This window comes from Streptomyces sp. NPDC057694 (assembly GCF_042799415.1).
Classification (GTDB): Bacteria; Actinomycetota; Actinomycetes; order Streptomycetales; family Streptomycetaceae; genus Streptomyces.
The window spans coordinates 34,343-90,483 of sequence record NZ_JBHVIX010000014.1; the positions used below are offsets into that span (position 1 = coordinate 34,343).

A 56,141-nucleotide genomic window follows, 5' to 3' on the forward strand; every position below is an offset into this window, starting at 1 on the left:
GGGGGTGTGGGGGGGGGTCTGGGGGGAGGGGGGGGGGGGGGTGGGGGGTTCTTTCGTGGGGGGGGGGGGGGGGGGGGGAGGGGGGGGGGGGGGGGGGGGGGGGGGGGGGGGGGGGGGGGGGGGGGGGACCCCCCGCGACCAGCCACGACGAGAGCCGCACCCGGCACACGACAGGAATCGGCAGACGCGATCCCGCTCCCCCTACAACGTCTTCGCAGGAGCAGGCCCCACGATCAGCCCCTCCCCGAACACATCCACCCGCACCGTGTCCCCGTCCTTGATCTCCCCGGAGAGGATCTCCTTGGCGAGACGGTCGCCGATGGCCGTCTGGACCAGGCGGCGCAGCGGCCGCGCGCCGTAGGCCGGGTCGTTGCCCTCGTCGGCGAGCCAGGTCAGCGCGGCGTCCGTGACGTCGAGCGTCAGGCGGCGCTCCGCGAGGCGCTTGGCGAGCCGGTCGAGCTGGAGGGCCGCGATGCGGCGCAGCTCGTCCTTCTCCAGGGCGGAGAAGACGACCAGGTCGTCGAGACGGTTCAGGAACTCCGGCTTGAAGGAGGCCCGGACGACCTCCAGGACCTGCTGCTTCTTCTCGTCCGCCGAGGACATCGGGTCGACCAGGAACTGGCTGCCCAGGTTCGACGTGAGGATCAGGATCGTGTTGCGGAAGTCGACCGTGCGGCCCTGCCCGTCGGTGAGCCGGCCGTCGTCGAGGACCTGGAGCAGGATGTCGAAGACCTCCGGGTGCGCCTTCTCCACCTCGTCGAGGAGCACCACGCTGTACGGGCGTCGGCGCACCGCCTCCGTGAGCTGGCCGCCCTCCTCGTAGCCGACGTAGCCGGGCGGGGCGCCGACGAGCCGCGCCACGCTGTGCTTCTCGCCGTACTCGCTCATGTCGATGCGGATCATGGCCCGCTCGTCGTCGAAGAGGAAGTCGGCGAGCGCCTTGGCCAGTTCCGTCTTGCCCACGCCCGTCGGGCCGAGGAAGAGGAACGAGCCGGTGGGACGGTCCGGGTCGGCGATGCCCGCGCGGGTGCGGCGGACGGCGTCGGACACGGCGGACACGGCCTCGGACTGGCCGATGAGGCGCTTGCCGAGCTCGTCCTCCATGCGCAGCAGCTTCTGCGTCTCGCCCTCCAGGAGGCGTCCGGCCGGGATGCCGGTCCAGGAGGCGACGACGTCCGCGATGTCGTCGGAGCCGACCTCCTCCTTCACCATGGTGTCCCGGGCGACCTCCTCCTCGGCCTCGGAAGCCTCCTCCAAGTCCCTTTCCAGGGTGGGGATCTCGCCGTAGAGCAGCTTGGACGCCGTGTCGAAGTCGCCGTCGCGCTGGGCCCGCTCGGCCTGCCCGCGCAGCTCGTCGAGCTTCTCCTTCAGCTCACCGACGCGGTTGAGGGACTGCTTCTCCTTCTCCCAGCGGGCGGTGAGACCGCGCAGCTCCTCCTCCTTGTCGGCGAGGTCGCGGCGCAGCTTCTCCAGACGCTGCCGGCTGGCCGGATCGGTCTCCTTGCCGATCGCCAGCTCCTCCATCTTCAGCCGGTCGACGGCGCGCTGGAGCTCGTCGATCTCGACCGGGGACGAGTCGATCTCCATGCGGAGCCGGGAGGCCGCCTCGTCGACGAGGTCGATGGCCTTGTCGGGCAGGAAGCGGGAGGTGATGTAGCGGTCGGAGAGGGTGGCCGCGGCGACGAGGGCCGAGTCGGCGATCTGGACCTTGTGGTGCGCCTCGTAGCGGCCCTTGAGTCCGCGCAGGATCGCGATGGAGTCCTCGACGGACGGCTCGGCGACCAGCACCTGCTGGAAGCGGCGCTCCAGCGCCGGGTCCTTCTCGATGCGCTCGCGGTACTCGTCGAGCGTCGTGGCGCCGACCATGCGCAGCTCACCGCGGGCGAGCATCGGCTTCAGCATGTTGCCCGCGTCCATGGCGGAGTCGCCGCCGGCGCCCGCGCCCACGACGGTGTGCAGCTCGTCGATGAACGTGATGATCTGGCCGTCGCTCTCCTTGATCTCGGAGAGGACGGTCTTCAGGCGCTCCTCGAACTCACCGCGGTACTTGGCGCCCGCGACCATCGCGCCCAGGTCGAGCGAGACGAGCCGCTTGTCCTTCAGGGACTCGGGGACGTCGCCCTTCACGATGCGCTGGGCGAGGCCCTCGACGACGGCGGTCTTGCCGACGCCGGGCTCACCGATGAGCACCGGGTTGTTCTTGGTGCGGCGGGACAGCACCTGGACGACCCGGCGGATCTCCTGGTCGCGCCCGATGACGGGGTCGAGCTTGCCCTCGCGGGCGGCGGCCGTGAAGTCCGTACCGAACTTCTCCAGCGCCTTGTAGGACCCCTCGGGGTCGGGTGTCGTCACCCGGCGCCCTCCCCTGTTCTTCGCGAACGCCTCGGCCAGCTTCTTCGCACTGGCCCCATTCTCGGTCAGCACCTCACCGGCGGCGCCGCCCTTGGCCGCGGTGGCGATAAGCAGATGCTCCGTGGAGAGGAACTCGTCGCCCAATTCCTTTGCTCGCTCGTTCGCATCCGCGATGACCGCGAGCAGATCGCGGCTCGGCTGCGGCGGCGAGACCGTCGAACCGGTCACGCTGGGCAGCGCCGCCAGTACACGCTCGGCACCCGCCCTGACCTGCGCCTGGTCGGCGTCGACGGCGGCCAGCAGATCGACGATGTTCTCGTTGTCCTGCCCCTCCAGCAAAGCGAGCAGCAGATGGGCCGGGGTCAGATCCGGGTGCCCCCCGGACACGGCCCGGCTGCTTGCCGCGTTGATCGCGTCGCGGCTCCGGTTCGTCAGCTCGGCGTCCACGTGCCTTTTCTCCTCCACGTCCTTGGTACTACGGCTTCTGCGGGTACTAACTCTGACTTCACCAACGTAGACAAAGTTGAGTCTATTCCACTCAACCTTGTGGCGGGAGATAGGTTCCCGGCATGGCCAAGCGGATCGACCTCGACAACCCTCCCGACGCCTTCCTCAGCTTCTGGCGGGAACGGCATCTGTGCACCCTGACGACCCTGCGCCGCGACGGCACACCGCACGTCGTGCCCGTCGGCGTGACCTACGACGCCGAGGCGCGGGTGGCCCGGGTGATCACCGGCAAGGGGACCCGGAAGGTGGCCCACCTGCTCGACGGGCCGGGGCCCGTCGCGGTCTGCCAGGTCGACGGGCGGCGCTGGGTCACGCTGGAGGGGCGGGCCACCGTGCGCGCCGACCGGGACACCGTGGCGGACGCCGAGCGCCGCTACACGGAGCGCTACAAAGCGCCCCGGGCCAATCCGGACCGGGTGGTCATCGAGATCGCGGTGACCCGCGCGACGGGCAACGCCGTCTTCGACCCCGACCCCGACTCCGATTCCGGCGCACAGTCCGCCGGGTAACCGCGTGCGGCTCGTACGAAACGGCCGTACGCAAAACTGCAGCGGCGCCACCGTGTTTCAGGTCCACGGTGACGCCGCTGCGGGGGGAAGCACCTGCGCGATCTACAACGACGGGGGTATCGCGTCAGGCACTGCGGGGGGTGGCTGTGGTGCGGGGGGACGCCCCTCGGGGCGCCTGCGAGGCCTCGGGTCCTGCCTCGCCGACCAGCTGATGGTCCCGCTGGTCGAGATTCACGAAGATCATTCCGTACCGGACGACGGACCGCACCGGCTGTGGGGCGCCGCGCGGCCGACGCAGACACCGGAAGGCCCGGATGTCGTCGTCGTCCTCCCGCACCACGACGATCGGCTCTCCGAACAGGGTGACCATGAGGGAGTCACCGGCGTTCGGAATCGCCGTCACGAGGTCGATGGTGTGCCAACCGGAGCGGTAGGCGATCGCCATCTCGCGGCGCAGGGTTCTGTCGTCCGGTGGGGTGATCATGCAGCACCGTCCACCGGAGCGGTGCTCCAGGAAAGGTCCGGAGGCGCCACGGCCTGGAGCACCGTCGTACCCGAGTCGGCCGGGGCCGTGCTCCACGACAGGTCCGCGGGCAGCACCGTCGCGGTGCCGGCGGGGGCCGAGCTCCACGACAGGTCCGCGAGCCGCACCGCGGTGTCGGCGGGGGCCGAACTCCACGACAGGTCCGCAGGTCGTGCCGCCGTGTCGGCAGGCGCCGAACTCCACGACAGATCGGCGAACCGCACCACCGAGTCGGCGGGCGCCGAACTCCAGGAGAGGTCCGCGGGCCGCACCGCTGCCGTACCGGCCGGCGCCGAACTCCAGGAGAGATCCGGCGGCGCGATGGCCTGCGACACCGAACCACTCGTACCGGCGGGCGCCGAACTCCACGACAGATCCAGGGCGCCCGCAGCGCCGAAGGCCAGCCCGGCGGAGAAGGCACCCACCAGTATCGAGCGAAGCATTTCCTTGCGCATAGTGGGCTTCGTCCTCACTTCCATGGCTACTCTCCCCCGGCTCCACAAGACGATGGCTCATTTGGCCACGCAAACACCACAGGATCGATGCATCATGTTCCTGCACGTTCAGGACCCTGGGGGGTGAGCAAGTGATACCAAAACAGCCACATGGGACACATCCCCATGCTGCGGCCGAATTGTGTGACGAGGGACGGCGGTTGTACGCCCACGCCCTCCACTCCGGACGTATCGCGCGCACGGAAGTGGTGCCCGCGCCGTGTCTGCTGGACTTCGCCCTGCTCCACCCGGACCCGGACGACGCCAACTGGCTGCGGCCGGTGCCTCCGGCGGCGGCGCTGGCCCAGCGGCTGCACCCCATCGAGCGGGAGATACAGGAGCGCAGGAGCCTCGCCGTCGACCTCGCCAACTATTTCGAACCTTTCATGGCGATCAGCGCACAGGATCCGGCGACCACCCACGCGATCACCGTGCTCGAAGGCATCAACCGGATCAACTCCGCCATCGAACTGGCCATAGCGGAATGCTCGTCGGAGATCCTCACGGTCCAGCCGGGTGGCGGCCGCAGCGAGCACTCGCTCACCGAGGCGCTGGAGCGCGGCCAGGACGTCATAGAGCGCGGCATCACGATGCGCACCCTGTACCAGCACACCGCCCGGCACAGCCAGGGAACGCTGGTCTACGCCGAGCACATGGCGCGGGGGAACGTGGAGATCCGTACCCTCGAAGAACTCATCGAGCGGCTGATGATCTTCGACCGTACCGTGGCCTTCATCCCCACCCGGGGAGACACCGAAGTCGCCCTGGAACTGCGCCATCCCGGTCTGGTCGAGTATCTGACCACGGTCTTCGAGCAGTTGTGGGGACGCGGCGTGCCGCTGCTCGCGGAGGCGCCGTACGCGCCGCCCACCGACGGCATCACCGGAGTGCAGCGTTCGATCGCCAAGCTCCTCGTCGAAGGCCATGTCGACGAGGCGATCGCCCGCCGGCTCGGGATGAACGTGCGGACGTGCCGTGCGCACATAGCCAAGCTTGCGGCGGCCCTGGGCAGCGGCAGCCGGGCCCAGCTCGGCTATCTCATCGCCCGCTCGGGACTTCTGGAGTCAGGTACGCCGGCACCGAACAGAGAGAGTCATTCGTGACCGCGCAGGGCCACCCCCACGGCATCGGCGAACTGTGCGAGGCCGGAATGAGCCTGTACACGCACACCCTGCGCGAGGGCCGCGTCCTGCGCCAGGACACCGCCCCGACCCCGTGTCTGGAGGCGTACGGGCTGCTGCACACGGACGCCGAGGACCCGCAGTGGCTGCGTCCGGTGCCGCCCGCGATCGCGCTGCCGGGCCTGCTGAAGGCGATCGAGCAGGACATCGTCCAGCGGCGCAGCCAGGAGGCGAAGCTCGCCGAGACGTTCGCGTCGCTGATGGCGCTGGACGCGGAGCGGGCCGCGGTGCCCAACGCCCCGCTGATCGGGGTGCTGCTGGGCCTGCGGCGCATCAACGAGGCGATAGCCGACGCCACCGCCGAATCGTGCAGCGAACTGCTGACCATCCAGCCGGGCCCGGCCCGCCCCGCGTCGCTGCTCGCCACGTCGCTGCCGCACGAGCAGGACATGCTCAGCAGGGGCGGCCGCATGCGCACGCTCTACCAGCACACCTCGCGCCACTCACCGGCCGTCCTCGCCCATTACGAGGATCTGAGCGGGGACGTCCAGGTCCGCACCCTCGACGAGGTCACGGAGCGGCTGGTCATGCTCGACCGCACCGTGGCGTTCATCCCGGCGAACCCGGACCGCACGGTGGCGCTGGAGATCCGGCACCCCGCCCTGATCAGCTATCTCGCCACCACCTTCGAGCGGCTGTGGCGCCTCGCCACCCCCATGTTCCCCCTGGACCTGGGCGAGGAGCCGTCGCCGGGCAGTGTCACCACCCGGCAGCGCACCATCGCGACCCTGCTCATCGAGGGCCACACCGACGCGGTCATCGCGGAGCGCCTCGGCATGAACATCCGCACGGTGCGGGTCCACATCGCCAAGCTCGCGACGACCCTCGGCAGCGACAGCAGGGCCCAACTCGGCTATCTCATCGGCCGGTCGGGGATCCTGGACCGGGAGAAGTGACACCGCCCCCTCCGCGACGCACGTCTATTTCAGACCGGCCTCGGCACAGGCGTCCGCGTACCCGTCGGAGCAGATCTGCTTGATGGTGTAGATCTTGTCCTTGACCACCGTCTGCTTGATGTTGGTGCGCTTCAGCGCCACGACGCTGACGCTCGCCGTGTGGATCTGCTTGGTGGTGGGGCTGTCGGTGCGGCCGGTGGCCAGGGCCTCGAACTCGATGTCGCGGCCCTGGGCGATACGGACCGCCATCTCGGCCGCGGTCGCCGCCTCGTCCGGGTAGGGCTTGTAGACGCTCATGTACTGGTCGCCGGTGAGGATGCGGCGGACGGCGGCGAGTTCGGCGTCCTGGCCGGTGATGGGCGGCATCTTGGTGACGCCGGCCTCCTTCAGCGCCGCGATCACACCGGCCGCCATGCCGTCGTTCGCCGAGTAGACGCCCGCGATGTTCGAGGCGCCGAGCTTGGTGATGGCCTGCTGCATGTTGGCCTTGGCGTTCTGGGGCTTCCAGGCCACGGTGTCGTACGACGCCGCGATCGTGACCGAGTTCTCCAGCTCCTCCTGCGCGCTGCTCTTGAAGTCCTTGGCGTTCGGGTCGGTCGGCGAGCCGTTGATCATCACGACTTTCGCCTTCTTGCCCTGCGTCCCGAGGGCGGCGACGAGTTCCTTGCCCTGGGTCTGGCCGACGAGTTCGTTGTCGAAGCCGACGAACGCGTCGACCGGGCCCTCGGCGAGCCGGTCGTAGGCGATGACGTGGATGCCCGCGTCCTTCGCCTTCTTCACGGACGCGGCGATCGTGTGTGCGTCGACCGCGTCGACGATCACCGTGTCGACCTTGTCGTCGATCATCTTCTGAAGCTGCTGGTTCTGGAGATCGGCGTCCTGGTCGGCATTGGCGTATACGAACTTGCCCTGACCGTCCGTGAGTTCGGAGATCTGCTTCTTGATGATCGGCTGGTCGAACTTCTCGTAGCGCGTGGCCTCCTTCTCCGGCAGGAGCAGGCCTATCTTGACATCGTTGCCCTTGCGTACGGGCGCGGCGCTGTCGCTGCTCCCCCCGGGCAGCAGACCACCGCAGGCTGTGAGCGAGACCAGCAGGACGGATGCGGCGCCCGCTTTCGTGGCACATCGCATACGCGTGTTCATTACGGATACCTCCCTGACGTGGCCGCGACGGTGCGGCCGAGGTGGCTCGAAGCCAACTCGGCGGCCGATTCAGCGTCAAGAGGTGAACCCATACCGCAACGAAACCGCGTCCGTTACTTCCCCACATGAAGTCGGAAGTCCCCGCAAGGGGCGAATACTGGACATCCGTTCCGTGTTCACAGGATGCTCACTTTTCCGCCACGTTCTCAGGCGGGCACCCGGTCGAGGAATCCGTGCACGGCGCGGATCCGTCCGTCGTCGTCCAGCTCGACCACGTCGAACCCGGCGACGGGCGCGGCGCCGTCCTGCTCCGACACCAGTTCCCAGCCGAACCGGGCGAGCCGGTGGTGCCCGTCGACGGCCCCGAGCGGCCGGAAGAAGAACCCGGGGAACTGCTCGTGCGCGCCACCGATGACGGCGGCGATCCCGTCGTGTCCGGTGACCTCGGCGAGCGGGTCGGTGTAGCTGCCGTCCTCCGTCCAGGCCACGGCGACGGCCTTGGCCCGGTCCTCAGGGGTACGGGCGTTCCAGGCGTCGAAGTAGCGGGCGACGGCGGTGTCGTAGGTCGTGTTCGTCTGCTCGGCGGTCATGGCGTGCTCCTCCTGAAGTCACCGGTTCTCGTGGACCCGGAGCCCGAGCGGAGTGCGCCGCCCGGGTTCCGGTGACTTCAGGGTGCCGGGCGGGGCGGGGCCGGTCGATTACGTGACAGGTAAGGGCGGATGCGGTCTTCTACCGCCTCTTTACGTACACACAGGCCCAGTTGCACACTGATCGCCGCGATCACGATCACGGAGAGAGCACGAGCGAGCACACCGAAGGAAACGCCATGCGACGTTCCACCTTGCTCACCCGCCTCCTGGGCGCGGGGGCGCTCCTCGCGGCGGCGGCCGGACTGGCCCTGGCCTACGGCGGGTTCGACACGTCGGCGCCGAGGCTGGACGTCCTCGGGTGCCTCGCCGCGTCGGCGGTCCTCACCGCCGCCTGGGCCCTGGCCTGCCGGGTGGCACCCCACCTGCCCCCGCCCGCTGCCCCGGACCCCGCGCGCGAGGTGCCCGCGATACCGGCCCGCCTCCCCTCCGACGTACGGGACTTCGGCCGCGCGACCGGCACCGTACTGATCGCGTTCTCCCCCATCGTCCTGGCGCGGCTGGCCGAGCGGAACGGTCTGTTCGGCGCGGTGTTCTTCCTCCTGGTCCTGTTCATCACGCTGAAGTTCGCCTTCAGCCTGCGCAAGGACGTCTCGCCGAAGGAGGGCCGCGCCAAGTTGAAGGTGCTGATCGAGGACGCGGCGGCGGGCGAGGTGCACGCGATCCGGGCCCGGGTGGACCGCCCCCTCGTGTTCCGCTACCACGAGCGCGGCGACAAGCCCGGCAAGCTGTCCACCACGCAGCAGTACTGCCTCGCCCTGAAGGATGCCAAGGGCGAGGAGATCCCGCTGATGTTGGCAGAGCGCACCGAGACCGCCCGCGCGGGAGCGGCGCTGAGCGGTACGGAGGGCTGGCTGCTGTTCTCCCCCCGCTACAAGCTCATCGAGGGCACGCAACCGGCGGCGTTCGTCGCCGACCACGACGGCACGACGGTCCTGGGCCTGACCAACCCCGAGGAGGTCACGTACCGCACCGCGACCGCGGCCGCCCGAGAGCGGCGCCCCACCAGCCGTGACCGGGCGACCCGCAAGGTGCCGCGCACCGCGAAGTTCCGCCTCCCGGTCCACGGCCAGATCGCGGCCGGCGCCCTCCTGGCGACCCTCCTCTGCCTCCCCGTACTCCTCCTCGACACGGACGACGTCCCCGGCGTCGTCGCCTATCCGCTGTGCATCCTGGCGGGAGTGGTGCTGATGTGGGCGGTCTTGCGCGGGGTCGGCGAGACCCAGCACACGATTCTGAAGGACACCGAGTGGACGGTGCGGGAGGAGTCGGATCCGGAGATCGCGTGACGGCGGACGGTCAGGCGCGGCGCGGGCCCGTGATCTCCTCGCCGATGACGAAGCCCTTGGCAGGGCCTTCCGGCACCGTCACCTCCGTGCCGTACGGCGCGCGGTGCACCACCGCCCAGTCGGCCCGGCCGCTACGGGGATCCGACAGGACGGTGACGGTTCCCCCGTCGTCGTAATCGTCGATGAGTACGTAGACGGGGATCTCCGCGCGGGCGTACTCGCGGCGCTTGCGCACTCGGTCCCGGTCCTGGTTGTGCTTGCCGGGGGAGACGACCTCCACGACGAGCGACACCGCCTTGGCCGCGACACCGAGGCCGTCCTCGTCCGCGTACAACTCCAGGTCCTCCGGGCCGACGAAGACATCGGGAATCCAGGCCTTGAGCCGGTGGGTCACGTTCGTGTCCTGGTGCGCGGCGTAGTCGCCGCCCGACAGAAATCTGTCCAGGGCCCGTCGCACACGGTTGGCGGCCTGGGCGTGCGTCACGCGTCCGGTGGGCGACACGTCGATGGCTCCCTCGATGATTTCGGCGTGATAGCCCTCGGGGAGTTCCATGGCCGTCCAGGCCTGCCACAAGGTCTTGTCGAGCTCCGACACGTCGGCGTCTTCCGGCATGCTCTCGGGCCTCTCCTGTGCAAGCGCGGTCATCGTGGCGCACCTCCTTTCAGTGTGGGCTGGGTGTACAGGTGGCACAAGCGCGACGCGATCAGCGCGAGGCGGGTCGGCAGTCGGGACAGCAACCCGGTTCCGGGCCCCGGTAGGCGCGGTCGCAGGTGTCGCAGTTGTGGAGGGGGTGGCGAGTTGGGTCCTTTGCTGGGGGCGGCGTTCTGAACGCTGCCGTCCCGGGTGGCAGGAGGGCCGCCAAGCGGTGGGCCAGCAGGGCTGCCGGGCTGCGGACCGGGCGGTCCTCCGGGAGATCGCGGGTCAGGGCGTGGCGGACCGCGGTGGGGGTGAGGTCCCGTTCCAGCCAGGCGACGACGCCCGGGGCGAGGCGTTCGGCGTCGCGCCGGGTGAGGGTGAGGCGGGCGTCCGCGCGGTGCAGGCCGGCGAGGAGGTCGGTCGCGGCCTGGAGGGTGGCGGGGCTCGGCCGGTGTTCGGGGTGGGGGACGGTGAGCGGCTTGGCTTTGGGCTTCTGCCGGGGTTTATTCGGCGGCTGGTCCTGGGGCGCGCCCGGCCTGTTGCAGGAGACCGTGCGCGTACGGACCCGGCCGTCAGAGGTCCGGTGCCGCTCCCGGCGCAGGTAGCCGTGGGCTTCGAGTTCGCGCAGGGCGGCGGCGATCCGGGTCGTGCCCTCCGGGAAACGGGCGGCGAGCGTCCTGACATCGACGCGGGCCCCTGCCGGGAGGGACTGGATGTGGACGCCGAGGCCGATCGCGAGACCGGACAGTTCGCGGTGCTGGGCGAGGTGGTTGCCGACGACCGTGAAGTGCGACTGGTGCCGAACATTCTCGTGGACGATCCCCGCACGGGGGACATCCGCCGGGATCCGGCCCGGGGCGCGCGAGGGCGCGCTAGGGTTCTGGGTATCCATCAGGAAGGCTCTTCTTCCTCGGTGGTCAGGCCCTCGATCGGGATCGCTAGTCCCGGCCGGGGGCCGACGTACGTCTGCGGTTGTTGTGCGCTTGCTGTGTCCTGTGGCGCCGAGCGTAAGGCAGGCAACTGGGGCGATGGCCAGCCGAGTTGCCGATGTTCACCGTTGCGAGTGAACGCCTCCGGCGCGGAGGGCGGGGTGGGCTTGGTCTGGTTCCTTTCCCCTGAGTGATGTGCCTTTGGGGTTGGTGCCGGGGGTACCGGAGGACGGATTTCCGGGGGCCGGTCGTACGAGGTCCAGCTCGGCCCAGACCGTCTTGCGCGGGGAGGGCCCTTCGTCGACGCCCCAGCGGTCCGCGATCGCTTCTACGAGGATGAGCCCGCGCCCCGATTCCCCTTTTGCGGAGAGCACTTGAGGCATGCACTCGCCCCGCGCGTCGGTCACCTCGATTCTGATCGCGCCTTCGGTGACGTACAGCCCGAGGCGGAAGTCGCGGCCCGGGACGCGGGCGTGCGTGACGGCGTTCGCGGCCAGCTCCGCCACGATGTGCGCCGCCTCGTCCAGGAGGTACGCGTGTCCCCAGGAGCGCAGTTGTTCGGTGACGAGCAGGCGCGCGAGGCGGGCCGCGCGAGGCGTCGGTGACAGCAGCACCGTGAATTTCTGGTTCATGTCACTCAGCGTGGCCGCGGCTGCCTACTCTGACCCGCGACACGGCTGTTACGTACGGTGACTGTCCAGCTTTTGTCCAGGGCTGTACAGGCTGTCCAACACCGTCGGGGGGTACGGCCGTTGACGCCGGGGAGTTCGGTGTTCTGGAGGTGCGCGGGATGACTGATGGTGACGGGTGGGAGCTGGAGCCCGGTGACGAGGAGGGCGCGGCTGTACTGGGTTTGATCGGGCGGCAGTTGAGGTCCTGGCGAGAGGCCGCCGGGATCAGGGCTTCCGAACTCGCCGAGGCGATGGGCTACGGCGAGGGCATCGTCTACAAGGTCGAGAGCGGAACCCGGATCCCTCGGCCCGAGTTCCTCGACAAGGCGGACGACGTATTGGAGGCGGGCGGCCGCCTCAGGGACATGAAGGAGGACGCCACCAAGCTGCGGTATCCGAAGAAGGTGCGCGACATCGCGGAGGCCGAGGCGAGGGCCGTGGAGCTGACGGCGTACGGGAATCACAACCTGCACGGTCTGCTCCAGACCAGCGATTACGCCCAAGCGCTCTTCTCGACCTGGCGCCCGGTCCTTCCGGCGGAGCGGGTCGAGCGCGCGGTGGCCGGACGCGCGGCCCGGCAGTCCATCTTTGATCGCTGCCCCGCACCGACCCTCAGTTTCATTCAGGAGGAGGTGACGCTCCAGCGGCCCGTCGGAGGGAGGATGGTGTTGCGACGCCAGCTCGAATGTCTCCTGGAACTGGGCACGTTGCCCCACGTAGACATTCAGGTGATGCCGACGGCACGCGAAGGCCACGCCGGAATGCTCGGGAAGATGGAGGTGCTGAAGTTCAAGGACGGGACAGCGATCGGGCGCTGCGAGGACGACTTCGCCAGTCGCCCCGTATCCGACCCGAAGCAGGTCCGCGTCATCGAACTGCGGTGTGGCATCATCCGGGCCCAGGCCCTCTCACCGGAGGAGTCACTGGCCTTCATCGAGCAAGTGCTGGGAGAAACATGAACGCGTCCGAACTGGCCTGGTTCAAGAGCAGCTACAGCAGCGACAGCAGCAACCCGGACTGCGTAGAGGTCGCCCACACCCCCGGCACCACCCACATCCGCGACTCCAAGAACACCACCGGCCCGCACCTCATGGTGACCCCCGCGGCCTGGGCCGGGTTCGTCTCGTACGCCGCCGAAGGCTGAGGGCACCGGGTGGCGTGATTGCCGAAGTCGCTCTCCGGGTCAACGGCCGGGCCGTAAGCTGCTCACGTGTCCTCATGCCCGTCGCACCAGGAAGACGAATCCGACGCGGATCTTGCGCAACTGGATGTCAACTGGGTCGCGCTGGAGGAGGTATTCCGCAAACTGGGGCGGTTCTTCCGTCAGGTGCAGGACCTCGGTTCGAAGCTGAGGCGGACAGCGGAAGAGCTCGCCCGGGCCGTCCTGAAGCACTTGCTCCGCCCGAACCGACGCGCACGCAGAGGTGGGGCCGAACGTCCTCACCTCTTCTTCTTCGAAATTCTTGCGCGGCTGCTCCACCAACTGCTTCACGCCGTGCGGCTCCAACTGCCGCGGCCGCCTCCTGCGCACACGCCCTCGGCGCCGTGCGCCGTGGCTAGGCTTCACGGCACGTGCGTCCCCCGAGCACCCCAATCCCTGATCTCCCTCCACCCAGAAGCTGCCTGAACGTTCGTACCGCACGCCCCCGGGGAGGGCTGTGAGAAGTGCGAACGAGCGTTGGGCATGGGGATAGCGGAGATTCTTGATGTCCATGATCGGCCTCCTCCCACCCGGAACACCGTGGTGGGCGGTCTGTGCACTGCTGGCACTCGCGCTGCTCGTCCTCCTTGCCCGTGCCGTGATGCCGAGCAGCTCAGCGGACCGCGTGAAGTGGTGGGACAACTTCTGGAAGCGCCGCAAATAGCAGGCAGGCGGCCCGTGCTGTTGCGCACAGCGGCACGGGCTCGCACGGGTTCTCGGTCGCGGTGACCGTCAACGAGATCGCCGAGACCGCCGAAGTGACCAAGGCGAGGGCCTTCGCATCCTTCCCGGCCCAGGAGTCACCGAGACGCCCTAGCCGCGCTCGGGCCAGACCGGCCCCTGATCGCCCCAGACGACACCCTTGTTGCGGCACAGGCAGAAGGGGTGCCCGACGGGATCGGTGAAGACCTGCCAGCCGTAGCCGTTGGGACCGATGAAGTCCTGCTTCGGCGTCGCACCGAGGGCGACGACGCGGCTCCGCTCGGACTCGATGTCGTCCACTTCGAAGTCGAGGTGGAACTGCTTGGGGTGCTCGGTGTCGGGCCACTGCGGAGCGCGGTAGTCATCCACCCGGATGAAGGCCAGCTCGATCTCGCCGAACCGGATGCCCGCCCAGTCCGCCGAGCTGTCGTCCTTGACCGGGCGGCCCGTCACTTCGGAGTAGAAGGCCGCCAGCTTCATCGTGTCCGGAGAGTCGATGATGAAGTCGGTGAGTCGCAACATCCCGCGATCTTGGCACAAGCTCACCCGTCGGGAACTCGCGTTTCCACATCGTCCTCATCCGGCGGGCGATATGACCCGGAAGAAGCGGCCTAGCCCTCGTACTCCGTCAGATCGATCGCGTACAGCCGCAGCCCCTCGTCCTCGCCCGTCTCCGTCATCCCCAGCTTGTGGAGGAGCTTCATCGAGGAGGCGTCGTCGTGGGCGGCGGCCGCCACGACGCGGTCGATGCCGCGGTCCTGGAGGGCGAACTCCAGGGACGCCTGGGCCGCCTCCGAGGCGTAGCCCTGGCCCCAGAACTGGCGGGCGAGGCGCCACTGGATGCCGATGTGACCGGCGATCTTCGGCGGCGTCTCGGGGACGTACAGGCCGATGGCGCCCGCCAGTTCGCCCGAGCCGAGGAGTTCGACGGCGAAGAGGCCGAAGCCCTCGTCGTCCCACTCCTCCTCCCAGCGCTCGATGTCCTCGGCGGTGTCGTCGAGGGAGCGCGGGGCGCCGTCGCCGATGCGGGCCATCACGGCCGGGTCGGCCTGGATCTCGGCCAGCGGGCCCAGGTCGTCGTCGGGGAGCCAGCGGCGCAGGAGGAGGCGGGGGGTGCGGATCTCGGTCATGGGTCCATCCTGCGGCACGGGGGACGCGCCGGTTACTCGCGGGCCCGGGTGACCCGGGCGTCCGGCGCCGTGCCGGTGTCCGCGCCCAGGCCCGCCAGCAGGCGCAGCCCGTCCTCGGCGGGGCTGCCGGGGGCCGCGGACAGCACCAGCAGCTCCATGCCCGACGCGTCGGGCAGCGCGAAGTTCTCCTGGTGCAGTTCGAGGAGTCCGACGAGCGGATGCCGGTACGCCTTGCGGCCGTGGGTGCGGGCGCGCACGTCGGCGCGGGCCCACAGCCGCCGGAAACGCTCGCTGCCCATCGCCAGCTCGCCGACGAGCGAGGCCAGGCGGGGGTCGTCGGGATACTTCCCGGCGGCCAGGCGCAGGTGCCCGACCACGTCGAGGGTGCAGCTCTCCCAGTCCGCGTAGAGGCCGCGCTCGGTCTCCTCCAGGAAGATGTGCCGGGCGGTGTTCAGGCCGGGGACCGGACGCCCGTAGAGGAGCTGGGCGAGGCGGTTGCCGGCGAGCACGTCCATACGGTGGTCCATGATCAGCGCGGGTGCGTCGACGACCAGGTCGAGGACGCGCAGCAGCTCCGGCCGGGCCCGGCCGCCCGGCGCCTTCGCCCGGCGCCGGGGCTGCCGGGCGAGCCGGTGGAGGTGGCCGCACTCGGTCTCGTCGAGGCCGAGGACACGGGCGAGCGCGTCGAGCACCTGCTCGGAGGGCTGGGTCGCGCGGCCCTGCTCCAGGCGTACGTAGTAGTCGACGCTCACCCCGGACAGGTGCGCGACCTCCTCGCGGCGCAGCCCCTCGACACGGCGACGGCTGTCGGTGGGGATGCCCACGGCCGCCGGATCGACCCGGGAACGCCGGGTCCGCAGGAAGCTCGCAAGGTCGTCCATGCGCTCCAGTATGTTCGCGCGGGCCCCCGTGGAGGGGGCCGCGAGGGTGGCCCTGCCGATACCAGGAAGTCCCGTCCGACGGACACGGCGCCCCTGAACGGCGGGCGCGGCAGCGCGCAGGATCGAAGGCATCCGATCCGAGGGAGCCCTCATGAAGACGCTGATCGTCCACGCCCACCCCGAGCCCCGGTCGCTCAACAGCTCGCTGAAGGACCTCGCGGTCGCCACCCTGGAGGGCGCCGGTCACGAGGTACGCGTGAGTGACCTGTACGCCATGAACTGGAAGGCGGCCGTCGACGCGGAGGACTACGGCCCGCACGCCTCGCATCCGCTGAAGGTCGCCCGCGACTCGGGCCGGGCCTTCGACGCCGGGGCGCTCACCCCGGACGTCCGCGCCGAGCAGGAGAAGCTGCTGTGGGCGGACACGGTCATCCTCCAGTTCCCGCTGTGGTGGTACTCGATGCCCGCGATCCTGAAGGGCTGGGTGGACCGGGTGTTCACCTACCGCTTCGCGTACGGCGTCGGCGAGCACAGCGACACCAAGTACGGCGAGCGCTTCGGCGAAGGCACCCTCGCGGGCAAGCGGGCCCTGCTGTCGGTGACCACCGGCGGCCCGGAGTCGCACTACGGCGCGCGCGGCATCAACGGCCCCATCGACGACCTGCTGTTCCCGATCCAGCACGGCATCCTCTACTACCCGGGCATCGAGGTGCTGCCGCCGTTCGTGCTGTACGGCACCGACCGGATGACCGACGCGGAGTACCCGGACGCCGCCAAGGCCTGGGAACAGCGCCTGCTCACCCTGGAGTCGACCGAGCCGATCCCGTTCCGGAAGCAGAACTTCGGCGACTACGAGATCCCCTCGCTGCACCTGAAGGAGGGCCTGGAGCCCGCGCACCGTACGGGTTTCGGGCTGCACGTGCGCGGCTGAGCACACCCCGCAAGCGAAAGGGCCCCGGAGACCTGAAGTCTCCGGGGCCCTTCCGTGCACAAGTCAGTCCTGCGCCCGCTTCGGCCGCCACACCACCAGCGCGCTGGTGTGCTGCACCTCCTGGTACGGGACCAGGTCGCGGCGGTACGAGGCATGCACCGCCGCCTCACGTTGCTGCATGGTGGCGGCGGCTCCCTCCACGGCGGCGGAGAGCTCCGCCACGCGGGACTGAAGCGCCGCGACCTGGTTCTCCAGCTCGATGATGCGCTTGATGCCGGCCAGGTTGATGCCCTCGGTCTGCGACAACTCCTGCACCTGGCGGAGCAGTTCGATGTCGCGGGCCGAGTAGCGCCGGCCGCGCCCGGCCGTGCGGTCGGGGGAGACCAGGCCGAGGCGGTCGTACTGGCGCAGGGTCTGGGGATGCAGGCCGGACAGCTGGGCCGCCACCGAGATGACGTACACCGGTGTCTCGTCGGTCAGTTCGTACGGGTTGCGGCGGCGGCCATCCATCTGGCTCAAGCTCCCTTCGCGGCCTGGAACAGTTCTGCCCGCACATCGGCGTCCTCAGTCGCCTCGCGGTACGACTCGAGAGCCGAACGGGCGTCGTCGGACAGATCCTTGGGGACCGCGACCTCGACGGTGACCAGCAGGTCGCCGCGCGTGCCGTCCTTGCGTACCGCGCCCTTGCCGCGGGCCCGCATCGTCCGCCCGTTCGGCGTGCCCGCGGGCAGCTTCAGGGTGACGGCGGGGCCGCCGAGCGTGGGCACCTTGACCTCGCCGCCGAGCGTCGCCTCGGTGAACGTGACGGGCACGGTCACCGTGAGGTTGTCGCCCTTGCGGTCGAAGACCGGGTGCTTGTCGACGTGCACGACCACGTACAGGTCGCCCGCCGGACCGCCCCGCTCGCCGGGCGCGCCCTTGCCACGGAGGCGGATCCGCTGACCGTCGGAGACTCCGGCGGGGATGCGGACCTGCATCGTGCGCGAGGACTTGGCACGGCCCGACCCCTTGCAGACCTCGCAGGGGGTCTCCGCGATCAGACCGCGGCCCTTGCAGTCCACGCACGGGTCGGTGAGGGAGAAGCCGCCCCCGCCGCCCCGCGAGACCTGCCCGGTGCCGACGCAGGTCGGGCACACGCGCGGCGTGCCGTTCTTGTCGCCGGTGCCCGAACACGCCTTGCAGGGCGCCTGGGAGGACATCCGGAGCGGGACCGTGGCCCCGTCCACCGCCTCGGTGAAGCTGAGCGTCACCTCGGACTCGATGTCCTGGCCGCGGCGCGGCTGGGTACGGGTGCCCGTGCCCGCGCCGCCCCGGTTGAACAGGCCGCCGAAGACATCGCCGATGCCTCCGCCGAAGCCGCCCTGAGCGCCACCGGCACCACCGCCGCCGCCCTGGGCGCCGCCTCCGAAGAGGTCACCGAGGTCGAAGTTGAACGTGCCGCCGCTCCCGCCGGCCCCGCCGGGCCGGAACCCGCCGTTGCCGAACAGGGCGCGCGCCTCGTCGTACTCCTTGCGCTTCTTGGGGTCGCCGAGGACATCGTTCGCCTCGGAGATCTCCTTGAAGCGGTCCTCCGCCTTCGGGTTGCCCTTGTTGGCGTCGGGGTGGTTCTCCCGGGCGAGCTTGCGGTACGCCTTCTTGATCTCGGCGTCGGTGGCGTCCTTGGGGACGCCGAGGACCTTGTAGTAGTCCTTCTCGATGAAGTCCTTGGTGCTCATCGGCCTCGACGTCCCTCCTTACCGGGCTCGCTCACTTCGGTCGACACGTGGTCGCGGTCAGCCCTCCTCCGGGCCACCGGTCTCCTTCTCGGCGTCCTTCTCCTCGGACGCGTCGCCGGCGCTTTCGGACTTGACCGTCTGCGCGCCCGGCTGCGGCTCCGCGACCGCCACCCGCGCGGGGCGGATGGTGCGCTCGCCGATCCGGTAGCCCGGCTGCAGGATCGCCACACAGGTCGTCTCGGTGACGTCCGGTGCGTAGCTGTGCATCAGGGCCTCGTGCACGGTCGGGTCGAAGGGCTCGCCCTCCTTGCCGAACTGCTGAAGACCCATCTTGGCGGCGACCGTCTCCAGCGACTCGGCGACGGACTTGAAGCCGCCGACGAGTTCGCCGTGCTCACGGGCGCGGCCGATGTCGTCGAGCACGGGAAGCAGCTCGGACAGGAGATTCGCGACGGCGATCTCCTTGACCGTGACGCGGTCCCGCTCCACACGGCGACGGTAGTTCTGGTACTCGGCCTGGAGGCGCTGAAGGTCCGTGGTGCGTTCGCTGAGCGCGGTCCGCACCTGGTCCAGCTGCGCCGTCAAAGCCACGTCTTGGGCTCCTTGCGGACTCGAAGCTGAGTCCCCGGCCGGGGCCGCCCCCTCGCCCTTGTCGGGCGAGGCGGCGGTCTTCGGCTCGGCGTCGTCGGAGGTGGCGCCGGAGGGGACGTCAGGCTTCTCGTTCTCCTCGAAGCCCGGGGTCTCCTCCGTCACGCGGCACCGTCCTTGCGGTCCTCGTCGACGATCTCGGCGTCCACGACGTCATCGTCCTTGGACATGTTCGGACCGTCGCCCTGCGGCGCCTCGGCGCCACCGGCGGCCTGCGCGCCCTGGGCGTCGGCGTACATGGCCTGGCCGAGCTTCTGCGAGACGGCGGCGACCTTCTCGGTGGCCGTACGGATCTCGGCCGCGTCCTCGCCCTTGAGCTTCTCCTTCAGCTCGCCGACGGCTTCCTCGACCTCGGTCTTGACGTCACCGGGGACCTTGTCCGCGTTGTCCGCGAGGAACTTCTCCGTCTGGTAGACGAGCTGCTCGCCCTGGTTGCGCGACTCGGCGGCCTCGCGGCGGGCGTGGTCCTCCTCCGCGTACTTCTCGGCCTCTTCGCGCATCCGGTTGACCTCGTCCTTCGGCAGCGAGGAGCCACCGGTGACGGTCATCTTCTGCTCCTTGCCCGTGCCGAGGTCCTTCGCGGTCACGTGCATGATGCCGTTGGCGTCGATGTCGAAGGCGACCTCGATCTGCGGGACACCGCGCGGGGCCGGCGGCAGACCGGTCAGCTCGAACATTCCGAGCTTCTTGTTGTACGCCGCGATCTCGCGCTCGCCCTGGTAGACCTGGATCTGCACCGACGGCTGGTTGTCCTCGGCCGTCGTGAAGATCTCGGACCGCTTGGTCGGGATCGTGGTGTTGCGCTCGATGAGCTTGGTCATGATCCCTCCCTTGGTCTCGATGCCGAGGGACAGCGGGGTGACGTCGAGGAGCAGGACGTCCTTGACCTCGCCCTTGAGGACACCGGCCTGGAGGGCGGCGCCGATGGCGACGACCTCGTCCGGGTTCACGCCCTTGTTCGCCTCGTTGCCCGCGGTCAGTTCCTTGACCAGCTCGGCGACGGCCGGCATACGGGTCGAGCCACCGACGAGAACGACGTGGTCGATCTCGGAGAGGCTGATGCCCGCGTCCTTGATGACGTTGTGGAACGGCGTCTTGCAGCGCTCCAGCAGGTCGGACGTGAGCTGCTGGAACTGGGCGCGCGTGAGCTTCTCGTCCAGGTGCAGCGGGCCCTCGGCGGACGCCGTGATGTAGGGCAGGTTGATCGTGGTCTCGGTCGAGGACGAGAGCTCGATCTTCGCCTTCTCGGCGGCCTCGCGCAGGCGCTGGAGCGCCATCTTGTCCTTGGCGAGGTCCACACCGTGGCCGTTGTTGAACTGCTTCACCAGGTAGTCGACGACGCGCTGGTCCCAGTCGTCACCACCGAGGTGGTTGTCACCGTTGGTGGCCTTCACCTCGACGACGCCGTCGCCGATCTCCAGGAGGGACACGTCGAAGGTGCCGCCACCGAGGTCGAAGACGAGGATCGTCTGGTCGTCCTTGTCGAGGCCGTACGCCAGAGCGGCGGCCGTCGGCTCGTTGACGATACGCAGGACGTTCAGGCCCGCGATCTCGCCGGCCTCCTTCGTCGCCTGACGCTCCGAGTCGTTGAAGTACGCCGGGACGGTGATGACCGCGTCCGCGACCTTCTCGCCCAGGTAGGCCTCGGCGTCCCGCTTCAGCTTCTGCAGGATGAAGGCGCTCATCTGCTGCGGGTTGAAGGTCTTGCCATCCAGGTCGATCTTCCAGTCAGTGCCCATGTGGCGCTTGACGGAGCGGATGGTCCGGTCCACGTTCGTGACCGCCTGGCGCTTGGCGACCTCGCCGACCAGCACCTCGCCGTTCTTCGCGAAGGCGACGACGGACGGCGTGGTCCTGGCGCCCTCCGCGTTCGTGATGACGGTGGGCTCGCCGCCTTCGAGAACGCTGACGACGGAGTTAGTCGTGCCCAGGTCGATGCCGACCGCACGTGCCATTTCGGGTCCTCCAGATGCTTACTTGAGTGGATCTGACTCAAGGGTGCACGACACCCGCCTCAGAGTCAACAGACCTGAGTCGACCCCACTCAACTTTTATCCTGCGCTTATGTGCAATAAGGCAGGGAAAACGCTCTGACCAGCAAGTTCGCGGCCGGGTTCAGAGCTCGTCGTTGTCCGGGTCGTAGGCGTTGTAGAGGTGGGCGGGCAGCTTCTCGTCCTCCCGCAGCGCCTCGAAGAGCGCCTCCGACTGATCCTCGACCGGCATGTAGCGACCCCAGTAGTCCGGGTGCTCGACGCTCGGCACGGTGACGATGGCCGTGCGCGACGCGGGCACCTGGCCCGCGGCCTCGGCCAGACCGTACAGCTCGCCGAGCGAGTCGAGTCCGCGGTCGGCGGTCAGCGAGGAAGTGGCCGCGTCGAGCACCGGGTAGAGCCGGGAGGTGTGGTCGAGCAGCCCCGCCCGGCGCGACTGACCGAGCAGCACCCGCACGAACTCCTTCTGCCGCTCAATGCGTTGCAGGTCGCTGCCGTCGCCGACACCGGTCCTGCCCCGTACGAAGACCAGCGCCTGCTCACCGCTCAGGTGCTGCTTCCCCTCGTCGAGCACGACCTTGCCGCCGGGTACCCGCATCCGCTGCGGCACGTCCACGTCGACGCCGCCGAGCGCGTCCACGACCTTCTCGAACCCGGTGAAGTCCAGGACGAGGTGGTGATCGACGCGGACGCCCGTCAGGTCCTCGAAGGTACGGATCGCGCAGGCCGCGCCGCCCCGCTCGAAGGCCCAGTTGAACTGCGCGTACTCGGGCTCGCTGCGCTCCCCGTCGGGCAGCTTGCAGTCCGGGATGTCCACCATCAGATCGCGCGGCACGCTGACCAGCGCGGCCCGCTTCCGGTCGGCCGACAGGTGCAGCAGCATCGTGGTGTCCGAGCGCTGGCTGTCCTTCGTGGCCTCGATGTCGGAGCCCATGATCAGGATGTTCTGGGCGCCCTCGCGCAGGGCGGCGGGCCGCCGGTGGTGATCGGCGTGCAGGGCCTGGTCGGTGGCCTCGTCGGTGCGGATGTTGCCGTCGAGCCGGGCGTACGCCCAGGCGCCCGCGCCCGCCGCGGTGGTCAGCAGCAGGACGACGCCGAGCAGCGTGCGGCGCACCCAGCGCCGGGCCGGGAAGAGATCACGGAATGCCATGCACAAGCCCTTCCACGCCGTACGTGGCCCGAGCCGCCCGCCCCTCGACCGTGTACCGCCGCGCACCGGCCCGAAGGGCCCGTCACCCAAACATCAACTGCCTTGTACAGAAAGGGAGTTCGGAGGTGACATCACTACGGTCGTCCGGGCCGTCGGGGTCGGCGCGGACCCGGCGACCGTCCTCCAGACAGCCGAACCCGCCGGAGCCGATACGCCGGAGCCGTCAGCCGCGTCCTCGCACGACGGCCGCGTACAGCCGCTCGGTGCGCTCGACCCACGCCGCCTCCCCGTACCGCTTGGCGTGGACCGAGCGGCAGTGCTCGCGCAGGGTCGGGAAGATCCGGTCGGCGGCGGCCAGCGCGGCGGACAGCGGGGCGTCCGGGCCGGTGACGGTGCCGGTGCCGTCGGCGCGGACCGCGCGCGGCACCGCCGAGCCCTCGAAGGCGAGCACGGGCAGGCCCGCCGCCAGCGCCTCCGGGTAGATCAGCGGGACGGCGCCCGCGTGCCAGCGGCTGGGGAAGACGAGCCCCCGGTAGCCGGTCAGCGACCGGCGCAGCGCGTCCCGCCCGCCCACCCCGAGGAAGCGGACGGACGGCGGCGCCGCGGCCCGGCACTCGCGCTCCAGCGGGCCCGTGCCCACCACGTCGAGGCGGTGTCCGGCGGGCCAGCGGCGCAGCAGGTCGAGGATGCCCCGCTCCACGGCGAGCCGCCCCACGCACACCCACGCCGCCCGCTCCACCGGGCCCGCATCGGGCGTCGGCGGCACGTGGTCGGGGATCAGCGCGAGCCGCTCGGGCGGCATCCCGGCGGCGAGCCAGCCGTCCCGGCTCAGCTCGGACAGCACCACCGCCCGGTCGGCGCGGCGCAGCAGCGGGTCACGGCGCGGCGGCCGGTGCCGGTGCAGGGTCACCACCAGCGGCCCGGTCCACTCGGCGGCGCGGGCCCGGTCGGCGTCGGGGGCCAGGTGGTGGACGTGCGCGACGTCCGGCGCGAACGCCCGCAGTTCGGCCGGTGCGTCGAGCCCGGCACCGGCCCTGATCAGGCGCACCTCGTGACCGGCCCGGGTCAGGGCGGCGGCCTGGTCGAGGACGGCGTCGTTCTCGCCGCCGGGCACGGACGCCCCGGAGAAGCCGTGGACGAGCGCGACTCTCACGCGCCGGCCCGCCCGGACGCCACGAGCGCCGGTCCGGCCCCGGCCCCGGACCGCACGGGCGCCGGGCCGTCCCCGAGCCCGAACCGCGCGAGGGTGAGATCGTCCCCGGAATCCGCCCGTACGAGGGTGAGGTCGTCGCCGAACTCGCCGGCGCCCGCGACGGCCTCGGGCAGTTCGGGCCGGTGACCGACGTGCAGGAGGACCCGCTCGCCGGGTGCGACGACGTCCTCCCACATCCCGTCGAGCCGCCGGATCCAGGCGTTGTCCCGGTCCCCGAGCGCGTACGGCAGCACCTGCCAGGCGGTGTCGCGGGCGGCGGCCCTGCGCACCCCGGCCCGGTCGCCGCCGAACGGCTCGAACGACACGATCCGGCCCCGGTAACCGGCCCGCCGCAGGGCGCGGCCGAAGGCGCCGTCGGGGCGGCCCGACTCCAGCACCAGGTCGATCTCGTGGCGGTCCAGTTGGCGCACCAGGCGGCGCGTCCGGCCGAAGCTCAACATCTCTCTGCTCCCTTGCGTCCCATGGCTCCCCCGGTTCCCCTCGGTTCCCGGGTCACCCCCGCGCCAGGTCGACGGACTGCCCGGCGACCGGCGTCACGGCTGCGGATGATGCGGATACGGATGCGGGCGCGGGCACGGGCACCGCCTCCCGGCCGCCGCGTCCCCTGCCGTGCCGTGCCGCGTACACCGGCACGCGCAGCAGCAGCACCACCGCCACCGCGGCCGCCGCGGTCGGCCACCACGCCACCGCCGCACCGAGGACACCGCGGTGCAGCAGCACCCCGGTCACCGTGGCGAGGGCCGTGGCGGTGCCGAGCACGACGGCGACGCCGCGCGCGGTCAGGCCCAGTCGGCGCAGCCGGTGGGCGATGTGGTCGGTGCCGCCGCGCAGCAGGCCGCGCCCGGCGCGGCGGCGGGAGACCATCACCAGCACCGTGTCGGTGGTGGCCACCGCGGTCAGCGCGAACAGGGCGACCGGCGCCGCGGGTGCCTCGTGCCCGGCGTTCACGACCAGCGCCGCGCACGCCAGCAGGAACCCGGTGAACAGGGCGCCGCTGTCGCCGAGCACCACGCGCGCGGGATGCCAGTTCTGCATCAGGAACCCGGTGAGCGAGGCGGCGAGCAGCGCGAGGACCACGGCCAGCGCACCGGCCCCCGCCGCGCACACGCAGAGCCCGAGCGCGGTGACGACGCCGACCGTGCCCACCGCGCCGTCGCAGTTGTCGAGGAGCTGGAAGGCGTTGGTCACGAAGACGATCCACAGCACCGCCAGCGCGCCGGTGACCAGGCCGAGCTGGGTGCCGTGCACGACCAGCGTCGCCGCGCCCGCCTGCACGATCACCCGGGCCCGCGCCCCCATCGGCCGCAGATCGTGCAGCAGCCCGAGCACGGCGACGGCGCCCGCGGCGAGCAGCAGCGTGGCGGTGGCCGAGCCGAGCGGGGCGAGCCCGGTGGCGGCGCCGGCCGCCGCGACGGCGCCGGTGGCGACGGCCACGGCGACCCCGCCGACGCGCGGTGCGGGCCGGGTTCTGTTCCTGGCCGCCTTCACGGGCCTCGCCACGCGCAGGGCCAGGGTGCGCAGGGCTCCGGCGAGGACGGCGGTCAGCAGCAGCGCGGTCGCGGCGGCGGCCGCTCCGTACAGCACGTCAGGCCCGTGCCTGAGCGGCGGGCGGGAAGAGGACCGGCGCGGCGGGGCCGGGGAAGGCGCCGCCCGCGTCGAGGAGCGCCGCGTCCACGATGTCGACGAGGCCCAGGCGCGGCTCCCAGCCGGTCAGCTCGCGCAGTTTGCGGGTGTCGGGGATGCGCCGGGCCGGTTCCTCGAAGCCGCTCCCGGCGCCGCCGTACACCTCCTCGTACGGGATGAAGCGCAGCGGCGACGGGGAGCCCGCGCGTTCGACGACGATGCCCGCGAGGTCGCCGATGGTGGTCTCCTCGGTGCTGCCGACGTTGAAGACCTCGCCGCCCGCGCCGGGGTGGTCGAGCAGCCGCAGCAGTGCGTCGACGACGTCCGTGACGTGCGCGAAGCAGCGGCGCTGGGTGCCGTCGCCGTGCACGGTGAGCGGCTGCCCGGCGACGGCCTGCGCGGCGAGCCGGGGCACGACCGTGCCGTACGCGGGCGACTGGCGCGGGCCCGCCGTGGTGAAGAGGCGGGCCACGGTCACCGGCAGGCCGTACTCGCGGTGGTGGCCGAGCGCGAACAGCTCGTCGACGGCCTTCGCCGTGGGGTACGCCCAGCGGGCGACGGTGGTCGGGCCGAGCACCCGGTTCGCGGTCTCGGCGACCGGGGCCGCGCCGCTCTTGCCGTAGATCTCGCTGGTGGAGGCGAGCAGCAGCGGGCGGCCGTGGCGGTGGGCCGCCTCGACGACGTGCTCGGTGCCGCGCACGGTCGTGGTGAAGGACCGCAGGGGCTGCTCGGCGGTGCGCCGGACACCGGCCGCCGCGGCGAGGTGGGTCACGCGGTCGCAGCGTGCGGTGAGTTCGTCGACGAGGCGGGCGTCGAGGACGGAGCCGCGCACGAAGCGCAGCCGCGGGTTGGGCCAGGCGACGGCGAGGTTGGCCCGGTCCCCGGTGGACAGGTCGTCCAGGACGACGACGGTGTGGCCCTGGGCGAGCAGCGCGTCCGTCAGATGCGAGCCGATGAAGCCCGCGCCGCCGGTGACCAGATGTGTCAGAGGTGCGGTCGTCATGGGCCCCTCGGTGAGTTGCTGGTGCGGTATCGGGGTGACAACGGTGGGTCGCGCCCACCTGGAGCCCTACATAAGTTATTCCGTTATGTCCAAATATGGGGCGAATAACACGATCAGCTTTGGCCCCGCCCCGAGTGCCGCGTGAGGGGACCCTCAGCGACGCAGATCACCAAGGCGCCGACTACATTGCGATTGCGTAAGTGGGTAGTCTCAGACGGACTGCATAAGTTACCGCTTAGTAATCAGCACCGTTCGAGTACGTGTCCCGAGAAGACTCCCCTCGCAGGCCCGAGGAGCCCCCAAAATGCAACTCGCCGCGATCATCGTGTCGCTGGCCCTGATCGTGGTCGGCGTAGCCCTGTTCGTCCGGGCGATCGCCCAGATCTACCGCTTCATGCGGCTCGGCCAGAACGTCCCCGCAGGCACCCGCACCGACGAACCCGTCCAGCGCACCGTGACCGTGGCCAAGGAGTTCCTCGGCCACACCCGGATGAACCGCTGGGGCATCGTCGGTGTCGCGCACTGGTTCGTGGCGGTGGGCTTCTTCTCGCTGCTGCTGACGATCGTCAACGCCATCGGCCAGCTGTTCCAGGCCGACTGGCTGCTGCCGATCATCGGCGAGTGGGCGCCGTACAACATGTTCGTCGAGTTCATCGGCACCATGACGATCCTCGGCATCGCGGTCCTCATCGTGATCCGCCAGCTGAGCCGCCCCGACAAGCCGGGCCGCAAGTCCCGCTTCGCCGGCTCGAACTTCGGCCAGGCGTACTTCGTCGAGGCCGTCATCCTCATCGTCGGCGTCTGCATCTTCATGCTGCACGCCCTCGAAGGCGCCCAGCACCACGTGGACAGCTACGAGGCGTCGTTCTTCATCTCGTACCCGGTGGTCGCGGGCCTCAAGGGCCTGAGCATCGGCACCCTCCAGAACCTCACGTACTTCTTCGCCGGCCTGAAGATCGCGACCTCCTTCATCTGGATGATCACGGTCGCCCTGAAGACCGACATGGGTGTCGCCTGGCACCGCTTCCTCGCCTTCCCCAACATCTGGTTCAAGCGCAGGGCCGACGGCGACGTCTCCCTCGGCGAGCTGCTGCCGATGACCTCCAAGGGCGAGGCGATCGACTGGGAGGACCCGGCCGAGGACGCCGTCTTCGGTGTCTCCCAGGTCGAGCAGTTCTCCTGGAAGGGCCTGCTCGACTTCTCCACCTGCACCGAGTGCGGCCGCTGCCAGTCGCAGTGCCCCGCCTGGAACACGGGCAAGCCGCTCTCCCCCAAGCTCCTCATCATGTCGCTGCGCGACCACGCGCACGCCAAGGCTCCGTACCTGCTCGCCGGTGGCGGCAAGGACATGGAGGGCAACGAACAGGCGACCGAGGAGCAGCTCAAGGACGTCCCCGCCGCCGCCCTCGCGGAGGCCGAGCGTCCGCTGATCGGCACCGTCGAGGAGAACGGCGTCATCGACCCGGACGTCCTGTGGTCCTGCACCACCTGCGGCGCCTGCGTCGAGCAGTGCCCGGTCGACATCGAGCACATCGACCACATCGTCGACATGCGCCGCTACCAGGTGATGATCGAGAGCGCGTTCCCGTCCGAGGCGGGCACGATGCTCAAGAACCTGGAGAAGAAGGGCAACCCCTGGGGCCTGGCGAAGAAGCAGCGCCTGGAGTGGCTCAAGGAGCTCGACTTCGAGGTGCCGGTCGTCGGCAAGGACATCGAGGACCTCACCGAGGTCGAGTACCTGTACTGGGTCGGCTGCGCCGGCGCCCTCGAGGACCGCGCCAAGAAGACGACGAAGGCCTTCGCGGAACTCCTGAACATCGCGGGCGTCAAGTTCGCGATCATGGGCGGCGACGAGAAGTGCACCGGTGACTCCGCCCGCCGCCTCGGCAACGAGCCGCTGTTCCAGCAGCTCGGCCAGGAGAACGTCATGGCGCTGAACATGGCGTTCGGCGAGGAGTACGACGACGACGGCAAGGTCACCGACGAGTCCAAGAAGCCGAAGACGGCCAAGAAGATCGTCGCGACCTGCCCGCACTGCCTCAACACGATCGGCAACGAGTACCCGCAGATCGGTGGCGACTACGAGGTCATCCACCACACGCAGCTGCTCCAGCACCTCGTCGACGAGGGCAAGCTCGTCCCCGTCACGCCGGTCGAGGGCATCATCACGTACCACGACCCGTGCTACCTGGGCCGCCACAACAAGATCTACACGCCGCCGCGCGAGATCATCGGCAAGGTCCCGGGTCTCCGCAACGAGGAGATGCACCGCCACAAGGAGCGCGGCTTCTGCTGTGGCGCCGGTGGCGCGCGGATGTGGATGGAGGAGCGGATCGGCAAGCGCATCAACAACGAGCGTGTTGATGAGGCCCTGTCCCTGAACCCCGACATCGTCTCGACGGCCTGCCCCTTCTGCCTCGTCATGCTGACCGACTCGGTCAACGGCAAGAAGAACGACGGCAAGGCCAAGGAGTCGATCCAGGTCGTCGACGTCGCCCAGCTGCTGCTCGACTCCGTCAAGACGCCGGCCGACCCGGCGGGCGAGGCGGAGACCGAGGACGCGCCGGAGCCGGAACCGGTGAAGTAGCTTCCTCTGTACGTCACTTGAGGGCACCCCGTTCCGACGGGGTGCCCTTTCATTTGTCCCGTCCCGTACAACCCTCGCGGCTGATCCCGTGTCGAACCAGGCACCGGCAGAGGAACGGGCCCTTTGTCGGTCATACCCCCGCGCTGCCCGGCCTTCCTTCTCCACAAGAGACTCAGGAGCCGCACGTGCGCAAGAACCGTACGGCCGCCCTCGCGGCGGCCTCGTTCCTTCTCCTTTCCGGCGCATTCATCGCCACCGCCCCGTCCGCGTACGCGGGCATCCCGGGCGGCACCAGCGCGAACGACCGCAACACCGACTTCAACGGCGACGGCTACGACGACGTGCTCGTCGGCGCCCCCGGCGCCACCGTCGGCGGACACGCGGGCGCCGGGCTCGTCACCGTCCAGTACGGCGGCAAGAGCGGCATGGGAACCTCCCGTGCCGCCGTGATCAGCCAGAACACCGCAGGAGTGCCGGGCAGCGCCGAGAACGGCGACGCGTTCGGGCAGGCCGTCGCCACCGGCGACCTCGACGGCGACGGCTACGACGACGCGATCGTCGGCTCGCCCGGCGAGGACCTGGGCACCGTCGCCGACTCCGGCGGCGGCGTCGTCCTGTGGGGCACTCCCAAGGGCCTCGTCGGCACCGAGTCCACCGGTCTCCAGGCCGACGAACCCGGCAAGGGGCGCCACTTCGGCTCGGCCCTCGCCGCCGCGCACTTCACCGACACGACCGACGGGGACCTGGTCGCCGTCCTCGACTCCGTCGGCGTCGCGCTCTTCCAGTACGAGGCGGCGCCCGCCGCGCGCTCCGGCTCCGCCGCCGCCAAGGACCTCGTACGGCACTCCCGCACGAACTTCGCGGACAAGGCGCCCAAGACCCGCTCGGCCGCCGAGGAGCCGCCCGGCATCAACCCCTCGGGCCTCAGCACCGGCGACTACGACGCCAACGGCTTCGCCGACCTCGTCGTCTCCGGCATCTCCGCCGACGACGACAGCAACCACGGCTGGTCCTACGTCCTCCAGGGCAGCGCCTCCGACGCCGACCCGCTGCCCGTGCTCGCTCTGCGCGGCGGCCCGGTCGTCGCCTCCGGTGACATCAACGGCGACGGCAAGGACGACCTGGTCACCGGTGATCCCCAAGGACCCGACGAGGGCGGGGAGTCCACCGCCGGCGGCATGATCGGCGTCTACTACGGCTCCGCCGCGGGGCCCGCCGGGGAGGTTCAGCAGTGGACGCAGGACAGTCCCGGAGTGCCGGGCGCCCATGAGCGGGGCGACCGCTGGGGCGGTGACCTGTCGGTCGGCGACACCAACGGCGACGGGTTCGCCGATGTCGCCGTCGGCGCGCCGGGCGAGGACATCGGGACCGTGGCCGACGCGGGGGCGGTGTGGGTCCTGCGCGGCTCGTCCGACGGCCTCACGGCGGCAGGCGTCCGTGACTTCAACCAGAACTCCGACGGGGTGCCCGGGGCCGCCGAGAAGGGCGACAAGTTCGGCGCGCAGGTCTCCTTCACGGACCCCAACGCCGACGGCCGCTTCGGCCTGCTGGCGGCGGCGCCGGGTGAGAACGCGGGCGACGGCATCGTCTGGGTCTTCTCGGCAACCTCGTCCGGCGTGACCTCCTCCGGCTCCTGGACCTACGGCCCGGCCGCCCTGAACGCCCCGGCCAAGGGCGCCCACTTCGGCACGGCGATCGACGACTAGGCGCCACCGAGGGCGCGGGGCCCTGCACCGACCACCGCTCACGCCGCGGCCGATCGCGCAGTTCCCCGCGCCCCTAAGGACCGTTGCCGGGCGCGGCCCGGTGGCCGCTTCTCGCGCAGTTCCCCGCGCCCCTAAGGACCGTTGCCGGGCGCGGGCCGGTGGCCGCTTCTCGCGCAGTTCCCCGCGCCCCTGAGGACCGTTGTCACGCGCGGGCCGGTGGCCGCTTCTCGCGCAGTTCCCCGCGCCCCTAAGGACCGTTGCCACGCGCGGGCCGGTGGCCGCTTCTCGCGCAGTTCCCCGCGCCCCTGAGGCATGCGCTCCGCGCAGCCTCCCCCTGAGGCTGCGCTCCGCGCGCCTCTGATGGATGGCGAGGGCGCGTCTCTCCTGGAGGCCGGGGGCGCGTCTCTGATGAGATGGTGCACGAAGTGCGCATCTCAGGGGCGCGGGGAACTGCGCGAGAAGCGGCCACCGGCCCGCGGACGAACGACAACCCGATAAGGGGCGCGGGGAACTGCGCGACCGGCCACCAACCCCGCGCTGACCGGAAATGCACGGACGTGACGAACGCTGCACCCCGCACCCCTTAACGGCACACCCGGCAAACGCCACAATGTGCGAGTTGTGAACTCATGAGGCGAGCGGGGTCGTTGCGATGACAGGCACAAGGAGCGGCGGCGGGAGCACGGAGCGGCGCCCGTGGCCCCGCCCCCACCGCACCACCGTGGCGGCCGGAGCCACCGGAGCCGTAGTCCTCCTCGCCGCCGCACTCACCGGCTGCGGCGGCGACGACCCCACCGCCTCCGCCTCCGCGAGCCACCGCCCCGTCACCCTGACCGGCAAGGACGCCCGTACGGCAGCCCAGCCGGTACCGCGCGGCAAGGGCTCGAAGACCGCCTCCGACTTCAACGGCGACGGCGCCCCCGACCTCGTACTCGACGATCTCGCGCACGACGGACTCGGTGACGACGCGGGGATCGGCATCGTCTACGGGAAGAAGGGGCACGGACTGACGCCGGAGGTACGGCAGTTGCTGTCCCCGGCGACGTACGCGGCGCCGACGAAGGGGCAGACCCCGGCGGCGTTCGCCTCGGAGGCGAGCTGCGATCTGAACGCGGACGGGTTCACCGACCTCGTCGTGTCGACCGACCCGCCCTACGACGGCCAGGGCCAACCGCCCGTCCCGCTCCAGATCCTCTTCGGCTCGCCGGGCGGCATCGCGGGCAAGGGCGTGAAGGTCGCGATCCCGGCGAAGGCCCGGCTCGGCAACGACTGGCCCGACCAGCCCGTGTGCGGCGACTTCGACGGCGACGGCAAGGCCGACCTCGTGGTGCACGCCAGCAACGGCTCGCTCTCCTTCCTGCCGGGCCCGTTCACCCGCGCCGGCGCCCCACGCGGCACAGCCCGGCTCGTACCGTCCTCCGGAAACGTTCCTGCAGGCCCGGCGGCCGATGTGGACGGCGACGGCACCGACGACGTCCTGGTCCGCGCCCACGGCGGCACCTCCCGCTCGGCCGTCACCCTGGGCGGCCCGAACGGCCCGGGGACGGCCGGTGCCACCTACCCGGCGGGCACGGACGTGGCGTTCGGCCGGTTCGGCTCGGCGGTGCTGACCGGCGACGGCGTCGTACTGAAAGGCGGCCGCACGCTCGCGGTCACCGGCAAGGCGCTCGACACGGGCGACCTCGACGGCGACGGCCGTACGGATCTGATCGTGTCCGGCGGCCCCAAGATCAGCCTGCTGGCGGGCGGTTCGCGGGTGGTGAAGGGCCCCGCGGGTGGGGGCCGGGTGATCGCCGTCGCCGACTTCGACGGGGACGGGCGGGACGATCTGGTCGTCCAGCGCACGCCGGACTCGGATCCGGCCAAGGATTCCGTGGTGGTGCTGACGGGCGAGCGGTCGCCGTCACTGATCGCGGCGAAGCCCCGACTCACCTTCTCCACGGCCGCGTTCGCCAAGGACTGACCTTCACGCGCGGCCATGCCGCAAAATCGCCACAGCTCCCGTAAAAATCCCCACAGCCCCCGTACAACCCTTGTACCTCGCAACGAGTCTTCTGTTCGTCGACCAGCGGGTCATGCACGGGACAACTCCCGGCAAACACCCGCCGAACGGCAGCACGTACGCCGTCGTACGCGCTCTGTATGACCTTTGTCGCGGGATGTCGGCCAGACATCCCCTTCCCGCAGGAGTCGTCGCGATGTCCAGCAAGGCCAAGCACAAGCGCATCCCCGCCCCCTCTCCCACCCGCCTCCGCCTCGCCACGGCGACGGCCGCGGCGGCCGCGCTGACCGGCGGGCTCTTCGTGGCCACGGCCGGCTCGGCATCGGCCGCCACCGCCCAGGTCGCCGCCTCCGACGCCGACTTCAACGGCGACGGCCTCGCCGACGTCGCGGTCTCCGCGTCGAACGCGTACGTGAACGGAAAGGCCCAGGCCGGCCAGGTCTCCGTCCTGTACGGCGGCGGCAAGCACGCCACCATCAGCCAGAACACCGCCGGTGTCCCCGGCACCGCCGAGGCCGGTGACTACTTCGGCGGGGACACCGCGTACGGCGACTTCGACGGCGACGGCTACGACGACCTGGCCGTCGGCGCATCCGGCGAGGACGTCGGCAGCGACAAGGACGGCGGCACCGTCGCCGTCCTCTGGGGCTCCCCGAACGGCCTGACCGGCGGCACCACCGTCACCGACCCGCGCGCCTCGGCGCACGACCACTTCGGCGCCATCCTCCAGGCCGCCGACCTCGACGGCGACCACAAGGCAGACCTCGCGGTCGCCACACCCAACTCCGCCACCGTCGACGTCCTGCGCGGCGGCTCGCTGCGGGCCGGCGGCAAGAACGGCGCGTACACCGTGAGCGCCCCGGTGTGGAGCGGCAGCGGCGACGGCATCCGCAACCTGCACTCCGGCGACATCAACGGCGACGGCATCGACGACCTGCTCGTCAACGGCTTCGAGAAGGACACCGACGACGCCTGGGACGCCAACTTCTACCTCCCCGGCACCAGTTCGGGCGTCAAGGCCACCGGCTACGTCAAGCTGCCCGCCGGCATCATCACCGACGTCGGTGACGTGGACGGCGACGGCAAGGGCGATGTCGTCATCGGCGTCGCCTGGGACGCGACGACCGGCGTACCCGGCTCCCAGAAGGGCGGCGCCGTCAGGATCGCCCACGGCAGCGCGTCCGGCCCGGTCACCTCCGGCGTCCAGACCATCGACCAGGACACCGCGGGCGTCCCCGGCGGCGGCGAGAACGGCGACGCCTTCGGCGCGGAGCTCGACCTCGGCGACGTCAACGGCGACGGCCGGCTCGACCTCGTCGTCGGCACCCCGGGCGAAGACCTCGACGGCATCACGAACGCCGGCGCGATCACCGTCCTGTACGGCTCCGCCGACGGCTCCGGGATCACCGGAACGGGCGCGAAGTTCTACAGCCAGGACACCCCGGGCGTGCCCAACTCCAACGAGAAGAACGACTACTTCGGCACCGACGTGCACGTCGACGACCTCGACGGCGACGGCCGCGGCGACGTCGTCGTGGGCGCCTCGGGCGAGAACGGCGACAACGGCGCCGTGTACGCCCTGCACTCCAACACGAACGACACCCTGTCGTCCTCCGCGGGCATCTACACCTCCACCCTCGGCATCTCCACCTCCGGCACCCCGTTCCTGGGCCAGAACTTCTCCGACTGACCGGGCTGCCGCGCACCCCTCGGGGACACCCCTGAAACGTCCCTTAGGGGATGTCACAGCTCAGCCGCAATGCCGGGCCCGATCCCCCGGGCCCGGCATTGCACCCGGCGAAACCAGGTACGTTCGACTACGTGGCTGGATTCAGGAACGGACGCGGCCGGGACAACCGCGAAGCGCCGCAGGGCCCCCCGCCGCCCCCGCAGTACTACGGCGGGGGCGGTCAGCAGCAGTGGCCCCAGAGCAACGACAACCGCGGAGGCGGTGGCTACGGCGAGCCGGAGTACTTCGGCGACCCGCGGCAGGCGCCCCACCCGCAAGGGGGCGGCGGCTACGACCCGTACGCGGCCAACAACCCGGGCCACACCCAGGCCTTCTCGGTGAACCCGGACGACGACCCGTACGGCCAGGGCTCCACCTACCAGGCGGGCGCGGCGCCCGCGGGCCCCGTCGGCCCCCGCCTGCACTGGAAGGAACTCCTCACGGGAGTCGTCTTCCGCCCCGCGCCGACCTACCTCCAGATGCGCGACTACGCGATGTGGGCCCCGGCCCTCATCGTCACGTTCCTCTACGGGCTGCTCGCCATCTTCGGCTTCGACGGCGCCCGCGAGGACGTGATCAACGCCACGCTGTCCTCGGCGATCCCCTACGTCCTCACCACGGGCGTCGCGGTGACGGTCTCGTTCTTCATCCTCGGCGTGGTCACCCACACCCTGGCCCGCCAGCTCGGCGGCGACGGCGCCTGGCAGCCCACGGTCGGCCTGTCCATGCTGATCGCCTGCCTCACGGACACCCCGCGCCTGCTGTTCGGCATGTTCCTCGGCGGCAACGAGATGTTCGTCCAGCTCCTCGGCTGGGCGACCTGGGTCGCCGCGGGCGCCCTGCTCACCACGATGGTCTCCAAGTCCCACGACCTCCCGTGGCCGAAGGCCCTGGCCGCCTCGGCGATCCAGCTGGTCGCGCTGCTCTCGATCATCAAGCTGGGCACGTTCTAGTCACGTACGCACGCTGTACGTGAAGGGGCCCGGCACCGTTCGACGGTGCCGGGCCCCTTCGCGCATGTCTCGGATCAGGCGTCGAGAACCTGACCGTCACGCTTCACGACGGGCGGTTCGACACTCCACGGGAAGTTGATCCAGTCATCGGTCCGCTTCCACACGTACTCGCACTTCACGAGCGAGTGGGACTTCTCATAGACGACCGCCGACCGCACCTCGGCCACGGTGTCCAGGCAGAAGTCGTGGACCAGCTTCAGCGTCTTGCCGGTGTCGGCGACGTCGTCGGTGATCAGGACCTTCTTGTTGGAGAAGTCGATGACGTTCGGCACGGGCGCCAGCATGACCGGCATCTCCAGCGTCTCGCCCACACCGGTATAAAACTCGACATTTACGAGATTCAGGTTCTTGACGTCCAGCGCGTACCCGAGCCCGCCCGCGACAAAGACGCCTCCGCGCGCGATGGAGAGGATGATGTCGGGCTCGTACCCGTCGTCGGCGATGGTCTGCGCGAGCTCGCGGATCGCGACCCCGAACTTCTCGTACGTAAGGTTCTCGCGCACGGGGGCCGTACCGCTGCTGTCACTCATGTCGCTGCTGCTCACACCTGGGTCCGATGGAAATTGAGGAAGGAACGGGAGGCGGTCGGCCCGCGCTGCCCCTGGTAACGCGACCCGTAGCGCTCGCTGCCGTACGGGAACTCGGCGGGCGACGACAGCCGGAACAGGCACAGCTGCCCGATCTTCATCCCCGGCCACAGCTTGATGGGCAGCGTCGCGAGGTTCGACAGCTCCAGCGTCACGTGCCCGCTGAAGCCCGGGTCGATGAAGCCGGCGGTCGAGTGCGTGACGAGCCCGAGGCGGCCGAGGGAGGACTTCCCCTCGAGGCGCGAGGCGATGTCGTCGGGCAGCGAGATGACCTCGTACGTCGACGCCAGCACGAACTCACCCGGGTGCAGGATGAACGGCTCGTCGCCCTCCGGCTCCACGAGCCGCGTCAGGTCGGCCTGCTCGACGCTGGGGTCGATGTGCGGGTACTTGTGGTTCTCGAACACCCGGAAGTAGCGGTCGAGCCGCACATCGATGCTCGACGGCTGAACCATCGATTCGTCGTAGGGATCGACCCGTACCCGCCCGGAGTCGATCTCGGCCCGGATGTCGTTGTCTGAGAGAAGCACGTAGCGAGGATACGCAGAGCGGGGGGGGGGGGGAGAAGAGAAGGGGGGGAAACGACCTGGCGCGCTTTTTTGCCCCCCCGGCCACACCACGCGGCCGGGGGACCAGAACTATGCTGCCTGCGCCACGCCCGTGTGCGTCCCGCGCGGACGACCCAGAAGCCGGGTGGTGACGATCAACAGGGACAGACTGATGATCGCGAGAACCGTGTACGAGGTGTCGCTGTCGAAGCTGTCCCAAGCGGCGTGCAGTCCGACTGCGACGACACAGACGAGGACCGACGTGAGGACCGAGCGTCTGCTCCAGTGACGGGACGCCGCCGACCACAGCGCGGCGGCCGTCAACCCTGTCCATGCCATGTGTGCGGCGGGACTCAGCAGACCGCGCAGGACCAGCAGGTCGTCGACCGCCGTCAGATCGCCGTTGGACTGGATGAGTTCGACAAAGGCGTAGCCCATGGTCTCGAACACCGCGAAGCCGGCTCCGGAGGCCACTCCGATGAGCAGCCCGTCGCCGGGGTGGCGGTCGCGGACGAAGAACAGCAGCAGTACCGGCATGATCAGCTTCGCCGCCTCCTCGATCACCCCCACGGCGACCGTCGGGGGGACATCCATCAGCCGCAGGGTCCGGTATTCCAGGAATCCGGCTGTGGTCACCCCGATCGCCCCACCCACCAGGGCCGTGGTCGCCACGAGGGGAAAGCTCACCCCGAAGTCGAGCCGTCGGCCGGAGACGAAGACGACGAACGTGGTCGGTACCACCGCCGCACCGAAGAAGATCAGGGCCGGAACCAGGTTGGGATTGCCGGTGGAGATCAGGGTGGAATGGATGAGCCAGAACAGCAGCAGCCCCACCGCCAGCACGGCCAGCCACCCCCAGTGGCGAACAGCGCGGGTCAGTCGGGAATCCGCGGTGCGCGCGGGTTCCCTGGCAATGGACACGGACACGGTCTTCTCCTCAGGGCGCAGGGGCGTTGTGACCGGCGGTGCTCGGCGCACGCACCGGCTCTGTCAGTCGCTGGTCGACGAGGGCGCGGTGCGCGAGGTCTGGGCGCGATGCCGGCCCCGAAGCCTCCGGCTGGTCCACGAGGTCGCCGTGAAGACCGCCTCGTCGTGCGCAGAACGGGCCGCACCGAAGCCGGCAGAGGTGTTGTCGTGGAGAGGCATCCTTCTGCGTTCATGTGCCTCAGTGCCGTCCAAACTCGCACAGATATGACACATGTGCACTCGCATGACTGAGTGATGTTGGGTCCGGCCCCTTGGACTCGGCATCCGGAGCCGGATCGTCCCGGACCGACGGGGAAGGGCAGTCACCGGCCGGTGGGTCCCGGGGCAGGGGCGAGGAAGAGAGTGCCTCGCAGGCTGCCGCGCAGCGTACGGACGGCGACCACCGCCCACGCCCCCAGCAGAAGCACGAACAGAGCCGCGCCGGTCACGTCGAACAGGGAGGAGTGCAGCCGTGCGGCCAGTGCGCAGGTGCCGGTGACACACGTGCCGACCGGGAAGGTGAAGCTCCACCAGGTCAGCGTGAACGGCAGACGGGTGCGCACCGCGCGCAGCGTCAGCCGCGAGGCGAGCGCCAGCCACATCATCGCGAAACCCCAGGTGGGCACGGCGTAGAACACGGCGAAGGCGGCTGCCCCGGTGGCGTAGGGAGCGGGGAGGGCGAAGTGGGCGACCGCGCCGAGGGCGTTCGCCGCGGTGACGGACTGGCCCAGCGGACCCAGGACGATCCACAGCGTGGGAACCATCGCCGCCGGGCCCACCTTGTGGTGGACCAGCCGCGTCCACAACTGAGTGATGATCACGAGGCTCGCGAAGAGGCTGATGCCGAACATGGCGTAACAGACCATCAGCATGGTGAGGCGCGCCTGACCCGAAGGCACGTGCGGCACCAGGGCGGCGCCGGTGGCCGCCGACACCATCGGCGGCACGATCGGCATCAGCCAGCCGCCGAACGCGGAGTCGTCGGCGACCTGGTGTTCCGTCATCGCGAGATACGGGATCCACACGCAGGTCACCAGACCGAGCAGGGTGCCCGCCGCCCACAGCACGGCGTCGGTGCGGACGGCTGCGGCCTCGCCGATCCAGCCGCGGCCGAGGGTGAGTGTGCCGGCGCCGACCGTCAGCAGGGCCATGGCGGGAGCACCCCAGAAGTGGGCCATCACCGGATTGTGGGCGTGCCCCCGCGCGATGTCGCGGAACCGGATCCAGTGCACGACCCAGGCGGCCGACAGCGCCACCAGGACGGCTGACGCCAGGGCCCACACGAGGGTGCCGAAGAGCCGCAGGCCGGTCACGTGGTACGGGACGACGGCAGAGGCGTTGGCGACGATGCCCGTGCCCATGATCGAGGCGAACCAGTTCGGTCCGAGGTTGCGGAACAGGTCCGAGGGACGGTCCAGATCCCGGAGGAGACGACGGTCCGCGTGCCTGCGGGAGTGGCTGGGATGGAGGGAAGTCGCAGAAGCCATGAGTTCACACTCGCATGAGACATATGGTGTGAGTAGTAACTCATGGATTATCAACTCATAAACGGTACCTATGGCATGTGGGGAGTTGCCGAGCCATGTATCACTCGTACATGTGATGTACGGGCCCCTTCGGCGCGACAGCATGAGTCTCCGGCGCGGTGAGTCGCCGCAGCGGACGACAGTGAAGGGGGCCTCAGATGTCCGGCCACTCCCGTGGAAGCGATGACATGGCAGACCATCCCGACGCCTTCGAGATGCGCACGCGTTACCTCCGAGTCCTCCACGGGCAGGACGTGGCGCTGGTGAACGGACCCGTCTTCCTCGTCGGCCTGTACTTCGCCGTGTCGCCGTGGGTGCTGCACTTCGCGGCCGACCAGGTGGATCTGGCGGTGCACGACCTGATCGTGGGGGCCTTCGTCTGCCTGCTCGCGCTGGGGTTCACCGTGGTTCCCGAGCGGATGACCGGGATGAGCGGCGCCCTCGGTGCGATCGGTGTCTGGATGGCGATCTCACCGTGGGTGGTGGCACGCCACCCCGGCCCCGCGGCTGCCGGCAACGGCGTGGTCCTCGGGGTACTGACCCTGGCCCTGGGACTGCTGGGCGTGGCCATGGTGCGCCGCGCCAACCGACTCCTGTGATCCGACGCCGCCGTGCCGTCCGGCCGGTGCTCCACGCCCCGGCAGCACCGCGCAACGCCCTCCGAGGAGAGACACGATGACTGATTCCGTGCCACCGCGCCGTGACCCGCACGCGGCCTGGCGCAGCGAAGGAGTTCCGGGCGGTGCGCCGAGGAGCGGCCCGCGGCCGCGCGGCGGCTGCCTGGTGCAGTTGGTGGTCCTGGGCATCGTCTACCTCGCCTTCGGATTTCTGTACAGCGCCGTGCACGGAGACGGCACGACGCCCGTCGACTACACCGTCTTCACCAGGGAACTGGCCGACGGCAACGTCAAGAACGTCTACGCGAGCGGCTCGCAGATCCAGGGCACCCTGAAGAAGGCCGCCGCGCTGCCGGGCGGCGCCGCGGGAGATACCTACACCCGGTTCAAGACCTACAAGCCGGCCTTCGCCGACGACGACCGGCTCTGGGCGGAGATCACCCGTCAGAAGGTGGCGGTGACCGCGAGCCCGGTGGCCCGGGGGCCCGGCCTGCTGGAGTCCCTCCTGGTCTCGCTGCTGCCGACCACCCTGCTGATCGCTGCGTGGGTGTTCATCGTCCGGCGCAGGGGCGGCGGCGGGCTGGGCGCGGCGGGCGGAGTGCTCGGTCGCAAGACCCCGAAGCCGGTCGAACCCGAGCCGCGAAGACGGACCAGTTTCGCCGACGTAGCGGGCATCGACGAGGTGCAGGGCGAGCTGAACGACGTCGTCGACTTCCTCAAGCACCCGCAGGCGTACCGGCGGCTGGGGGCGAAGATGCCCCGCGGTGTGCTGCTTGCCGGGCCGCCCGGCACCGGTAAGACGCTGCTGGCACGGGCGGTGGCGGGGGAGGCGGGCGTGCCGTTCTTCTCGGCTTCCGCGTCGGAGTTCATCGAGATGATCGTCGGCGTGGGCGCCTCGCGGGTACGCGAACTGTTCGCCGAGGCGCGCAAAGTGGCCCCGGCCATCGTCTTCATCGACGAGATCGACACCATCGGCCGCGCCCGAGGGGGATCGGCGGTGGGCGGCCACGACGAGCGGGAGCAGACACTCAATCAGATCCTCACCGAAATGGACGGATTCTCCGGCTCCGAGGGTGTGATCGTGATCGCCGCCACCAACCGGGTCGACGTGCTCGACGCCGCACTGACGCGTCCGGGCCGGTTCGACCGAGTGGTGCAGGTCGCGCCGCCCGACCGGGGCGGCCGTGAGGCGATCCTGCGCATCCACACCCGTGCCATCCCGCTCGACGAGGACGTCGATCTGGCCGGCATGGCCCGCGCCACTCCCGGCATGACTGGCGCCGAACTGGCCAACCTGGCCAACGAGGCGGCCCTGCGTGCCGTGCGGCTCGGTCACGACCGGGTGACGCAGAGGGACCTGTCGCAGGCGCTGGAGAAGGTGCAACTGGGCGCCGAACGGCCCCTGGTGATGCCTGACGCCGAGCGGCGCAGAACGGCCTACCACGAGAGCGGGCACGCACTGCTGGGCATGCTGCGGCCCGGCGCCGATCCCGTCCGCAAGATCACCATCGTGCCGCGGGGCCGGGCGCTGGGCGTCACCCTCTCCACCCCGGACGCCGACAGGTACGCGTACACCGAGGACTACCTGCGCGGCCGGATCATCGGTGCGCTGGGTGGGATGGCGGCCGAGCAAGTGGTGTTCGGAGTGGTCACGACGGGGGCCGAGAACGACCTGGAGCAGGTCACCGCGCTGGCCCGCGGCATGGTGGCCCGGTGGGGCATGAGCGAGCGGGTGGGGCGGCTGTCGGTCTTGCCGGCCGACAGCGGGCAGCCCTACGGTCTCGCCGCCGCTCCGCGCACGCTGGACACCGTCGACGACGAGATGCGCCGGATCGTCGACGAGTGCTGGGCCGAGGCCTGCGAGACCCTGCTCAAGCAGCGGGCCCGGCTCGATGCGCTCGCCGCCGCGTTGCTGGAGCACGAGACGCTGGAACAGGCGGACGCCTACCGGGTGGCCGCCCTTCCCGCCGACGACGACGCGCGCGAAGACTGAGGCGAACGGCTCGATGGGCTGCGCACCGCGCGGCGTGGGCCCGGACGGACCCGGGCCCACGCCCTGGCGAGAACATGACTGCCGTAGGCGGGGTCCTGGCGGTTCGGCGACACGCGGGGCCCCCTCGACCACGTAACGCAACGTCGCCGCAACCATGCCCCACCCCCACCCCCACCCCCACCCCGCGAGCCCACCGGCCCCTGCATCCCGTCCCGCGTCCTGCCCAGAACACAGCCGTCACGGGCGCGGTCCGCCCGGAACGCGGTGCTCCCGTACCCGTCAGGCACAGCGGAGCCGGACGCGGGCGCCGAGACCGCCGCCACGTGTGCGGAGCCGGACACGTGGCGGCGCTCAAAATCCCGCTAGGGCAGGGGCCGTGGGTGTGACGGGGTGGGCGAGCTGGCAGGTGACTGGCGGGCCCGGTTGCGGTGGCGTCTTGCGACGTGGTTGCGCGGTCCCCGCATGTCGCCGAACCGTCGGGGCCGCACTCGCATCGCGGCGCCGACGGCACGGTGGGAACCGCCTCGCGGCCGCCTGCCACCGTCCGTTCCGCGGCAGCCCAGGACGCGTTCGCGCGGCCGCGATGCCGCTTCGTCGGTGTCGTGCGGCCGGCGACGACGCCATGACCCCCGAGGGAGATTATGAGCGGTCGGTCGGCGAACACCTGGTGACGGGCGCCCCCGCCTCCATCTCGCTGGACATGCGGTCGAGCCGGCGACCTGTGGGCAGCTACCCCGACACCACGCGCAGTACCGGTGACCCGCCCTGCCGAGGACACCGCCAGAGCCGCCGCGCGAGGGAGACCGGCTGCCCCAGCACCGGTGCGCGAAGGGCTCGCCGAGGTTCCGCCGGGAGGATCACGCCTGCCCGGCTTCCTCCGCGTCGTCGCCGAGCCACACCTTCCGGGGCGGCGCGCCGTATCTGCGACGGCGCCGCGAGGCGCGGCGTTCCCCCTCGCTGTATCCGCCCCAGACTCCGTACTCGATCCCCTCGGCCCGACCCCACTCCAGACATCGGTTCACGACCGGGCAACCGCCGCAGACCGCCTTCGCCTCCCCGATCTGGGAGAGGGCCCGGCCGGTCTCGCTGACGGGGAAGAAGAGCTCCGGATCGTGGGCGCGGCATGCCGCGTGATCGCGCCAGTCCATGACTGCTTTCCTTGTCCGGGCCCGAACAGCCCTTTGTCCCTGTCCCGGCCGAGGCCGGCTCCGGAGTTCTCTCGGCCGTCGGTGTTCCGACGGAACCGTCTGCATCTGTCGAGGCGACCGGATCGCCGGTCATGTCGCGCTGGTCCAGCCGAACGTAGTGGTGTCCGCCGAAACCCGCTGCGACCTTGAACTCCCCGACAGGGGTTCACACTTCGACGGCGCGACGGCCCGCTGCGCCCCCTCCTCCACGGACGAACCCTCCTCGCCTACGACGATGTCGTGCGGGCCTGCTGGACCCGGCCCGTGCGGTAGAGCAGCAGGCTCACCACAGCGCCGAAGACGAAGATGCCGGCCGACCACCAGTAGGCCGTCGCGTAGCTGTGCAGTTGTGCCTGCGCCAGAGCCGTGGGCGTCGGGCGCCTGCCCTTCAGGTAGTTGGTGGCGGAGCTCGCCGCCAGAGTGTTCAGCAGAGCGGTGCCGACGGCGCCGCCGATCTGCTGCATGGTGTTCACGGTGGCCGAGCCGACCCCGGTGTCCTCCGGCAGCAGTCCGGTCGTGGCCAGGCTCGTGGCAGGCGGAACGACCAGGCCGATGCCGAAGCCGATGACGATCAGACAGGGCAGGACATCGGCGGCGTATGTGCTGCTCAGTTCCAGACCGGTCAGCCTGCTCATGCCGATCGCCGCGATCACGGCACCGGCCGGGACGATGTACTTGGGCCCGAAGCGGGGCACCAGCACGATGGTGGACATCTGCGCGGTGACCATCAGGACGCCGATCATCGGCAGAAACGCGAGCCCGGTCCGCACCGGGCTGAAGCCGAGTGCCATCTGCAGGTAGTAGGTCAGGAACAGAAAGACCCCGAACAGCCCGGCACCGCACACCGCCACGACGATGAACGAGGCGGCGCGGTTGCGGTCGGCGAGCACCCGGAGCGGGAGCAGTGGGTGTCTCGTGACGCGCTGCCAGGCGGTGAAGCCAACCAGCAGCAACCCGGCGGCACACAGAAAGCCCCAGGTCAGAGGCGAGGACCAGTGGTGCCGTTCGGCGTTGGAGAAGCCGTACACGAGCCCGAACAGACCGCCGGAGGCCAGGATGGTGCCGGGGATGTCGAGGCGGGGACGGTGAGCGGGACGACCGCCCCGCAGCAACGAGCTTCCCCCGATGATGGCGAGCACGGCGAAGACCACGTTCACGTACAGGGTCCAGCGCCAGCTGAGATGTTCGGTGAGTACGCCGCCCAGCAGAAGTCCGATGCCGCCGCCCGCACCGGCGATGGCGCCGTACACGCCGAAGGCCCTGGCGCGTTCCTTTACGTCGGTGAACGTCGCGTTGAGCAGAGCGAGGGCGGCGGGCGCAAGAAGCGCACCGAAGAGTCCCTGGAGCGTACGGCCGATGATCAGGACGTCGAAACTCTGCGCGGCGCCGGCCAGCGCCGAAGACGCCGCGAAACCGACCACGCCGGTCAGGAAGACCACCTTGCGCCCCAGCAGGTCGGCCAGCCGTCCACCGAACAACAGAAGACTGCCGAATGCCAGAGCGTAGGCGGTCACCACCCATTGCCGGCTGCCGTCGCTGAAGCCGAGTGCCGTCTGGGCCGACGGCAGGGCTATGTTCACGATGGTGGCGTCCAGTACCACCATCAGCTGGGCCAGCGCGATCACCACCAGTACCCACCAGCGTCTGGCGTCAGCGCCCCGAGCCTGCGGGGGACTGATGGGGTCCTGCTCGTGAATGTCATGGGTCATGGAAGGTACTCCGGAAGCCGGGCTGGGCCCCTGCGCCCGCCGAACCGGTCCGCGCGCGCCATCAGGGTGGTGCTCAGCCGCGAGTCGGGCCCGCAGCCGCCCCCTCACTCTGGCTTCCGTCACCCCACCCCCACCATGGTGAAAACACCATGAACGAAGATAAACCGTGTAGGGAGTACCCCACGGCCGATCCGGAGTGGTGACCGCTCTCTGGTCAACACAGACCCTCATGTGTTGACTGTGATGGTGACTCTCATGTTGGCATGAGTGACAGAGCCGATCTTCGCGAGTGAGTCAGTCATCAGGTATCTTCAAACAGCTAACTCATCCACATCGGAGACCTGACTTCTCGGAAGCGTCTGACGATCCCGTTCTTCTACCGCTGGGCGGAGCATGAGGGTACGACGGTGGTACGGCGATCTACGACCAGGGATCACCAGCCTCACGATTGTGGCGAGCGGGGTGCTCGCGCTGTTCATGGGGATCGCTTTCATGATCCTCATCTGGGCGATCGACGACGCGAACGACTCGACCTCGGCGCGCCGTGCGTCCAGGACCGCACTGGTCGAGGCGGAAACCCTGGAACGGTTGGTGCTGGACCTGGAAACGGGCCAGCGGGGGTTCGTGATGACGCGGCAGGAGTCGTTCCTCCAGCCGTGGAACGAAGCACGCAAGCACTTCACCGCCGAGGCACGGCGGTTCGTCGAGGGCACCACATCGTCGCAGCAGCGGCGCTCGGCAGTACGGATCACCGCGGCTGTGAAGTCCCTGCTGTACGACTACTCCATACCGTTGGTCGCGGCCGTGCGTCGGGACGACCCGGCCGCCTTCGGCCTGCCGAGGGCGGAGGAGGGCAAACGTCAGGTCGACGCCCTGCGAGCCCAGTTCGACCGGTACATGGCGGACGAACGCGCTCAGCTCGCGGCACGCGAGGACGCGGCGGGCATCAACGCGCACCGGGCGGTGGTCGCCGCCGGCCTCGGACTGGCAGGGACCGTCGCGCTCGTGGCCGCCTTCACCTTGATCCAGCATCGTGCCGTCGTCCGCCCAGTCCGTGAAGTCGCGGCAGCGGCGCAACGACTCGCGGGCGGAGATCTCACCGTGCGGATCACCCCCAGCAAAGTGGCGGAGATCGGTGCGCTCGGTACGTCGTTCAACACGATGGCGGCCTCGTTGCAGGACAGTCGCAGGCGCATCATGCAGAGCGTAGAGGAAGTGCACCGCCGCACCGCTCGGGACCTGCACGACGGGGCGCAGCAACGGCTTGTCAGCCTGATGATCGGACTCCGGCTGGTAGGTGAGATGTCGACCCGCGACGACGCGGTGGTCACCGCTCTCCTGGAGGACTCGATCGCCAACGCCCAGACCGCCATCGACGAACTGAGGGAACTCGCACGGGGCATCTACCCCCTCACCCTCACCATCAAGGGCCTCGCCGGCGCGGTGGAGGACCTGGCTGCCCGGTGTCCGGTACCGGTCGTGGTGGACAACACCACCGAGCGGCGGCTGCCCTCGGCGGTGGAATCCAACGCCTACTTCGTCATCGCCGAGGCGGTGACAAATGCGGTCAAGCACGCGCAGGCGTCACGCATCGAGATCGGGCTGCACCTGGTCGACGGCGTGTTGCGGGTACGTATCGCCGACGACGGCGTCGGAGGAGTGCAGGGAGTCAGGGTTGGCAGCGGTCTGATCGGGCTGGCCGACCGCGTGGCGGCCTTCGACGGCGAGCTGAGTATTGAGTCCCCGGCGGGCGAGGGCACTTCTATCTCGTTCTGGATTCCGGTGCAGACCTGACACAGCATTCGAATGGCAGGCCGCTTGCGGCCCCGGGCGGCTGGCGACCTCTGCGCTCCCGACGCGATGACCGCCTACGTCGAGGGCAGTGGGCCGGCCGTCGAGGCCGTCGCCACGCATGGCGTCGGTCACGTCGTCGGGGCCGCGGCGTTGGGCCGGTGGCCCGGCGCCGCATCCTGGGCCGGTCACGTCACCGCCTCGCTGGCCGTGGACGATCCGTTCGCCCCGGTCACCCACTACCGCTCACTCGCCGACCTGACGTACGTAGACGACACGCTGCGGGACATTCGCTCGATGGCCGAATCGGGCGAGCCGTAGGTGTCCCCGCCGTCTAGGCGCCACCCGTGGTCCTCGACTTCCTTGATGACCTGCAGCCAGCAGCGGCTCCGAAGCAAAGGCCGCCGGCTGTGCTGTCACGCGGTCTGTAGGACCGCTCAGACCGATGGCGGTTTCTTGGCTGCGTCCTTTTTCCTCGGGTTCAGTTCGTGGATCTCGGTGTGCTCGTTGTTGTCGCGGGATTCACGAGGCCGGAGTACTTCCTCGCCTTCACAGCCATCGCCGCGACCCTCATAGGCCACCGAAGACTCGCCAAGGGAAATGGCGTCCTATGTGACCTGTCGGCGGCGACGGCTTCAGGGAATGCGTTGCTGTGGGGAGGCGTTGTGAGAGGCGTCTGACATGACCGAGTCAATTGGCTCGGGTGATGACGGACGAAAGGAGCGCCTCATGGCACGCAACAGCATGCGGCCGGTTGTCAGGCTGAAGTCGACGGCCGGCACCGGAGTCACTTACGTGACCCGCAAGAACCGTCTGAGCGACCCCGACCGGCTCGTTCTGCGCAGGTACGACCCGGTGGTCGGCTCGCACGTCGAGTTTCGTGAAGATCGCTGATCCGAGCAGGAGGTACGTTCCATGAGGTCCGGCATCCACCCAACATTGCGTCCGGTCGTCTTCCGTGACCGCGCCGGAGGCTTCCAGCTGCTTGCCCACTCCACGCTCGACTCGCGCAGCACGGTCGAACGGGACAACGGCACCGTGTACCCCGTCGTCGACGTAGAGATCTCGTCGGCGACCCATCCCTTCTACACCGGCACCTCGCGGGTCATCGACACCGCAGGCCGGGTCGAACGATTCGAACGACGTTTCGGAAGGACCACGCGATGAAGGTACGCAAATCACTGCGCTCGCTGAAGTCCAGGCCCGGCGCGCAGGTGGTGCGCCGACGGGGTGTGACCTTCGTGCTCAACAAGAAGGACCCTCGTTTCAAGGCCCGCCAGGGCTGAAGCCTTCGGACTCGAACCGCGTTCTGGCCCGGCATCGCACTCGCGGTGCCGGGCCGTCTCGGTGTCCGAGGTATTCCGGCCCGTGCGGCGCCGAGAAAACAGGCCTGAACTCCGCCGACGAAGCCCGCGGTATGGGCCAGCGCGCCACAGCGGCAGTCGGATCTCGCGCTTGAGGATCCTCCTGGTGGACCCCTTCGGCAAGGAGAGGTCTTCCGGACTTGAGCGCGAGTACGCGCTCGCACGGAGGTTCGTTCGTCTCCTGGCGGTATAGCAGTTGCACCCACGATGACCAAGGGAAGGGGAGTCGGTGCGGTCCCTCGGCGGGGGCTGGTCCACACCACCGTCCCGGACGACTCCTGCGACGCTCGCCAGACAGCCTTACTACCGTTGGCTCGACAAGCCGGTGACCGATGCCGAGTTCGAGCAAGCTGCTCGCGCGAACGCACTGTTCGACGCCCACCGCGAGGACCCGGAGTTCGGCTACCGCTTCCTGGCCGACGAAGCCCGCAGTGCGGGATCCGGCATGTCCGACCGGGCCGCGTGGCGGATCTGCCGGGACAACCGCTGGTGGAGCCTCTCCGGGAAGAAGCGCGGGCGAACCAGGAAGGCGGGCCCGCCGGTCCACGACGACCGCGTTCGCCGGGACGTCACGACGGACGGTCCGAACTGGCTGTGGCTTACCGACAAGGTCAGTAGCTGGACGTCGTGGCCTGCATCACCCCAGAAACCACGGGCGGGCGGCCGATGTCGAGAGCGTGCCGGCGCCGCTCGTTCGGCCAGGCGGCGAGCGCGGGTTCGATTACGTGAACGCGAGCCTAGGTCAGAGGTCGCCCCGCTGGAAGGAGCGGGCCGCGGCCATCACTTCCTTGAATCGCCCCTTGGCGATGGCTTCGATCGGTGAGGTGTCGTCCAGCTGGGGGTTCATTCCGAGCATCCACGCTCGGGCGATGTGCCCGTTCTCGCAGTCGGCGATGAATGCGAAGACTTGGCAGGCGGCGCGCATCCGGTTCTCGGAGTCGATGCGCGGCGCGTTCTGGTCTCGCGCCCAGCGCCCGACTTGCTTGGAGTCTTCGACCCCCGCGATCAAGGCGGTCACCTTCTGACTGAACGTCTCTTGGAGCTGCTGGGCCATTTGGGCCGGCTTCAGCTCGGTGACTGTCCGGAGCGCGCGGGCCTCGGCCTGAGCGGATGTCTCTCGTTGAGTCTGCATGGTCTCCTCGATTCCCCGCCCACTTCTCAAGAGAGCGAAGGATGCGTGGCGCTTAACGCGCTAAGGCCGGACTGATGGTGTAGGTAGGGCGAGAGCTGCGGCTGGGAAGGATGCCGCGTGCGCCCGGGTCTGGCCTGTGGGCCAAGGCAGCACACCACGTCGGCTGAGAGGAGGCGTTCATGTTCGCGCATGTCAGCAGGGCGGCCGGCTGGAGCGGCCGCGGTGGCGGCGCTGATAACAGCCAGGCTATGTCCGTTGAGTGCTTCAACATGGTTGCTCCTCAGGTCAGTTGCTCAAAGGGTACCCGTTTAGGGATTCCATACTCCATAGTTTTGCCTCTTCAAAACACACCTAAATCCCACCTGTGGAGGTGAGGGCAAGGCTCTGATCTGCGTTTTCACCGCGAGGGGGTGAGCCGCCCAACTGTGAACGATGTGGGGACGGGCGACCTGAATGGGCGACAGGCTGTACGGCTAGACGACGCAACGGCGTCATCTGACGGTGATGCCATACTCGCCGGCCACCTCGTGCAGGTCGACGTCCTCTTGCCTGATGGGTCTGCGCTCCTGTTCCATGAGCTCGGTGTCGCGCAGGATCGCCCAGCAACGGTGTCCGCCGTAGCTCGAGCGGTAGCTGATCCCCTGCATTAGCTGGTGCCCTGCTTCATTGCGCTGAGCCACGGCCCAAGCGGCGATCTGGCGCGCGACCGTTCGGTCCTTGCCGTGGATGTCCTTGTCGGTGAGAACGCCTTGCACCCCGAATGCGCTCAGATCTTCCCCGAGCGCTTCGGTGAGGGAGATGCGTGTCAGGTTGGACTCAAGATCGAGGAACTGCGCCTGGGGAGGTGCGGTGAGCCGGACGAGGATGCGCGAATCGCGCCAGCTGGAGGGGACATCGCCCACAGCCATGTAACCGTTGCCGACCTCTGTGTTCTGCATCAGAGACCGCACGAAGGGGGAGACACGGTACTGAGCCAGTGCTTCGGCGTAGCAACCGGCAGGGTCGGACGCGCAATACAGCGTCTCGTAGGAGAACAGGCTGAACCGGCCGGCAGATGAGCCGTCGAAAGTCTCGGGTTCCACCTGGTTGTACTTGATGGGGTCGTGCGCCCAGCCCAAGCGCCAGACTCCCGTCGCGGGTGCGGGGATCAGGGTGGGATCGGTCATCGGCATGACCTTCCCCGCAGAGCGATCCGGGGCTTCGACGCGGCGGGCCCGGAGGCGGTCAGGCGATGTCCTAACGCAGAGATCATTGATCCTTGTCCGTGGTCAGCAGGTCGGGGCCCCGTTACGGGCCGAACGTGTGGAGCTTTGGATTGTCCCGCACCGTACTTCCGTTGGCATGTGCCACACGCATCTTGTGGGGCGCATGTTGTGTTGTGTTGCAGCACCAATGGGGCGCACAGCGGATTACAGCAGGTCGTGGTGCAGGCGGACCGCGCTCGGGCCCGCTTCGCCGGAGGCCAGCAGGATTGACGAAGAGGCGTCACCGGAGTCCTGGACGGTCTTGAGCGAGGTGACGGGAGATCCGGTCACTATCTGCAGCAGCGGCTGGCCGGTGGTGGCATCCCACAGGTGCACACTGGTCTTCCCCGCGGCGGCCAGCGCAGCGCGCCCGTAACGGAGCGGTATGGAGGTCACTGCGCTTAGTTCACCGTCATTGCACGTCATGGTGCGCACCGGTTCCTGGGTGGCTGGGGCCCAGAGTTTGAGCGTTCCGTTTCGTCCTGCTGCAGCGATGAGCAGTCCGCCGTCGTCCGGGGTGACGAAGGCCAGGTCGTTGATGAGCCCCTGGTCGCATTTGAGGGTGGGGACGTGCTGCTCAAGAGTGTCGGCGTTCCAGATCCTGATGTTTCCGTCGCTGCCACCGGATGCGAGCAGTCGCAACTCGGCGGCCTGATGGGTGGCCAGGCAGCGCACCGTGAGGTCGTGGTCGTCGAAGAGGGCGAGGCGCTCTCCTGTTGACGGATCCCAGACGCAGACTCGTCCGTCCGCACCGGCACTGGCCAATCGTTCGCCGGCGGCACTGGGCAGCGTGACGAGTCTGCGGATGGGCAAGTCGTGGCCGGCCATCGGCGGACCGACCTGGCAATTGGTTTCGGGGTCCACGCAGATGATGCTGAGGTCGTCGAGCGCTGCGGCGAGCAACCGGCGCCCTCCGATCTGAGGCCATGCCAGGGCGCTGATGCGACGCCCTTTCATGCGGGTGATTTCTGTGCCCGAAACCAGGTCCCTGAGGATCACGCGTGAAGCGCGGGCCACGGCCAGGCGGTGCGGCGCCGTTGGAGACACGGCGCTGGCCGTGACGCTGTTCCAGGTTTGGGGTTTCTGTCCGAAGGTGGCTTCGTCGACCGGCCAGCTGCGCACGATATGGTCCGCTCCGCCCGAAAGCAGCCGGTCGTGATGCCGGCCAGGAAGACAGGTCATCGCGTTAACCGGAGCGGTGTGGGCGGCCAGCGAACCGGCAACGGGTTTCAGCGACGGCAGGTGCCACAGCCGTAGGGTGCCGTCGCCCGCAGCCGAAACGAGAGCCGATTTTTGTTCGACGGACACCTGATGCAATGACGTCACAGGCGACGGCGATCGTCCTGCCTGGAGCGCATCATGCCGCCCGACGGCGAGCACTTGGTCCGCATCGAGGCCGCACAAAGTGACATTTCCGCTCTCGTCCCCCACGGCGTAGTGGCCAGGCTGTGACAGCGCGATCAGGGCACGGACACGTCCCTGGTGCCGCGAATGGACCTCTGCCGTGGTCCCGTCGTAGCAGTAGACGGTGTCGCGCACGCTGAACAGCAGCCGGTCTCCCCCGTCTGCCACAGGGACGCCGCACAACAGGGCCGAGAAGTCGTCAAGTGGTCCCAGCGATAGAGGCCGTGGGTGGAAACGGCCAAGGTCGACGGACTCGACCTCACCGTCGCTGAACGCCGCAAGGAGCAGGGGCGGATGGCCGTCGGGCCGGTAAGTGGTCAGGGAGCTGACCCACGTCTTCTGTCGGCGTGCAATCTGCCGGTGCGTGAGCTGCCCGTCCTCCTCCTTGACCGCCATCACGCGGCCGTCGGTGCCAGCAGTGATGAGGAGCCCGCCGCGCAGTGCCAACAGATGGGTGATGGCCCCCGAATGCAGTTCCACGGGGATGTGGGTGAGCCGACCGTCAGCGCGCAGCAGCCGCAACGTCCCGCTGTCGTCACCCGTGGCGATCTTAGGTGCAGTGCCATCAGACGCGCGGAGCGTTGCGAGGGCGGTCACCTCTTTCGGGCTGGCGGTCCATGCGGGATTGGGGACGACTCTGTCACTCCACAGCGGGCTGACAGGGACGGGAGTACTCAAGGGCTCCGCCTGTTCGGCAGGCACAGTCTGGGAGGGGAGGCGCAGGAGTGCGTGCCGTGCGAGGTGCAGACTGCTCAGCCGCGAGAGGGGACCGGTGTTCAAAGCAAACGGCTCGAGCGCTGCCCAGGCATTCAGCCACTGCCGCCGCTCGCTCGTTGTGTCCTGCGCGGCCAGCAGCCTGCTGACCTGCGAGCTGCTCTCCCAAGCGAGCAAACCGGGTGTCACGTGGTCGTCGTCGAACACCTCGCCCTGTGCCGCGTGCTCAGCCAGATGCCGCCGCAGATACGGATGAGGAGGAAGTGTTGGATCGCTGGGAACGAGATCCTTGAGCCGCTCAGCGATCTGGCGGTGAATGTCCCGCTGGTATGCCTCGTTGGCCTCAGTCACGGTCACCGCCAGGCGCGAGCAGATTACTGTCGGGACGCAGGAGTTCGGCAGCCAACTCCTCGTGCGCGGGACGATACACACGGCGGTCGTCTTCTATGGCCTGAGCCAGATATCCGCTCAACCGTCCGTTGAGCAGCTTGCCGATCATCGTGTCCCACTCCTCCGGCTCCAGCTGATCGGGAAGCAGGAAGATACCCGCCATCGCCGGCCACACCTCGCCCCAGGGCACGCCTTGGCCCTTGGCGTAGGCCGATGCCTTCAGAAGGGCCAGGGCGACGCGAGGAGGCAGACCATCGTCCTCGACCAGGTGCAGATCGCGGCGCAGCAGCCCGTGAAGGCCCTGGGTCAGCGTCGTGCGGTGCCACTCCTCGTTCCGGGCCAGTGCCCACGGGTCCGGGGAGTTGTGCAGTTGGTAGCCGGCCAGCCGGGCGTCGATGAAGGACGGCCACACGGCTTCCACTACGGACGAGATGGCTTGAGCCGCATCATCGCCGACGACGTTGCCGACCAGGGCGCTGAGGTACTGCGCCATGTCCTGCTTGCTGGTGATGCTGTCCGTGCGTTCCACCAGTGCACTCGGGAACAGACGGCGCAGTGTATGCAGGAGTCCTGGGTCATCCTTCGACCCAGCAGCATCGGCACCCTCGGTGGACTGACTTGAACGAACCCCTACTAAGAGCCGCAGCCCCGGTGTCGTATCGCAACCGGTCTGGCTCTGGCGCTGACCGGGTAACAACACACGAGACATTGGTTCCAGAGGGCCGAGCACATCACTCATGATCCGTGATTGCTCCTGGGCCTCGTCCAACGCATCCACCACGATGGTCACTGGATCGCCAGATTCCTCTACATGCTCGCGGAGCTGGCTGGACCAGACGGCGACCTTGTCGTCTGTCGGAGTTACCGGCCGCAGCGGCAGACCGAGCGCCGTGACCAGCCCCGCGGCAAATTGCGCGGCATCAAGACCGCGGGCCAGCAGCGCCGCACAACGCGGGTTCTCCACAGGGATTGTTGCCGGCTCTGACGTCTCCTCGACCTGCTTGTACAGCGGATCCCGCCGGAACTCCGGGTCGCTAAGCATCACCGCCCGGGCCAGCACGGCTGACTTTCCACTGCCTGCGCACCCCGTGACCAGGAGTACGCCGCGCCGGTTGCCCGGATCCAGGAACTCGGCGACGTCCTTGTTCAGACCCTCGCGGCCGCGGAAGTACCAGCCTGTGTCCTGCTCGTGAGGCCGGCCGCTCGCCCGGTCCAGCCAGTACTCGGCAGACCACGGAGTATGCCCGGCCAAGGAACCGGCGAGTTCCGGCAGCCGGATGTAGCCGGGGTTGGGCAGACAAACGGATGGCTGAAGAGTGCCACCCTGAACGAGATGGTGCAGTTTAAACTTCTTCTCGTCCTCCGGCGGCAGTCCCCGCGCGTACTGCGCCATGAACTCCGGGACGCTCAAATACGGAGTAGTGATGCCAGCGGTGTGGCGCAAACGCTCAAGCGCGGCCCGTAACAGCGTGGGAAACCTGGTGACCTCGATCTTGGTCTTCAGGCCACAGGTCACCAGAACATCTAACTGACAGTTATCGCGCCGGTCCGGTCTGATCTCCTTGTGCGCGGCCGCGAGATCCGCAGCCATGTTGCCAGCGAAGCACGTGTTGACGATCACCAGGACGTTCTTCGCATGCGAGTCCAGGGCCGCAGCCACGACATCGACAGTCCGCACAGCCGTCGCCAGAGGGCGCTTGAGGTCCGTCTTCGGAAGGCGAAGGAAGTGCGTATCGGAACTGCCGGAGAAGCCATGACCGGTGATGAACAGCACGAGAGCCTCGCCCTGCAAGTCCCGAACCCTCTGGGCGCGCAGGAACTCCTCGACGGCGTCGCGGTCCACCAGTTCCCCAGCCGGCTCAACTGGAGTAAACGCCATCTCAGGATCAGGAGTGTGCCACCACCACTCGCCGACCACGTCCTTCTGTAGGTCGATGCCTCTCGCGAACTGCTCCTGCGCCGCGTCACCCGGATAGTCGCGCACAGCAAGGCTCAACAGAACGCGCTGTGTTGACGCTTCGTCACCTTGCGACGGCAGTGACTTAGGCCGTACCCCGCCCCCCGTGTGCTGCATGTCATTAGTGTGACAGCCATGAACCAGCCACGGGGGCAAGTCCGACCCGCACCAGCTCCGCACATCTCGCCCAGCCTGACCCACCGCACCACCCACGACGCCATCGTCATCGTCCCCGGCATCATGGGCAGCGAGCTCTACGACACCACCACCGGCAAGGTGATCTGGGGAATAGCCGACCCCCGATGGCTCACCCATGCCTGGCTGCGCCCCAAGGGGCTTGCCCCCCTGCACCTCACCGATGAGGAGCGCACCGGCCACTACAGCCGGGTCAAGGCCCGCCGCCTACTTCAGACCCCTGTGTGGAGCCCGTTCCTGCGCGGAATCGAGCCCTACACCAGACTCGTGAACCTCGCCGAAGAGTGCGCAGCCCATCGGGACGCCGTCATGACCTTCCCTTACGACTGGCGACTGCCCATCGCGGTCAACGCCCGACGTCTCGCCAAGGAAGCACGCGACCACCTGCAGAACTGGCGTGACCACTCCGCCCAGCCCGAAGCTCGCCGCCAGGCGCTTGAGGACAGGCCCGCCCGCCTCGTCTTCCTCGCCCACTCCATGGGCGGACTCGTCACCAACACCGCCCTGACCCTCGGCGGCGACAAGGACCTCGTGGCCGACACACGTGGCGTGCTCACCCTAGGCACCCCCTTCCAAGGATCCGTCGTCGCCGCGAATATCCTCAACGCCTCCCAGGGCGCGCCTTTGCCACTCCCGCACACTCGCCTGGCGGCCGCCGCTGCGACCATGCCCGCTGTCCACGAACTGCTGCCCCGCTTCCGATGCCTGGAAGACGGCATGGATGTACACCGCCTCACGCCAGGCGACGTCGCCGCACTCGGCGGGGACAAAGACCTCTTTGCTCAGGCACAGGACTTCTTCTCTACCCTCTACGCCCAGCAGTTGCCACAACAGCAGCCCGTCGTTGGCGTGCGACAAGACACTGTCCAGTCCCTCACTCTCACCGACGGCGTCGTACGGGCATCCGAGTACGGCTTCATCACGGCCTCCGACGGCGAACTGAGCCGCGACCCCAACGGCACACCGCGCCGCATGCAGGTATGGGGAGACGGGACCGTTCACCGCAGCTCCGCAGCCGTCACCACACCTACGATCCCGCTCGCTGCCCAGCATGGAGCACTCGCCAACAACAAGAAGATGCTGCCCCTCATCGAAGATTTCCTCCTCGACCACGATGCACTCATCCGCGGCCCAGAACAGGGCGACGAAGGCATCGGCCTCACAACCCCCGACTACGTCACCCCAGAATCCAGCTGGGAGTGCACCATCACAGGAACTGATGAGCCAGCCGACGTCGATTGCCGTATCGCCAACATCGACGGGAGCTGGAGCAGCAACGACTTCTCCTTCGATGTCACCGGTGACGACCGCCTCAGCGCCAACACCAACGTGCCGGACGCGGGCCTCTATCGGATCACCGCAAGAGCCGACTACGGACCCGAGGTCACCCAGCTGGTCTTCGCCGGGCCCAGCCGGTCGAGCGGCGAGTCATAGTCAGGTTGTGCCGCTTCTGAACGCAGGTGGCCGACTGACCTCGCACGCGCTGACCAAGAGGCGATCGACGCTGCTACTGGAAGACGCCAGCGTTCCACGACGTTGCGTTGCGGTAGAACATCCGGTCCAAGCCCGCCGGCGTCCGCCGCTGCTGCCTTTGGAGGCCCAAGGCCAGCGGGTGCGCCTCGGCAGATCCAACCGCGGAGCAGAGGTTGCGCATCGGGGCTTCCGCCGCCTTCGTCGTATGGGCGCGGGTCGCGGACTCTTCGGCGTACGTGGTGACGAACAGGGCGTTGCCGGCGCGGACCCGCACCATCGCCTGCCAGGGCTCGGGCCCCGTGGACCAGAGGCCATGGGCCTCCCCCTTGATGAGGACGGCG

52 protein-coding genes and 1 pseudogene (1 of these 53 cut by a window edge) are annotated in these 56,141 nt (G+C 69.4%); 21 read left to right on the forward strand and 32 right to left on the reverse strand.

Annotation, left to right across the window (positions count from 1 at the left end):
• Positions 1–201: 201 nt before the first annotated feature.
• Positions 202–2,799: an ATP-dependent chaperone ClpB gene (gene clpB / locus ACFVDP_RS26910; protein ID WP_383494675.1), complete on the reverse strand. Its 2,598-nt coding sequence runs from the start codon at positions 2,797–2,799 to the stop codon at positions 202–204.
• 122 nt (positions 2,800–2,921) lie between these two features.
• Between clpB and ACFVDP_RS26915 the strand changes: the two genes are divergently transcribed.
• Positions 2,922–3,368: a pyridoxamine 5'-phosphate oxidase family protein gene (locus ACFVDP_RS26915; RefSeq protein WP_383494678.1), complete on the forward strand. Its 447-nt coding sequence runs from the start codon at positions 2,922–2,924 to the stop codon at positions 3,366–3,368.
• A 124-nt stretch (positions 3,369–3,492) separates the two neighbouring features.
• Here ACFVDP_RS26915 and ACFVDP_RS26920 read toward each other — a convergent pair whose 3' ends face one another.
• Both ACFVDP_RS26920 and ACFVDP_RS26925 read right to left on the reverse strand, forming a co-directional pair.
• Positions 3,493–3,852: a hypothetical protein gene (locus tag ACFVDP_RS26920; protein WP_383494681.1), complete on the reverse strand. Its 360-nt coding sequence runs from the start codon at positions 3,850–3,852 to the stop codon at positions 3,493–3,495.
• Complete coding sequence (locus ACFVDP_RS26925) at positions 3,849–4,334, reverse strand: hypothetical protein (RefSeq protein ID WP_383494685.1); 486 nt, start codon at positions 4,332–4,334, stop codon at positions 3,849–3,851. Before ACFVDP_RS26925 ends, ACFVDP_RS26920 begins: the two co-directional genes overlap by 4 nt.
• A gap of 143 nt (positions 4,335–4,477) precedes the next feature.
• Between ACFVDP_RS26925 and ACFVDP_RS26930 the strand changes: the two genes are divergently transcribed.
• Positions 4,478–5,488: a helix-turn-helix transcriptional regulator gene (locus ACFVDP_RS26930; RefSeq protein ID WP_383494688.1), complete on the forward strand. Its 1,011-nt coding sequence runs from the start codon at positions 4,478–4,480 to the stop codon at positions 5,486–5,488.
• Positions 5,485–6,462 (forward strand): LuxR C-terminal-related transcriptional regulator, encoded by a 978-nt coding sequence (locus ACFVDP_RS26935; RefSeq protein WP_383494691.1) that lies wholly within the window; start codon positions 5,485–5,487, stop codon positions 6,460–6,462. The genes ACFVDP_RS26930 and ACFVDP_RS26935 overlap by 4 nt, the downstream gene beginning before the upstream one ends.
• 24 nt (positions 6,463–6,486) lie before the next feature.
• Here ACFVDP_RS26935 and ACFVDP_RS26940 read toward each other — a convergent pair whose 3' ends face one another.
• A complete protein-coding gene (locus ACFVDP_RS26940) occupies positions 6,487–7,605 on the reverse strand; it encodes a sugar ABC transporter substrate-binding protein (protein WP_383494694.1) in 1,119 nt (372 codons plus the stop codon).
• A 206-nt stretch (positions 7,606–7,811) separates the two neighbouring features.
• The gene (locus ACFVDP_RS26945) at positions 7,812–8,195 is read right to left on the reverse strand and encodes a nuclear transport factor 2 family protein (RefSeq protein ID WP_383494698.1); all 384 of its coding nucleotides are present in this window, start codon (positions 8,193–8,195) and stop codon (positions 7,812–7,814) included.
• 236 nt (positions 8,196–8,431) lie between these two features.
• Here ACFVDP_RS26945 and ACFVDP_RS26950 point away from each other — a divergent pair, with 236 nt between their 5' ends.
• Entirely contained in the window at positions 8,432–9,541 is a 1,110-nt protein-coding gene (locus tag ACFVDP_RS26950) for a hypothetical protein (RefSeq protein WP_383494701.1), read from the forward strand.
• Between the two features lie 10 nt (positions 9,542–9,551).
• Here the strand turns inward: ACFVDP_RS26950 and ACFVDP_RS26955 are convergent, their stop codons facing one another.
• From ACFVDP_RS26955 to ACFVDP_RS26965, 3 genes are all read right to left on the reverse strand, one after another.
• A complete protein-coding gene (locus ACFVDP_RS26955) occupies positions 9,552–10,187 on the reverse strand; it encodes a Uma2 family endonuclease (protein WP_383494704.1) in 636 nt (211 codons plus the stop codon).
• Between the two features lie 58 nt (positions 10,188–10,245).
• Complete coding sequence (locus ACFVDP_RS26960) at positions 10,246–11,070, reverse strand: helix-turn-helix domain-containing protein (protein WP_383494707.1); 825 nt, start codon at positions 11,068–11,070, stop codon at positions 10,246–10,248.
• Positions 11,071–11,229: 159 nt separating this feature from the next.
• Positions 11,230–11,739 (reverse strand): ATP-binding protein, encoded by a 510-nt coding sequence (locus ACFVDP_RS26965; RefSeq protein WP_383494710.1) that lies wholly within the window; start codon positions 11,737–11,739, stop codon positions 11,230–11,232.
• Between the two features lie 158 nt (positions 11,740–11,897).
• Here ACFVDP_RS26965 and ACFVDP_RS26970 point away from each other — a divergent pair, with 158 nt between their 5' ends.
• Positions 11,898–12,737, forward strand: a complete 840-nt coding sequence (locus ACFVDP_RS26970; protein ID WP_383494712.1) for a helix-turn-helix domain-containing protein — start codon at positions 11,898–11,900, stop codon at positions 12,735–12,737.
• A complete protein-coding gene (locus ACFVDP_RS26975) occupies positions 12,734–12,922 on the forward strand; it encodes a DUF397 domain-containing protein (protein ID WP_383494715.1) in 189 nt (62 codons plus the stop codon). Before ACFVDP_RS26970 ends, ACFVDP_RS26975 begins: the two co-directional genes overlap by 4 nt.
• A gap of 72 nt (positions 12,923–12,994) precedes the next feature.
• On the opposite strand, the gene ACFVDP_RS26980 is transcribed toward ACFVDP_RS26975, so the two are convergent.
• The 4 genes from ACFVDP_RS26980 to ACFVDP_RS26995 all read right to left on the reverse strand — a co-directional run bounded on the left by ACFVDP_RS26980 (position 12,995) and on the right by ACFVDP_RS26995 (position 15,692).
• Entirely contained in the window at positions 12,995–13,492 is a 498-nt protein-coding gene (locus ACFVDP_RS26980; RefSeq protein WP_383494718.1) for a hypothetical protein, read from the reverse strand.
• A gap of 300 nt (positions 13,493–13,792) precedes the next feature.
• Complete coding sequence (locus tag ACFVDP_RS26985) at positions 13,793–14,203, reverse strand: VOC family protein (RefSeq protein ID WP_383494721.1); 411 nt, start codon at positions 14,201–14,203, stop codon at positions 13,793–13,795.
• Between the two features lie 89 nt (positions 14,204–14,292).
• Positions 14,293–14,811: a GNAT family N-acetyltransferase gene (locus ACFVDP_RS26990; RefSeq protein WP_383494724.1), complete on the reverse strand. Its 519-nt coding sequence runs from the start codon at positions 14,809–14,811 to the stop codon at positions 14,293–14,295.
• Between the two features lie 32 nt (positions 14,812–14,843).
• Positions 14,844–15,692, reverse strand: a complete 849-nt coding sequence (locus tag ACFVDP_RS26995; RefSeq protein WP_383494727.1) for a helix-turn-helix domain-containing protein — start codon at positions 15,690–15,692, stop codon at positions 14,844–14,846.
• Between the two features lie 151 nt (positions 15,693–15,843).
• Here ACFVDP_RS26995 and ACFVDP_RS27000 point away from each other — a divergent pair, with 151 nt between their 5' ends.
• Positions 15,844–16,623: an NAD(P)H-dependent oxidoreductase gene (locus tag ACFVDP_RS27000; RefSeq protein WP_383494730.1), complete on the forward strand. Its 780-nt coding sequence runs from the start codon at positions 15,844–15,846 to the stop codon at positions 16,621–16,623.
• 63 nt (positions 16,624–16,686) lie between these two features.
• Here ACFVDP_RS27000 and ACFVDP_RS27005 read toward each other — a convergent pair whose 3' ends face one another.
• The 9 genes from ACFVDP_RS27005 to ACFVDP_RS27045 form a co-directional block, all read right to left on the reverse strand.
• Positions 16,687–17,133 carry a heat shock protein transcriptional repressor HspR gene (locus tag ACFVDP_RS27005; RefSeq protein ID WP_383495169.1) on the reverse strand — a complete coding sequence of 149 codons (447 nt, stop codon included), beginning with the start codon at positions 17,131–17,133 and terminating at the stop codon, positions 16,687–16,689.
• 5 nt (positions 17,134–17,138) lie between these two features.
• On the reverse strand, positions 17,139–18,338 hold the full coding sequence (gene dnaJ / locus ACFVDP_RS27010; RefSeq protein ID WP_383494733.1) for a molecular chaperone DnaJ: 1,200 nt from the start codon (positions 18,336–18,338) through the stop codon (positions 17,139–17,141).
• A 57-nt stretch (positions 18,339–18,395) separates the two neighbouring features.
• The gene (gene grpE / locus ACFVDP_RS27015; protein ID WP_383494736.1) at positions 18,396–19,091 is read right to left on the reverse strand and encodes a nucleotide exchange factor GrpE; all 696 of its coding nucleotides are present in this window, start codon (positions 19,089–19,091) and stop codon (positions 18,396–18,398) included.
• Positions 19,088–20,941: a molecular chaperone DnaK gene (gene dnaK / locus ACFVDP_RS27020; RefSeq protein WP_383494739.1), complete on the reverse strand. Its 1,854-nt coding sequence runs from the start codon at positions 20,939–20,941 to the stop codon at positions 19,088–19,090. The genes grpE and dnaK overlap by 4 nt, the downstream gene beginning before the upstream one ends.
• A 160-nt stretch (positions 20,942–21,101) precedes the next feature.
• Positions 21,102–22,127 carry an LCP family protein gene (locus tag ACFVDP_RS27025; RefSeq protein ID WP_383494742.1) on the reverse strand — a complete coding sequence of 342 codons (1,026 nt, stop codon included), beginning with the start codon at positions 22,125–22,127 and terminating at the stop codon, positions 21,102–21,104.
• A 223-nt stretch (positions 22,128–22,350) separates the two neighbouring features.
• The gene (locus ACFVDP_RS27030) at positions 22,351–23,280 is read right to left on the reverse strand and encodes a glycosyltransferase (RefSeq protein ID WP_383494745.1); all 930 of its coding nucleotides are present in this window, start codon (positions 23,278–23,280) and stop codon (positions 22,351–22,353) included.
• Positions 23,277–23,780, reverse strand: a complete 504-nt coding sequence (locus tag ACFVDP_RS27035; RefSeq protein ID WP_383494748.1) for a hypothetical protein — start codon at positions 23,778–23,780, stop codon at positions 23,277–23,279. The genes ACFVDP_RS27030 and ACFVDP_RS27035 overlap by 4 nt, the downstream gene beginning before the upstream one ends.
• Positions 23,781–23,832: 52 nt before the next feature.
• Entirely contained in the window at positions 23,833–24,924 is a 1,092-nt protein-coding gene (locus ACFVDP_RS27040) for an MraY family glycosyltransferase (RefSeq protein ID WP_383494751.1), read from the reverse strand.
• Between the two features lies 1 nt (position 24,925).
• The gene (locus tag ACFVDP_RS27045) at positions 24,926–25,966 is read right to left on the reverse strand and encodes an NAD-dependent epimerase/dehydratase family protein (protein WP_383494754.1); all 1,041 of its coding nucleotides are present in this window, start codon (positions 25,964–25,966) and stop codon (positions 24,926–24,928) included.
• A 304-nt stretch (positions 25,967–26,270) separates the two neighbouring features.
• Between ACFVDP_RS27045 and ACFVDP_RS27050 the strand changes: the two genes are divergently transcribed.
• From ACFVDP_RS27050 to ACFVDP_RS27070, 5 genes are all read left to right on the forward strand, one after another.
• A complete protein-coding gene (locus tag ACFVDP_RS27050; RefSeq protein WP_383494757.1) occupies positions 26,271–28,553 on the forward strand; it encodes a (Fe-S)-binding protein in 2,283 nt (760 codons plus the stop codon).
• Between the two features lie 185 nt (positions 28,554–28,738).
• Entirely contained in the window at positions 28,739–30,259 is a 1,521-nt protein-coding gene (locus tag ACFVDP_RS27055; protein ID WP_383494760.1) for an esterase, read from the forward strand.
• Positions 30,260–30,911: 652 nt separating this feature from the next.
• Complete coding sequence (locus tag ACFVDP_RS27060) at positions 30,912–32,222, forward strand: FG-GAP repeat domain-containing protein (RefSeq protein WP_383494763.1); 1,311 nt, start codon at positions 30,912–30,914, stop codon at positions 32,220–32,222.
• 235 nt (positions 32,223–32,457) lie between these two features.
• Positions 32,458–33,951, forward strand: a complete 1,494-nt coding sequence (locus ACFVDP_RS27065; protein WP_383494766.1) for an FG-GAP and VCBS repeat-containing protein — start codon at positions 32,458–32,460, stop codon at positions 33,949–33,951.
• A gap of 50 nt (positions 33,952–34,001) precedes the next feature.
• The gene (locus tag ACFVDP_RS27070; protein WP_383494769.1) at positions 34,002–34,943 is read left to right on the forward strand and encodes a Yip1 family protein; all 942 of its coding nucleotides are present in this window, start codon (positions 34,002–34,004) and stop codon (positions 34,941–34,943) included.
• A gap of 74 nt (positions 34,944–35,017) precedes the next feature.
• Here ACFVDP_RS27070 and ACFVDP_RS27075 read toward each other — a convergent pair whose 3' ends face one another.
• The 4 genes from ACFVDP_RS27075 to ACFVDP_RS27090 all read right to left on the reverse strand — a co-directional run bounded on the left by ACFVDP_RS27075 (position 35,018) and on the right by ACFVDP_RS27090 (position 38,591).
• Complete coding sequence (locus ACFVDP_RS27075) at positions 35,018–35,533, reverse strand: phosphoribosyltransferase (RefSeq protein WP_351459320.1); 516 nt, start codon at positions 35,531–35,533, stop codon at positions 35,018–35,020.
• Between the two features lie 11 nt (positions 35,534–35,544).
• Entirely contained in the window at positions 35,545–36,120 is a 576-nt protein-coding gene (gene dcd / locus ACFVDP_RS27080; RefSeq protein ID WP_383494772.1) for a dCTP deaminase, read from the reverse strand.
• A 108-nt stretch (positions 36,121–36,228) separates the two neighbouring features.
• A complete protein-coding gene (locus tag ACFVDP_RS27085) occupies positions 36,229–37,065 on the reverse strand; it encodes a PrsW family intramembrane metalloprotease (RefSeq protein WP_383494775.1) in 837 nt (278 codons plus the stop codon).
• A gap of 362 nt (positions 37,066–37,427) precedes the next feature.
• Positions 37,428–38,591, reverse strand: coding sequence for a TDT family transporter (locus ACFVDP_RS27090; RefSeq protein ID WP_383494778.1), 1,164 nt, complete (start codon positions 38,589–38,591; stop codon positions 37,428–37,430).
• A gap of 227 nt (positions 38,592–38,818) precedes the next feature.
• On the opposite strand from ACFVDP_RS27090, the gene ACFVDP_RS27095 reads away from it, so the two are divergent.
• Positions 38,819–39,229, forward strand: coding sequence for an SPW repeat protein (locus tag ACFVDP_RS27095; protein ID WP_383494781.1), 411 nt, complete (start codon positions 38,819–38,821; stop codon positions 39,227–39,229).
• A gap of 76 nt (positions 39,230–39,305) precedes the next feature.
• Entirely contained in the window at positions 39,306–41,240 is a 1,935-nt protein-coding gene (gene ftsH, locus ACFVDP_RS27100; protein WP_383494784.1) for an ATP-dependent zinc metalloprotease FtsH, read from the forward strand.
• Positions 41,241–42,097: 857 nt separating this feature from the next.
• Here ftsH and ACFVDP_RS27105 read toward each other — a convergent pair.
• Positions 42,098–42,388, reverse strand: coding sequence for a WhiB family transcriptional regulator (locus ACFVDP_RS27105; protein WP_383494787.1), 291 nt, complete (start codon positions 42,386–42,388; stop codon positions 42,098–42,100).
• A 266-nt stretch (positions 42,389–42,654) separates the two neighbouring features.
• The gene (locus ACFVDP_RS27110) at positions 42,655–44,136 is read right to left on the reverse strand and encodes an MFS transporter (RefSeq protein ID WP_383494790.1); all 1,482 of its coding nucleotides are present in this window, start codon (positions 44,134–44,136) and stop codon (positions 42,655–42,657) included.
• A 462-nt stretch (positions 44,137–44,598) separates the two neighbouring features.
• On the opposite strand from ACFVDP_RS27110, the gene ACFVDP_RS27115 reads away from it, so the two are divergent.
• From ACFVDP_RS27115 to ykgO, 6 genes and pseudogenes are all read left to right on the forward strand, one after another.
• A complete protein-coding gene (locus ACFVDP_RS27115) occupies positions 44,599–45,930 on the forward strand; it encodes a CHASE3 domain-containing protein (RefSeq protein WP_383494793.1) in 1,332 nt (443 codons plus the stop codon).
• Between the two features lie 66 nt (positions 45,931–45,996).
• Positions 45,997–46,248: a hypothetical protein gene (locus tag ACFVDP_RS27120; protein WP_383494796.1), complete on the forward strand. Its 252-nt coding sequence runs from the start codon at positions 45,997–45,999 to the stop codon at positions 46,246–46,248.
• A 165-nt stretch (positions 46,249–46,413) separates the two neighbouring features.
• A pseudogene (locus ACFVDP_RS27125) lies at positions 46,414–46,517 on the forward strand (IS5/IS1182 family transposase); the annotation flags it as partial.
• Positions 46,518–46,656: 139 nt separating this feature from the next.
• Positions 46,657–46,821 carry a 50S ribosomal protein L33 gene (rpmG, locus tag ACFVDP_RS27130; protein WP_383494799.1) on the forward strand — a complete coding sequence of 55 codons (165 nt, stop codon included), beginning with the start codon at positions 46,657–46,659 and terminating at the stop codon, positions 46,819–46,821.
• A 21-nt stretch (positions 46,822–46,842) separates the two neighbouring features.
• Positions 46,843–47,094, forward strand: a complete 252-nt coding sequence (locus ACFVDP_RS27135; protein WP_383494802.1) for a type B 50S ribosomal protein L31 — start codon at positions 46,843–46,845, stop codon at positions 47,092–47,094.
• Positions 47,091–47,213, forward strand: coding sequence for a type B 50S ribosomal protein L36 (gene ykgO, locus ACFVDP_RS27140; protein ID WP_383494805.1), 123 nt, complete (start codon positions 47,091–47,093; stop codon positions 47,211–47,213). Before ACFVDP_RS27135 ends, ykgO begins: the two co-directional genes overlap by 4 nt.
• Positions 47,214–48,033: 820 nt before the next feature.
• Here ykgO and ACFVDP_RS27145 read toward each other — a convergent pair.
• The 4 genes from ACFVDP_RS27145 to ACFVDP_RS27160 form a co-directional block, all read right to left on the reverse strand.
• Entirely contained in the window at positions 48,034–48,423 is a 390-nt protein-coding gene (locus ACFVDP_RS27145; RefSeq protein WP_383494808.1) for an XRE family transcriptional regulator, read from the reverse strand.
• A gap of 491 nt (positions 48,424–48,914) precedes the next feature.
• Entirely contained in the window at positions 48,915–49,589 is a 675-nt protein-coding gene (locus ACFVDP_RS27150) for an RES family NAD+ phosphorylase (protein ID WP_383494811.1), read from the reverse strand.
• A gap of 243 nt (positions 49,590–49,832) precedes the next feature.
• Positions 49,833–52,136 (reverse strand): WD40 repeat domain-containing protein, encoded by a 2,304-nt coding sequence (locus ACFVDP_RS27155; RefSeq protein ID WP_383494814.1) that lies wholly within the window; start codon positions 52,134–52,136, stop codon positions 49,833–49,835.
• Entirely contained in the window at positions 52,129–54,249 is a 2,121-nt protein-coding gene (locus ACFVDP_RS27160; RefSeq protein ID WP_383494817.1) for an AAA family ATPase, read from the reverse strand. Before ACFVDP_RS27160 ends, ACFVDP_RS27155 begins: the two co-directional genes overlap by 8 nt.
• An 18-nt stretch (positions 54,250–54,267) precedes the next feature.
• Between ACFVDP_RS27160 and ACFVDP_RS27165 the strand changes: the two genes are divergently transcribed.
• Positions 54,268–55,761: an esterase/lipase family protein gene (locus ACFVDP_RS27165; protein ID WP_383494820.1), complete on the forward strand. Its 1,494-nt coding sequence runs from the start codon at positions 54,268–54,270 to the stop codon at positions 55,759–55,761.
• Between the two features lie 73 nt (positions 55,762–55,834).
• Here ACFVDP_RS27165 and ACFVDP_RS27170 read toward each other — a convergent pair whose 3' ends face one another.
• Positions 55,835–56,141 carry the 3' portion of a hypothetical protein gene (locus ACFVDP_RS27170; protein WP_383494824.1) on the reverse strand. The gene runs 134 nt beyond the window's last position, so 307 of the gene's 441 nt are visible here — the last part of the coding sequence; its start codon lies beyond the right edge, outside the window; it ends in the stop codon at positions 55,835–55,837.

Excerpts from the sequence above, each read along its gene's own strand:
- ACFVDP_RS27110 (WP_383494790.1), bottom strand. The coding sequence starts at position 44,136 with ATGACCCATGACATTCACGAGCAGGACCCCATCAGTCCCCCGCAGGCT.
- ACFVDP_RS26995 (WP_383494727.1), bottom strand. The coding sequence starts at position 15,692 with ATGGACGACCTTGCGAGCTTCCTGCGGACCCGGCGTTCCCGGGTCGAT.
- ACFVDP_RS26990 (WP_383494724.1), bottom strand. The coding sequence starts at position 14,811 with ATGACCGAGATCCGCACCCCCCGCCTCCTCCTGCGCCGCTGGCTCCCC.
- ACFVDP_RS26985 (WP_383494721.1), bottom strand. The coding sequence starts at position 14,203 with ATGTTGCGACTCACCGACTTCATCATCGACTCTCCGGACACGATGAAG.
- ACFVDP_RS27145 (WP_383494808.1), bottom strand. The coding sequence starts at position 48,423 with ATGCAGACTCAACGAGAGACATCCGCTCAGGCCGAGGCCCGCGCGCTC.
- ACFVDP_RS27105 (WP_383494787.1), bottom strand. The coding sequence starts at position 42,388 with ATGGACTGGCGCGATCACGCGGCATGCCGCGCCCACGATCCGGAGCTC.
- ACFVDP_RS26955 (WP_383494704.1), bottom strand. The coding sequence starts at position 10,187 with ATGACCGCGCTTGCACAGGAGAGGCCCGAGAGCATGCCGGAAGACGCC.
- dnaJ (WP_383494733.1), bottom strand. The coding sequence starts at position 18,338 with ATGAGCACCAAGGACTTCATCGAGAAGGACTACTACAAGGTCCTCGGC.
- ACFVDP_RS27165 (WP_383494820.1), top strand. The coding sequence starts at position 54,268 with ATGAACCAGCCACGGGGGCAAGTCCGACCCGCACCAGCTCCGCACATC.
- ACFVDP_RS27065 (WP_383494766.1), top strand. The coding sequence starts at position 32,458 with ATGTCCAGCAAGGCCAAGCACAAGCGCATCCCCGCCCCCTCTCCCACC.
- ACFVDP_RS26945 (WP_383494698.1), bottom strand. The coding sequence starts at position 8,195 with ATGACCGCCGAGCAGACGAACACGACCTACGACACCGCCGTCGCCCGC.
- ACFVDP_RS26925 (WP_383494685.1), bottom strand. The coding sequence starts at position 4,334 with ATGCTTCGCTCGATACTGGTGGGTGCCTTCTCCGCCGGGCTGGCCTTC.
- ACFVDP_RS27005 (WP_383495169.1), bottom strand. The coding sequence starts at position 17,133 with ATGGATGGCCGCCGCCGCAACCCGTACGAACTGACCGACGAGACACCG.
- ACFVDP_RS27150 (WP_383494811.1), bottom strand. The coding sequence starts at position 49,589 with ATGACCGATCCCACCCTGATCCCCGCACCCGCGACGGGAGTCTGGCGC.
- ACFVDP_RS27090 (WP_383494778.1), bottom strand. The coding sequence starts at position 38,591 with ATGGCTTCTGCGACTTCCCTCCATCCCAGCCACTCCCGCAGGCACGCG.
- ACFVDP_RS27025 (WP_383494742.1), bottom strand. The coding sequence starts at position 22,127 with ATGGCATTCCGTGATCTCTTCCCGGCCCGGCGCTGGGTGCGCCGCACG.
- ACFVDP_RS27160 (WP_383494817.1), bottom strand. The coding sequence starts at position 54,249 with ATGCAGCACACGGGGGGCGGGGTACGGCCTAAGTCACTGCCGTCGCAA.
- ACFVDP_RS27070 (WP_383494769.1), top strand. The coding sequence starts at position 34,002 with ATGTCACAGCTCAGCCGCAATGCCGGGCCCGATCCCCCGGGCCCGGCA.
- ACFVDP_RS26920 (WP_383494681.1), bottom strand. The coding sequence starts at position 3,852 with ATGATCACCCCACCGGACGACAGAACCCTGCGCCGCGAGATGGCGATC.
- ACFVDP_RS26960 (WP_383494707.1), bottom strand. The coding sequence starts at position 11,070 with ATGGATACCCAGAACCCTAGCGCGCCCTCGCGCGCCCCGGGCCGGATC.
- ftsH (WP_383494784.1), top strand. The coding sequence starts at position 39,306 with ATGACTGATTCCGTGCCACCGCGCCGTGACCCGCACGCGGCCTGGCGC.
- ACFVDP_RS27120 (WP_383494796.1), top strand. The coding sequence starts at position 45,997 with ATGACCGCCTACGTCGAGGGCAGTGGGCCGGCCGTCGAGGCCGTCGCC.
- ACFVDP_RS27035 (WP_383494748.1), bottom strand. The coding sequence starts at position 23,780 with ATGTTGAGCTTCGGCCGGACGCGCCGCCTGGTGCGCCAACTGGACCGC.
- ACFVDP_RS26980 (WP_383494718.1), bottom strand. The coding sequence starts at position 13,492 with ATGGACATCAAGAATCTCCGCTATCCCCATGCCCAACGCTCGTTCGCA.
- ACFVDP_RS26950 (WP_383494701.1), top strand. The coding sequence starts at position 8,432 with ATGCGACGTTCCACCTTGCTCACCCGCCTCCTGGGCGCGGGGGCGCTC.
- ACFVDP_RS26915 (WP_383494678.1), top strand. The coding sequence starts at position 2,922 with ATGGCCAAGCGGATCGACCTCGACAACCCTCCCGACGCCTTCCTCAGC.
- ACFVDP_RS27000 (WP_383494730.1), top strand. The coding sequence starts at position 15,844 with ATGAAGACGCTGATCGTCCACGCCCACCCCGAGCCCCGGTCGCTCAAC.
- dnaK (WP_383494739.1), bottom strand. The coding sequence starts at position 20,941 with ATGGCACGTGCGGTCGGCATCGACCTGGGCACGACTAACTCCGTCGTC.
- ACFVDP_RS26940 (WP_383494694.1), bottom strand. The coding sequence starts at position 7,605 with ATGAACACGCGTATGCGATGTGCCACGAAAGCGGGCGCCGCATCCGTC.
- ACFVDP_RS26970 (WP_383494712.1), top strand. The coding sequence starts at position 11,898 with ATGACTGATGGTGACGGGTGGGAGCTGGAGCCCGGTGACGAGGAGGGC.
- ACFVDP_RS27050 (WP_383494757.1), top strand. The coding sequence starts at position 26,271 with ATGCAACTCGCCGCGATCATCGTGTCGCTGGCCCTGATCGTGGTCGGC.
- ACFVDP_RS27060 (WP_383494763.1), top strand. The coding sequence starts at position 30,912 with ATGACAGGCACAAGGAGCGGCGGCGGGAGCACGGAGCGGCGCCCGTGG.
- ACFVDP_RS27095 (WP_383494781.1), top strand. The coding sequence starts at position 38,819 with ATGGCAGACCATCCCGACGCCTTCGAGATGCGCACGCGTTACCTCCGA.
- ACFVDP_RS27075 (WP_351459320.1), bottom strand. The coding sequence starts at position 35,533 with ATGAGTGACAGCAGCGGTACGGCCCCCGTGCGCGAGAACCTTACGTAC.
- ACFVDP_RS26975 (WP_383494715.1), top strand. The coding sequence starts at position 12,734 with ATGAACGCGTCCGAACTGGCCTGGTTCAAGAGCAGCTACAGCAGCGAC.
- ACFVDP_RS26965 (WP_383494710.1), bottom strand. The coding sequence starts at position 11,739 with ATGAACCAGAAATTCACGGTGCTGCTGTCACCGACGCCTCGCGCGGCC.
- ACFVDP_RS27135 (WP_383494802.1), top strand. The coding sequence starts at position 46,843 with ATGAGGTCCGGCATCCACCCAACATTGCGTCCGGTCGTCTTCCGTGAC.
- rpmG (WP_383494799.1), top strand. The coding sequence starts at position 46,657 with ATGGCACGCAACAGCATGCGGCCGGTTGTCAGGCTGAAGTCGACGGCC.
- ykgO (WP_383494805.1), top strand. The coding sequence starts at position 47,091 with ATGAAGGTACGCAAATCACTGCGCTCGCTGAAGTCCAGGCCCGGCGCG.
- ACFVDP_RS27045 (WP_383494754.1), bottom strand. The coding sequence starts at position 25,966 with ATGACGACCGCACCTCTGACACATCTGGTCACCGGCGGCGCGGGCTTC.